Raw genomic sequence first — 53,942 nt, 5'->3', positions numbered from 1 at the left:
CTCATGTGCAACAGATTTTACCGACGAGGTTGGAGCAGCCGCACGATCGGCGGATGGATCGGCACACTGGCCTGGACGCTCAGCTTTTCTTGCCGCCGTTGGCTACCCTTGGCGCGACTTCCAGCCCGGTCCAATAGGCGGCGAATGCCCACAGATCGGCAGCCTCCTCGATCACCTTGTCGGTCGGCTTGCCGCTGCCGTGCCCGGCACGCGTCTCGATGCGGACGAGCCGCGGCTTGGCACCGAGGTTCGCGGCCTGGATTGCGGCGGTGTATTTGAAAGTATGCCCCGGCACCACGCGGTCATCGGTGTCGGCGGTCGTTGCCAGAATCGCCGGGTAGGTCACGTTCGACTTTACATTGTGATAGGGCGAATAGGCGTAGAGCGTCTTGAAATCGGCTTCCTTCGACGGATAGCCATAATCATCGACCCAATAACGCCCCGCCGTGAAGCGGTCGAAGCGCAGCATGTCCATCACGCCGACCTGCGGCAGGGCGGCTGCAAACAGATCGGGCCGCTGGTTGACGACCGCGCCGACCAGCAAGCCGCCGTTCGACCCGCCCTGCACTGCCAGCTGATCCTTGCCGGTGATGCCGTTCGCCTTCAGCCATTCGCCCGCGGCGATGAAATCGTCGAAGACATTCTGCTTCTTGTCGAGCCGGCCGCCGTCGTGCCACGCGCTGCCATATTCGCCGCCGCCGCGGATATTGGCGACCGCCAGCACCCCGCCCGCCTCGATCCACGCAAGCCGCGTCGGCGAAAAACCGGGGAGGGTCGGGATGTTGAACCCGCCATAGGCATAGAGCAATGTCGGCGCCGGACCGGTCGTGGTCTTCTTGCGGACAATGAACATCGGCACCCGGGTGCCGTCCTTCGATCGGTAGAAGACCTGCTCGACCTTGAACGCCGCCGGGTCGAACGCAACCTTGGGCGTCGCCCAGGGCGTCGATTTGCCGGTCTTCAGATTGTAGTGAAAGATCGTCGTCGGCGTCGCGAAGCTGGTGAACGCGTAGAATGTTTCCTTGTCGTCGATCTCGCCGCCAAAGCCGCTGACCGAGCCGATGCCGGGCAGCGGCACTTTGCCCAGCAGCCTGCCCGTCAGCGAATAGCGGCGGACTTCGCTCTTCACGTCGGAAAGATACTCGGCGAAAATCACGTTGCCGACGATGTTGGCGCTTTCGAGCGTGGCCTTGTCCTCAGGGATCACTTGCACCGCGACCGGCTTGGCACCACCGATGTCGATCGAAACGAGCCGCAGCAAGGGCGCGCCGTTGTTGGTCTTGAAATAGAATTTGCTGCCGACGTTGCCCGCGAGCGCCCATTCATATTCGAGCCCCGCAATGACCGTGCGCGGCTTGGCGCCCGGCTTGGTCAGGTCGAGCGCGGTGATTTCATAGCGGCGATCGGTCCCTTGCGTCGTCGTGATCAGCAACCAGCGACCGTCATCGGTCACGCTCGGCGAATGGCCATATCGGGGATGATCGGGTGTCGCATAGACCAGCCGGTCGGCCGATTGCGGCGTCCCGAGCTTGTGGAAATAGACCTTCTGGTTTTCGTTGAGCGCTTGGAATTTGGCCCCCTCGGCGGGCGGATCGAAGGCCGAGTAGAAAAAGCCCGAGCCGTCCTTCATCCAGCCGATGCCGGAGAACTTCACCCATTCGATCGTATCGGCCATCGTCTGGCCGGTCGCGACGTCGAGGATCTTGATCGTGCGCCAGTCGGTGCCGCCGTCCTGAATGGTGTAGAGCAGCTTGGTTCCGTCCGGCGACGGCCGCCATTCCGCAAGCGCGGTTGCGCCGTCCTTCGACCAGCCGTTGGGATCGATCAGCACCCGGCCCGGCCCGTCGAGGCTGTCGCGCACATACAGCACCGACTGGTTCTGCAGCCCGCTGTTCCGCGAATAGAAATAACGACCGCCCTGCTGCACCGGCACCCCGAAGCGCTCATAATCGAACAGCTGCTTCATCCGCGCCTTGAACAGCTCGCGACCGGGCAGCGTGGCGAGATAGCCGTTGGTAACGGCGTTTTGGGAATCGACCCACGCGCGCACCTGCGGATCGGTGCGGACGTCGTTTTCGAGCCAGCGATAGGGATCGGCGACCTTCACCCCGAACTGTTCCTCGACCACATCGACACGGCGCGTTTCGGGATATTTCAAGGCAGTCTCCAGCGGCTGGGCAATCGCGATCGCGGCGATGGGCAAGCTGAGCAGAATCAAGGGGCTGAAGCGCATATCGACCGTGTCCCAAAAGGCAAAGGAGCCGCAAGCCTAACGCCTGCGACTCCTTTGTGAAGCCCTGCTGTGGGTTCGATGCGCGATCAGGCCGCTTCGTCGTACTCGCTGTCGTCGTTGAGCACCGGACCCGAATCCTGGCCCTTGGCGTCGACATCGCGATCGACGAATTCGATGATCGCCATCGGCGCGGCATCCGACGCACGCGGACCGGCCTTGATGATGCGGGTATAGCCGCCGTTGCGGTCGGCATAGCGCGCCGCCAGCACGTCGAACAGCTTCGCCAGCTGCACCTCGTCGAGCAGCCGGGCATGCGCGAGGCGACGGTTCGACAGGCCGCCCTTCTTCGCCAGCGTAATCAGCTTTTCGACATAGGGGCGCAGTTCCTTCGCCTTGGGCAAGGTCGTGGCGATCTGCTCGTGCTTGATCAGTGCCGCTGCCATGTTGCGGAACAGGGCGGTGCGGTGGGCCGAAGTCCGCGAAAGTTTACGACCGCCAACGCGATGACGCATGTGTTTGTCCTTCGTTCGTATGGGGGCCGTGCGAGGTACCCCGATCCAGGTGGCTGTTAGAGGCCGCCACCCTTTGCCTTAGATCCTCCCTCGCGAAGCGGGGGAGAGGGGGACCGGCGAAGCCGGTGGAGGGGCCGACCCGGCAAAGCCGTGTCGTCGGTCCTCGCTACGCGAGGCCGGCCGGGCTTGGCGTCCGGGATTAGCGTCGCTAATCCCGGACGCCAAGCTCACCCCATAATCTCCTGTTCGAGCTTCTTCGCCATTTCTTCGATGTTCTCCGGCGGCCAGCCGGGGATTTCCATCCCCAGCCGCAGGCCCATCGACGACAGCACTTCCTTGATCTCGTTGAGCGACTTGCGGCCGAAGTTCGGGGTGCGCAGCATTTCGGCTTCGGTCTTCTGGACCAGATCGCCGATGTAGATGATGTTGTCGTTCTTCAGGCAGTTCGCCGAACGCACCGACAGTTCGAGCTCATCGACCTTCTTGAGCAGGTAACGGTTGATCTGCTGGGTGTCGCCCGCGACTTCGCCGCCCGCTGCCGGCGCCGCGACGCCGGTCGGCACCGAACGCACGATCGCCGATTCATCGAAGTGGACGAACAGCGCGAGCTGGTCCTGCAGAATGCGACCCGCATAAGCGACCGCATCGTCGGGGCTGACGGTGCCGTCGGTTTCGACCGACAGGGTTAGCTTGTCGTAATCGAGTTCCTGGCCGACGCGGGTGTTTTCGACCTTGTAGCTCACCTGACGCACCGGCGAGTAAAGCGCATCGATCGGGATCAGGCCGATCGGCGCATCGGCCGGGCGGTTGGCGATTGCCGGCACATAGCCCTTACCGACATCGGCGGTCAGTTCCATGTTCAGCGTCGCACCATCGTCGAGGTGGCAGATCACCAGATCGGGGTTCATCACTTCGATGTCACCCGACACCGCAATGTCGCCCGCCTTGACTTCGCCGGGGCCGGTTGCCGACAGCTGCAGACGCTTCGGGCCTTCGCCCTGCATCTTGAGCGCGATCTGCTTCACGTTGAGCACGATGTCGGTCACATCCTCACGCACGCCCGCGAGCGACGAAAATTCGTGCAGCACATTTTCGATCTTGATCGAGGTAACCGCGGCTCCCTGCAGCGAGGAGAGCAGCACGCGACGCAGCGCGTTGCCGAGCGTCAGGCCAAAGCCGCGCTCGAGCGGTTCGGCGACGAACGTCGCCTTGCGCTTGCCGTCACCGCTCGGCTTGCGCTCGAGGGCGTTCGGCTTCTTCAGTTCCTGCCAGTTCTTTGCATTGACGGACACAGGCTTCCCCTAGTTAAGCGCGGCGCCGGGCGAGAGCGCCGCAGGGTGGAGGACTCGCCGCAGCCGGTCCCGAACGGGCCGGCGCGCGAGCGCCGAATTCAGACGCGGCGACGCTTCGACGGGCGCACGCCATTGTGCGGGATCGACGTCACATCGCGGATCGAGGTGATCTGGAAACCGACCGCCTGCAACGCGCGCAGCGCCGATTCGCGGCCCGAACCGGGGCCCTTGACTTCCACCTCGAGCGTGCGGACGCCGTGTTCGGCAGCCTTGCGGCCCGCATCTTCGGCGGCGACCTGCGCGGCATAAGGCGTCGACTTGCGCGACCCCTTGAAGCCCATCATGCCCGCCGACGACCAGCTGATCGCGTTGCCCTGGGCATCGGTGATCGTGATCATCGTGTTGTTGAAGCTGGCGTTCACATGCGCGACACCAGATGTGATATTCTTGCGTTCCCGGCGGCGGATGCGCTGCGGTTCACGTGCCATATCGAATTCCTAATCCCAAAAAGCTGTGCTGCGAGAGCCTTGCGGCGGAGAAAAAGGAAATTCGTCCCGAGGACGAATTTCTTACTTTTTCTTGCCCGCGATCGGCTTGGCCTTGCCCTTGCGGGTGCGCGCGTTGGTGTGCGTGCGCTGGCCGCGCACCGGCAGCCCCTTGCGATGGCGCAGCCCGCGATAGCAGGCCAGGTCCATCAGGCGCTTGATGTTGACCGACGTCTCGCGGCGAAGATCGCCCTCGACGGTGTGATCGGCGTCGATCGTCTCGCGGATCTGCAGCACTTCCTGATCGGTCAGGTCCTGCACGCGGCGCGTGGTGTCGATGCCGAGCTTTTCGGTGATCTGCTTGGCCTTGTGCGGGCCAATGCCATGGATATAGGTCAGCGCGATAACGACGCGCTTGTTGGTCGGGATGTTGACGCCCGCAATACGTGCCATGTAATCTGTTCTCCTGCTCCACAGGGTCAGGCATGGCTGCACCGACCCCATCTCATCGCGTTCAGTCCGACTAACGCACGATACCGGCGCGCGCCAAGATACGCCGCCGGTCCCCGGTGTTTCGGAAGATGGGCCATCTAGGGCTGCAAAATCACTGTGTCAAGCGCGCGATGCGCCATTTTGGCGGGCAGTTCGCGGCCCGCGCTATTTGCCCGGCTTGGCCTCGCCGGTGTCGGGCGGCGGTGCTGCCTCGGCTGCGGCCTTCAGTCGCACGAGCTGAATGCCGAGCACCTTGTCGACCAGCGGCGCCACCGTTTCGGCACCGCTGCGGATATAGCCGCCGACGACATAGCTGAGCTTCACGCGCGTCGCGCCATCCCCCTCGGGCTCGAGGACGAAAGTCAGCGCCCCGCTGACCCCTTCGACTTGCAGCGGCCCCAGCGCCCCGTGGAGCCGCAGCGCACGCGGCGCTTCGACATAGACCACATGACCATGTTCAACGCTGCCCTTGCCCGGCAGCTTTTCGCAGAAGCAGCCGGTCGCCTGCGGGTCGAGGTAGAGATTGGCGCTGTCACCCGAATAGGTGTGCTCCTTGTCCCACCATTTGTTCGGGCTGCGCAGCATCAGCCAGACCTCGCCGATCGGTTTGTCGACCGTCACGCTCTGGGCGGTTTCGAAACCTGCCGGACTGGCCTGAACCACCTCCGCCGATGCAGGCGCCGCAGCCACCGCAAAACCCATGATCAATGCCCGATACCAGCGCATGGCAACGTCCCCTTTTGCGCCCAGCCTATCGCGTGGCACCGCCCGCGCCAAGCACCGCCAATGCTACTCGGGCAAGGCCTCGACGACCTGCCGTACCCAGCCCATGAAGGCGCGCCCTTCGGCCTGCACCGCCGCCGACGAGGCGATATAGGCAGCATCATCGCTATCGATTGCCACCGCCGACCATTGCGCCTGATGATCGGCAATCGCTGTCCGCAGCACGCTCAAACGCTGGCGAAGCTCGGCATAGAGCGGCTCGTTGCGCCGGATCGGGGGGTAATCCTCACCGACCGTCATCACCTTCATCATCCGCATCGCAAGCTCGCGGCGGGCAGCAACCAGATCCTGTTTGCGCGCCGCGTCGCGTCGATCAGCGACTTGCGCCAGCCGTCGCGCGACCGCCTCGATGGCGTCCATTTCGGCTAGGATCTCGGCGCGGGTCGTCAACGGAATCGGCCTTTACCAACCGCGCGATGTCGCGCAGCACGAGCCGGATTTAGGCGCAATCAGGCAGCTGGGGCAAGGATCGCTTCGATCGCGGCGCTGACATGCGCAATATCGGCCATGCCGTCGACATGACGCACCAACCCGCGCGCGTCATAGATCGGAAGGATCGGCGCCGTCTTGGCGCGATATTCGGCCATGCGCTTGCGCACCGTTTCGGCATTGTCGTCGGCGCGGCGCTTGAACTCGGTCGATCCGCAGACGTCGCACACGCCGTCCACCTTGGGCCGGTTGAAGCTGTCGTGATAATTTGTCCCGCACCGCGCGCACGAAAAACGCCCGACGATGCGTTCGACCAGCGCATCTTCATCGACGTCGAGTTCGATCACATAATCGAGCGTGCGGCCGTGGTCGGCGAGCAGCGTGTCGAGCGATGCCGCTTGCGCCGCCGTGCGTGGATAGCCGTCGAAGATCACGCCCTGATCGGACGTGAGCCCGCCCAGCTTTTCGTCGATCAGCGCCGAGACGATCTCGTCCGATACCAGCGCGCCCGAATCCATCACTGCCGCGACCTGGGCGCCGAGCGGCGTTTCGGCCTTGCGGGCATCGCGCAACATGTCGCCCGTCGAGAGCTGCACCATGCCATGCTCGGCCTGCAGACGGCCCGCCTGGGTACCCTTGCCCGCCCCGGGCGGCCCCAGCAAGATGATGTTCAAGCCCGCATCCTCTCTCTTCGCCGCTCGCGCTTAGCGCAGTCGACCGCCCTTCAGCTTCGCTTTCTTGATCAAATCACCATATTGGTGCGCCAGCAAGTGGCTCTGGATCTGCGTTACCGTATCCATCGTCACGTTGACGACGATCAGCAGGCTCGTGCCGCCCAGATAGAAGGGAATGCTGAGCGCCGACACCAGATATTCCGGCAGCAAGCAGATGATCGCCAGATAGGCCGCACCAATCACGGTGATGCGCGTCAGCACATAATCGAAATAAAGCTCGGTGTTCTTGCCCGGCCGGATGCCCGGAATGAACCCGCCATAGCGCTTCAGATTGTCGGCCGTTTCTTCCGGATTGAACACGATGGCCGTGTAGAAGAACGAGAAGAAGACAATGCCGAGCCCGTAGAGCGTCATGAACAGCACTGATCCGTGCTGCAGATACTGGTTGAGCGCGATGATCGTGCTGCCCCACAGCGTATCGCCCGACACATTCTTGCCCGCGAACTGCGTGATCGTCAGCGGGATCGTCAGCAGGGTCGAGGCGAAGATCGGCGGGATGACGCCGGCGGTATTGATCTTGAGCGGCAAGTGGCTGCGGTCGGCCTGCATGCCGGTGCGCGTCTGACGCTTGGGGTACTGGATCAGGATGCGGCGCTGGGCGCGCTCCATGAAGCAGATGAACAGGATCAGCCCGCCCACCGCAAACGCGATCAGCACGACGGTGAAGTCGGTGACGCTGCCGCCGCCGGTCCGCGCCGTCTGCGCCAGATTGTACAGCGTCGACGGCAGGTTGGCGACGATACCGGCCATGATGATCAGCGAAATGCCGTTGCCGATGCCGCGGCTGGTGATCTGCTCGCCCAGCCACATCAGGAACATCGTGCCGCCCAGCAGCGAGATCACCGCGCCAATGCGGAACATGATCCCCGGCTCGATCACCGCCGCCACGCCCTGCGCGGCGCCGAAGGTTTCGAGCCCGGCAGCAATGAAATAGCCCTGGATGATCGTCAGCGCGACCGTGCCATAGCGCGTATACTGGTTCAGCCGCTTGCGTCCGCTTTCGCCTTCCTTCTTGATCGCAGCCAGCGTGGGCGACAGCGAGGTCGCCAGCTGGATCGCGATCGACGCGGAAATATACGGCGTCACGCCCAGCGCGATCAGGCTCATGCGCTTGAGCGCCCCGCCCGAGAAATTGTTGAACAGGTCGAGCACACCGCCGGTCGTCTGCTGGCCGAGCAGCCCGAGCGCGGTCGGATCGATGCCGGGCAGCGGCACATAGCTCAACAGCCGGAAAACGATCAGCGCGCCGATCGTGAACCACAGGCGCTTGCGGAGTTCGGTCGCCTGCGCGAATTTCGCGAGGCTGATGCTGGAGCTCATTCGATCGGCTGCAGATGCCATTGGTGTCAATCGTCCCGGTAATCGCGGCGGCGCACTGCCCGCCTCAATCGCTCATATAGGGGCGCCGCGCTGCTTGTCTAATGCCGCGCGGCGAAACGGACCCGAACGCGAAACGGCGGGGTTGCCCCCGCCGTTCGATCGTGCCGTTCAGCCCTTGGCAGCGGGCTTGTAGCGGCTCTTGCTATACTTCTTGGCTTCGGCCTTCTCATTCGCAGGCACGACGTGGATCACTTCGACCGCGCCGCCCAGCTTCTCGACTGCTTCGATCGCGCCCTTCGACGCGCCGGCAACCTTGAAGCTCAGCTTGGTGGTCAGCGCACCCTTGCCGAGCAGGCGCACACCGTCCTTGCCGCCACGCGCAAGATCCGCCGCCTTCAGCGCGGCATGATCGACGATGCCGTCAGTCGCGAGCTTGCCTGCATCGACCGCCTTCTGGATCGCGCCCAGGTTCACCTCGGCATAATCCTTGGCGAAGATGTTGTTGAAGCCGCGCTTCGGCAGCCGCATGTGGAGCGGCATCTGGCCGCCTTCGAAGCCGGCGATGCTCACCCCTTCGCGGCTCTTCTGGCCCTTCTGGCCACGGCCCGAGGTCTTGCCCTTGCCCGAGCCGATACCACGGCCGACGCGCATCCGGCCCTTGCGGGCACCTTCGTTATCGCGGAGTTCGTTCAGTTTCATGTCGTTGCACTCGCTTTCGCTTTTGTCGCGCTGATTTCTTTGCCCTCTCCCGCGTGCGGGAGAGGGCTAGAAGGAAGTGAGAGGGGCTTACCCCTCCACCTGCACCATGTGACGGACCTTGCGGATCATGCCCCGGACTTCGGGAGTATCCTCGAGCTCGCTCGTGCGATGCAGCTTGTTAAGGCCAAGGCCGATCAGCGTCGCGCGCTGATCGCTGGTGCGGCGGATGGGCGAACCCGTCTGCGTGATCTTGATCGTTGCCATTGCTGGTTACTCCACAATCGCCATCGCATCCGCCTCGGCGGTCTGCGAGCCACCGCGGCCGAGCAGGTCGGCAATCTTCTTGCCGCGACGCTGCGCCACGGCCTTCGGGCTGGTCTGCGTCGTCAGCGCCTCAAAGGTTGCGCGGATCATGTTATAGGGGTTCGACGTGCCGACCGACTTGGTCACCACATCGGCCACGCCGAGCGATTCGAACACGGCGCGCATCGGACCACCGGCGATGATGCCGGTGCCCTGCGGCGCCGAGCGCAGCGTCACGCGGCCGGCACCGAAATGACCGTTGCCGTCGTGATGCAGCGTGCGGCCTTCCTTCAGCGGCACGCGAACCATCGCCTTCTTGGCCGATGCGGTCGCCTTGCTGATCGCTTCGGGCACTTCGCGCGCCTTGCCATGGCCGAAGCCGACCCGGCCCTTGCCATCGCCGACGACGACGAGCGCTGCAAAGCCGAAGCGCTTGCCGCCCTTCACCGTTTTCGACACGCGGTTGATGTGGACGAGCTTTTCGATCAGCTCTTCGCCCTGCTCTTCGCCGGGACCACCACGACCGCCACGGTTGTCGCGACCGCCACGGCCTTCGCGACCGCGACCATCGCGGTTGCCGCCGCCGGGGCCGCCACGACCACGCCCGCCGCGCGGACCACGGCCCTGCGGTGCGTCGCCAGCACCCTCGGTGCCGGTGTTCATCATCTCATCGACCATCTTAGAACTCCAACCCGGCTTCGCGCGCGGCTTCCGCCAGCGCCTTCACGCGACCATGGAACAGGAAGCCGCCACGGTCGAACACGACCCGAGTGACACCCGCCTGCTTGGCCGCTTCGGCAACCCGCTTGCCGACCAGCGTCGCCGCGTCGATGTTCGCGCCCGACGTGCCGCGCACGTCCTTTTCCAGCGTCGAGGCCGATGCGATCGTCCGCCCTTCGGCGTCGTCGATCACCTGCGCATAGATGTGCTTGCCCGAGCGGTGCACCGACAGCCGCGGACGTCCCGCGCTCCGCGCACGCAGCGCGGTGCGGTTGCGGCGGCGCCGCTTCTCGAACAGAGACATTCCCTTGGTCGACATCACTTCTTCTTCCCTTCCTTGCGGAAGATGAACTCGCCGCGATACTTGATGCCCTTGCCCTTGTACGGCTCGGGCTTGCGCCAGCGACGGATTTCCGCAGCCACCTGGCCAACCTTCTGCTTGTCGATGCCCGAAATCTCGACCGTGGTCTGGTCGGGCGTCTTGATCTCGATGCCTTCCGGGATCGCGAAGTTGACGTGGTGGCTATAGCCGAGCTGCAGGTTCAGGTTGCGACCCTGCGACGCGGCGCGATAGCCGACGCCGGTGATCTCCAGCACCTTGGTGAAGCCCTCGGTCACGCCGGTAACCAGGTTCTGCACCATCGTCCGCTGCATGCCCCAGAAGGCGCGCGCGCGCTTGCTGTCGTTCGCCGGCTTCACCGAAATCGCGCCGTCTTCCAGCGCATAGGCGATGTCGTCGAACAGCGGCATGGACAGGGTGCCCTTGGGCCCCTTCACCGAAATCTGCCCGCCGTCGATCGTCGCGGTCACGCCCGCGGGGATCGGCACGGCTTTCTTACCAATGCGGCTCATCAGAATACCTCCGCCAGCACTTCGCCACCGACGTTCTGGTCGCGCGCTTCGGCGTCCGACAGAACGCCACGCGGCGTCGACACGATGGTGATGCCCAGGCCGTTCATCACGCGCGGCAGATCCTGCGCGCCCGAATAGACCCGGCGACCGGGCTTCGACACGCGCGCGACATGCTTGATCGCGGGCTGGCCCTCGAAATATTTGAGTTCGATGCGGATACCCTTGGCAGGGCCCATCTCTTCCTCGGAATAGCCGCGGATATAGCCTTCGCGCTGAAGCACGTCGAGCACGCGGACGCGCAGCTTCGACGCCGGCGACAGGACGCTGTCCTTGCGCGCGCGCTGGCCGTTGCGGATGCGGGTGAGCATGTCACCAATGGGGTCGGTCAATGCCATATCTCGTCCTTACCAGCTCGACTTCGTGACGCCGGGAATCAGGCCCTTATTGGCCAGTTCGCGGAGCTGCACGCGGCAGAGGCGGAACTTGCGGTAATAGGCGCGCGGGCGGCCGGTCAGCTCGCACCGGTTGCGAATGCGCGTCGGGTTGCCGTTGCGCGGCACTTCGGCCAGCTTCAGGCGCGCGATCAGCCGCTCGGTATCGTCGAGCGCCTTGTCATTCGCGATCGCCTTCAGCTTCGCATAGCGGCCGGCGTATTTCTTCACCAGCTTCTTGCGACGCTCATTCTTGTTGATCGAACTCAGTTTCGCCATGGACTTAAGCTCTCTTCTTTTCCTTCATCGACCACGTAACCGGTCGCCAATTGCAATTATGCGGCCTTCTTCTCGGCTGCTTCGATCGGGAACGGGAAGCCGAACAGCCGGAGCAGTTCGCGCGCTTCCTCGTCGGTCTTGGCCGTGGTCGTGACGATCACGTCCATGCCGCGGATCTTGTCGACCTTGTCGTAGCTGATTTCCGGGAAGATCAGCTGTTCCTTAAGGCCACAGGCATAGTTGCCGCGCCCGTCGAACGACTTGGGGTTCAGACCGCGAAAGTCGCGCACGCGCGGCAGTGCGATCGTGATGAAGCGGTCGAGAAACTCGTACATCCGCTCACGACGCAGCGTCACCTTGCAGCCGATCGGCATGCCTTCGCGCAGCTTGAACTGCGCGATCGACTTCTTGGCGCGCGTCACGACGGGCTTCTGCCCCGCGATCAGCTCCATTTCAGCCGCGGCCTGCTCGACCTTCTTCTTGTCCTGCGTCGCTTCGCCCACACCCATGTTCAGGACGATCTTCTCGATCCTGGGCACTTCCATGTGGTTCTTGTAACCGAACTTCTCGGTCATCGCCTTGACGATCGACGCATCATAGAGCGCCTTCATCCGGGGCACATAAACATCAGCCATTGACGACCTCCCCCGACTTCACGGCCACGCGGACCTTCTTGCCGTCGCGCTCTTCGAAGCGGACGCGGGTGGGTGCGCCGGTCTTGGGGTCGGCAAGCGCGACCTTCGAGACGTGGAGCGGCGCTTCGAACTTGTCGAGACCGCCCTGCGGGTCGGTCTGGCTCGGCTTCTTGTGGCGGGTCGCGATGTTCACGCCCGACACGACGACCTTGCCGTCCTTCGGCATGGCGCGCGTGACTTCGCCGGTCTTGCCCTTGTCCTTGCCGGACAGGACGACGACGGTGTCACCCTTCTTGATCTTTGCGGCGGCCATTACAGCACCTCCGGCGCAAGGCTGATGATCTTCATGTGCTTCTTGCCACGAAGTTCGCGCACGACCGGCCCGAAGATACGGGTACCGATCGGCTCCTCGTTCTTGTTGACCAGCACGGCGGCGTTGGTGTCGAAACGGATCACCGAGCCATCGGCGCGGCGAATGTCCTTCGCCGTGCGCACGATGACGGCGCGGTGCACGTCGCCCTTCTTCACCTTGCCGCGGGGCTGTGCTTCCTTGATGCTGACGACGATGATGTCGCCCACACCGGCCGTGCGACGCTTCGAGCCGCCCAGCACCTTGATGCACTGCACCCGCTTCGCGCCGCTGTTGTCAGCGACCTCGAGATTGGACTGCATCTGGATCATCGATCCGGTTCCTTCTTCACCTTGGGGTCGGTTTCCGACCGAGCCCCGCCTAAACTAGCGCCAGCGCTTATGCGTCGACGTCGACTCGCTCGGGCGTCGCATGGGTGTTGACCCGCTCGATCACCTTCCAGGTCTTCAGCTTGCTGATCGGCGCGGTCTCTTCGATCCGCACGACTTCGCCAGCCTTGTATTCATTGCCCTCGTCATGGGCGTGGTACTTCTTCGAGCGACGGATGATCTTGCCGTAGAGCGGGTGCTTCACCTTGCGCTCGACATTCACCACCACCGTCTTGTTGCCCTTGTCGGACACGATCTGTCCGGTCAGCACGCGCTTCGGCATGTCTAAATCCTCACTTCGCGGCCGAGCGTGCGCGCTCGGCCTGCAGGGTCTTGATGCGCGCGATGCTGCGGCGGACTTCCTTGACGCGCGCCGGCTTCTCGAGCTGACTGGTCGCCGCCTGGAAACGCAGGTTGAACGCTTCGCGCTTCAGCTGTCCGAGCTGCTCGGTCATCTGGTCGTCGCTCTTGGTGCGCAGGTCGGCAACCGTGTTCTTGTTCTTGCTCATCGCCCTCAACCTTCCAGATGCGAGGTATCGCCGAGGCGGGCGACAACCTTGACCTTGATCGGCAGCTTCATTGCCGCGCGCTCGAAAGCGACGGCGGCAACCGGACCCGGCACGCCGTCAAGTTCGAACAGGATGCGGCCCGGCTTCACCCGCGCTGCCCAGAATTCGGGCGAACCCTTGCCCGAGCCCATGCGGACTTCGGCAGGCTTCGACGACACCGGCACGTCGGGGAACACGCGGATCCAGAGGCGACCCTGGCGCTTGATGTGACGCGTGATCGCGCGGCGCGCCGCTTCGATCTGGCGCGCGGTGATCCGGTCGGGCTCCATCGCCTTCAGCCCATAGGAGCCGAAGTTGAGGTCCGATCCACCCGTGGCCTTGCCATGGATGCGGCCCTTGAAGGCCTTGCGGAACTTGGTCTTTTTTGGCTGCAACATTGCTCAGATTCCTCAGCGAAGCGCTATCAACGGGCCGGGCGGACGCCGGAAGTCTGCGCTTCCATCATCAGCCGGTCTTGCGCCATCGGGTCGTGACCCAGAATTTCGCCCTTGAAGATCCACACCTTCACGCCGCACACACCATAAGCGGTGTGGGCCTGCGCTTCGGCGTAATCGACGTTCGCGCGTAGTGTGTGGAGCGGCACGCGACCTTCGCGATACCATTCCGAGCGCGCGATTTCGGCGCCGCCGAGGCGACCGCCGCAATTGATCCGGATGCCTTCGGCACCCAGCCGCATCGCCGACTGCACTGCACGCTTCATCGCGCGGCGGAAAGCGATACGACGCTCGAGCTGATCGGCAATGCCCTGCGCGACGAGCTTGGCGTCGATTTCCGGCTTGCGGATTTCGACGATGTTCAGCGACACGTCCGACGAGGTCATCGAAGCGAGCTTCTTGCGAAGCTTTTCGATGTCGGCGCCCTTCTTGCCGATGATCACGCCGGGGCGTGCAGCGAAGATCGAGATGCGGCACAGCTTCGCCGGCCGATCGATCACCACCTTCGAAATCGCCGCCTGCGGCAGCGTCTTCATGATGAATTCGCGGATGCGCAGGTCTTCGAGCAGCAGGCGACCATAGTCGGCGCCGTCGGCATACCAGCGGCTGTCCCAGGTGCGGTTGATCTGCAGGCGCAGACCAATGGGATTGGATTTCTGACCCATTATGCTTCTTCCTGCTGTTCACGCACCACGATCCGCAGCCGCGAGAACGGCTTGAGGATGCGGGTCGACTTGCCGCGGCCGCGCGTGGCGAAGCGCTTCATCACGATGCCCTTGCCCACGCTTGCTTCGGCGACGACGAGCGCGTCGACGTCGAGATTGTGGTTGTTTTCCGCATTGGCGATCGCCGACGCGAGCACCTTGCGTGCCTCGACGGCCATCGCCTTGGTCGAGAACTGCAGGATGTTCATTGCGTCACCCGCCTTCTTGCCGCGGATCAGGCCCGCGACGAGGTTCAGCTTCTGCGCCGAACCACGGATCTGGGTGCCGACCGACAGCGCCTCATTGGCGGCCACGCGGCGCGGAGCTGCTTGCTTGCCCATCAGCGCTTGCCCTTCTTGTCGGCAGCATGGCCCGGGAAGAAGCGGGTCGGCGCGAATTCGCCGAGCTTCATGCCGACCATGTCTTCGTTGACCGAAACCGGCACGAACTTGCGACCGTTGTAGACGTTGAACGTCAGGCCGACGAAGTCGGGCAGGATCGTCGAACGGCGCGACCAGGTCTTGATCGGTGCGCGCGCGCCCGATTCCTGCGCGGTCTGCGCCTTCTTCAGCAGGTGGAGGTCCACGAACGGACCCTTCCAGACGGAACGAGCCATGTGCGTTTAGCCCTTCTTCTTCGCGTGGCGCGAGCGGATGATCATCTTGTCCGTCGCCTTGTTGTGGCGGGTGCGCGCACCCTTGGTCGGCTTGCCCCACGGGGTCACCGGATGGCGACCGCCCGAGGTCCGGCCTTCGCCACCGCCGTGCGGGTGGTCGACCGGGTTCTTGGCCACGCCGCGCGTCAGCGGGCGCTTGCCGAGCCAGCGATTGCGGCCGGCCTTCGCCAGATTGGTGTTGGCGTTGTCGGGGTTCGACACCGCGCCCACCGTGCCCATGCAATCGCTGCGGATATAGCGCTGCTCGCCCGAGTTGAGGCGGATCATCACCATGCCCTTGTCGCGACCGACGACCTGCACATAGGTGCCGGCCGAGCGCGCGAGCTGACCGCCCTTGCCGGGCTTCATCTCGACGTTGTGAATGATGGTGCCGACCGGCATCTGGCCGAGCTCCATCGCGTTGCCCGGCTTCACGTCGGTCTTCTTGCCTGCGATCACCTTGTCGCCGACGGCCAGACGCTGCGGCGCGATGATGTACGCCAGCCGGTCCTTGCCTTCTTCATCGGCGCCATAGTTGACGAGCGCGATGAAGGCCGTGCGGTTGGGATCATATTCGATCCGCTCGACCGTGCCTTCGACATCCCACAGGCGGCGCTTGAAATCGACCAGGCGATAACGCTGCTTGTGACCACCGGCGATACCACGCGAGGTGACATGGCCCTTGTTGTTGCGGCCACCGGTCTTGCGCTTGCCTTCGGTCAGCGCCTTCACCGGGCCGCCCTTGTGCAGACCCGAACGGTCGACAAGGATCAGGCCACGGCGTGCCGGGCTGGTCGGGTTGTAATGCTTGAGTGCCATGACCCTCAGATCCCCGTCGTCACATCGATCGACTGCCCGTCTTTCAGGGTCACGATCGCTTTCTTCACGTCAGACCGCGTGTAGGGCTTGCCCTTCCACTTCTTGGTCTTGCCCTTTTGCACCATCGTGTTGACGCCGGTGACGTTCACGTCGAACAGCGCTTCCACGGCGGCCTTGATCTCGGGCTTGGTCGCATCGCCCGCCACCTTGAACACAACCGCGTTGTGCTCGCTCAGCAGCGTTGCCTTTTCGGTGATGTGCGGCGCCACGATCACGTCGTAATGACGCGTATCAACGGCTGCCTTCGCCTTCTTAGCCATTGAAGCGCGCCTCCAGCTTTTCGACCGCGGCGCGGCTGAGCACCAGCGTGTCGGCTTTAAGAATGTCGTAGACGTTGGCGCCGGCGGCCGGCAGCACGTCGATCGCGCGGATGTTGCCAGCGGCGAGCGCGAAGCTCGATTCAACCATGTCGCCGTCGATGACGAGCGCGCGCTTCGAGCCGGTCGCTTCGAAGCTCTTGGCGAGCACTGCGGTCTTGGCATTGTCGACCACCAGCGTGTCGAGCACGACCAGCTTGCCCTCGCGGGCCTTTGCCGACAGCGCCATCTTCAGGCCGAGCGCGCGCACCTTCTTGTTGAGCGACGGGTTGAAGTCGCGGACGCGGGCGCCGTGCGCCTTACCACCGCCGATGAACACCGGCGCGCGGCGATCACCGTGACGGGCGGTACCGCCGCCCTTCTGGCGACCGAACTTCTTGCCGGTGCGCGCGACATCGGCACGCTCACGAGTGCCGCGGGCGGTGCCGCGACGCTTTTCGAGTTGCCAGGTGACGACGCGGTGCAGGATGTCGGCACGCGGCTCGAGACCGAACACATCGTCCGACAGGTCGAGCTCGTCCTTGCCGGCCACAAAGCCGTCGGCGAGAGTGGAGATCTGAATCTTCATGACGCTCAGCCCTCCTGGCCGTCGGTGGTGTCGACCGCTGCCGTGTCTTCGGCGGGCGTGTCGGCAGCCTGGTTGCTGTTGGCGGCGGACTTGAGCGCAGCGGGGTACGGCGCTTCCGCCGGACGCGCGATCTTCACTGCGTCCTTGACGATCAGCCAGCCGCCCTTCGATCCGGGCACCGAGCCCTTGATGAAGATGAGGCCGCGCTCGACGTCGGTCGACACGATTTCCAGATTCTGCTGCGTGCGCTGGCGGTCGCCCATGTGACCCGCCATCTTCTTGTTCTTGAAGACCTTGCCCGGGTCCTGACGGTTGCCGGTCGAGCCGTGCGAGCGGTGCGAGACCGACACGCCGTGCGTCGCGCGCAAGCCGCCGAAGCCCCAGCGCTTCATCGCGCCGGCAAAGCCCTTGCCCTGCGTGTAGCCCTGGACGTCGACATATTGGCCGGGAATGAAATGGTCGGCGCCGATTTCGGCACCAACGTCGAGCAGCGCGTCTTCCGACACGCGGAACTCGGCGAGCTTCGCCTTGGGCTCGACTTCGGCCTTGCCGAAGTGGCCACGCTGCGGCTTGGCGACGTTCTTCGCCTTCGCCGTGCCTGCGCCGAGCTGAAGCGCGACATAGCCGTCACGCTCGGTCTCGCGGCGCGCGACAACCTGCAGCTTCTCGAGCTGGAGAACGGTGACCGGCACGTGCCGACCATCGTCCTGGAACAAGCGGGTCATCCCCATTTTCTTCGCGATCACGCCAGTGCGCATGACCATGCTCCTTCAATACAGAGGCCCGCCCCGGACAATCCGCGGCGGGCGTATCAGCCCATAAATCGATGCGAGCCCCGTCCCGGGCTGGTGCCCGGTTGCCCGGGCGCGACGGGGGACGCAGCCCGGGCATGCCCGGCGGTATCCCTTATGTGTGGAGCCAGTGGCTCTCAACCTTGGTGCGCTTTTGCTTCCTTCGAACCGGCAGTGCCGGAGGCCAGGAACCCCCAATGCAGGGGCAGCGCGAATCCTTGAATCCGGTCAGGAAGCGGCGCCATTACGCCAGCTTGATCTCCACGTCAACGCCTGCCGCGAGATCGAGCTTCATCAGCGCGTCGACCGTCTGCGGCGTCGGCTGCACGATGTCGAGCATGCGCTTGTAGGTGCGCACTTCGAACTGCTCGCGCGACTTCTTGTCGATGTGGGGGCCACGGTTGACCGTGAACTTCTCGATGCGGGTAGGCAACGGGATGGGACCACGGATGAGCGCGCCGGTGCGGCGGGCGGTGTCGGCGATATCGCCGGTCGCCTGATCGAGCACGCGATGATCAAACGCCTTCAGGCGAATGCGGATATTGCTGTCCATAAGACGAACCTTGGTCCCTACCGATGCGAAAGAGCGGGCCCGTTGCCGGGCTTTGACTTTTAAAACAGAACAGGAGGCGGCGCAGTAACGATGCCTCTATTAAAATGCAACCGCCCGGGCCCCTCGTCGAGGCCCGGGCGGCACATTTTTTTGCAAGCTTACTTCAGGATCGTGCTGACGACGCCTGCACCGACGGTGCGGCCACCCTCACGGATGGTGAAGCGCTGGCCGACGTCCATGGCGATCGGCGCGATCAGCTTGACGCCGAGCGCGATGTTGTCGCCGGGCATGACCATTTCGGTGCCCTCGGGCAGCTCGACCGTGCCGGTGACGTCCGTCGTGCGGAAGTAGAACTGCGGACGATAGTTGGCGAAGAACGGCGTGTGACGGCCACCTTCGTCCTTCGACAGCACGTACACTTCCGACTGGAAGTCGGTGTGCGGTTTGATCGAACCCGGCTTGGCGAGAACCTGGCCACGCTCGACTTCGTCACGGGCAACGCCGCGGATCAGCGCGCCAATGTTGTCGCCGGCCTGGCCCTGATCGAGCAGCTTGCGGAACATTTCGACGCCGGTGACGACGGTCTTGCGGGTGGTTTCCTGGATGCCGACGATTTCGACTTCCTCGCCGACCTTGACCACGCCGGTTTCGACACGACCGGTGACGACGGTGCCGCGACCCGAGATCGAGAACACGTCTTCGATCGGCATCATGAACGGCTTGTCGAGCGGACGATCGGGCTGCGGGATCGATTCGTCGACCGCGGCCATCAGCGCGAGGATCGCTTCCTTGCCCAGCTTCTCGTCGGTGCCGTTGAGCGCCGCCGTTGCCGAACCACGAATGATCGGAATATTGTCGCCGTCAAAGTCGCGCTTCGACAGTTCCTCACGGATTTCCAGCTCAACCAGCTCGAGGATTTCCTCGTCGTCGACCAGATCGACCTTGTTCAGGAACACGACCATCGTCGGCACGCCGACCTGACGCGCGAGCAGGATGTGCTCCTTCGTCTGCGGCATCGGGCCGTCGGTCGCTGCGACCACCAGGATCGCACCGTCCATCTGCGCGGCGCCGGTGATCATGTTCTTCACATAGTCGGCGTGGCCGGGGCAATCGACGTGCGCATAGTGGCGGTTCTTGGTCTCATACTCGACGTGCGCGGTCGAGATCGTGATGCCGCGCTCGCGCTCTTCGGGAGCCTTGTCGATGTTTTCGAAGTCAACCTTTTCCGAGAGACCTTCCTCGGACAGCACCTTGGTGATCGCCGCCGTCAGCGACGTCTTGCCGTGGTCGACGTGGCCGATGGTGCCGATGTTCAGGTGCGGTTTGCTCCGATCGAACTTTGCTTTCGCCATTTCTTCCTCTGTCTATCAAACCGAACCGCCGCCGGGCACGCGGCGCGAATAAACCCGTCTTCAAACTTCTGGATCAGGGAACCGCGCCGTCTTGGCGAGGGCCGAACCCCAAACGAAAACCACCGGCCCTGACACGGGCCGGCGATGAAGCGGGGCCTTTAACCCAAGCGTGCCGGGTTGGCTAGAGCGAAAATCGCCCCGGACTCGACGACCGGCACGGGCGCGATATGGCGACGCCTACCGCGCTTGTCCAGTATTTATGCGGCAATCCTGCGCGGCTATTTCTTCTCGGCACCATAAGTGACGGCAGCCGTCGTCTTGCCATCGGCGATACTTGCCTGGATCGACAGCGAACGCCCGGTTTTTTCGTCCCTTGCACCGAACATCTTGGCGCCGTTGATGTCCATGTTGGACACATCGGTCAGCCCCGCTGACGCTGCGCGCGCCTTGTAGAATTCGATCACCTTCTCCGGCGAATCGCTGGTGGTAAAGGTCACCATGCCGCCCGCGCCGTCCTTCGAGCTGCCCGAAAAGCTCGCGCCGACTTCACCGCCGGGATAGGCGGGCGCGTAATCGGCGAGATTCGCGGGCCATTGCCCGCCGCTGCCAGTGGTGATCGTCGCGGTGCCGTCATTGGTGGTCGAAGTGATCTTGGCCGAGTCCTCGCCGTCCTTCTGCTCGACCTTGATGGTCGAACCATCGGGAGTCGTGATCGTCCGCTCGGTCTTGTCGCCGCTGCCGCATGCCGCCAGCGCGAGTGCTGCAATCACGATCGTCAGCTGTTTCATCATGTGGTCTCGTTCCATCAAGGCAAGCGGAGAAGTTCGACACGCCGGTTGGCGGCGCGCCCTTCGATCGTGTCGTTAGGGGCGCGGGGCCGCGCCTCGCCAAACCCTGTGGCGGTGAAACGGCCCGCATCGAAACCGGCCTCGGCCAGCGCACGCAGCACGGCCTCCGCCCGCGCCCGCGACAGCGCCAGATTGGCGCCGTCGCCACCAATCGCGTCGGTATGCCCCTCAATCGCCAGCCGCCAGCCGGGATTGGCGCGCAGCACGCCGGCCGCCGCATCAATCGCCGCGCGCGATTGCGGGAGCAAGGTCGCCTTGGCCGTCTCGAAATAGATGCCGGGCAGCTCTGCGCGTGCGCCCTGCTGTGCCAGCGCGCGCGCCAGCGCCGCACCGGTCGCCTGTGGATCGTCGATCCGCACGACCCGCACCTGCGCCTCGGCATTCGCCCCGATCGCAAGGTTGAGCATCAGCGGATTGGCCGGATCGTCGAGGAACAGCCCGTGGACAGTGTCAGTCCCGCTGCCGCCGATGACATCGATCACGGGCAGCATCACCGATCGATCACCGATCAGCACCGCAAAGCTGCGTGTCGGGTTGGGCGCGAGCCGCAGCGTCACGTCGCGGATCGACCCGCCATAATCGAAGCGGACAGTCGCCGATTTCCCAGCCTTCAGCTCGCCGAACACCGCGCGCGATAGCCCAATCGCGGTCGATCCGGCGATCGTTTCGGGATCGCCTTCCCAGAAGCGGGCCTTGTAATAGCGACCGTTATTGGCATCGGCACCGGTCACACGGCGGCCGATCGTCTTCACGCGCCCGCGCTGCCGCTGGGTGTAGCTGAGTTGATAGCCCCCATCGCCCTCGACCGCCACGACCCGCTTGAACGATTCGTAATCGCCCTCCGCCTCGGCAGCAGCAGTGACGATCGTCACGCCAGGTCGCAAAACGACTGCGGGCGCAGTGGCCGCTACAGGTTTGGTAGCTGGCGCGGCTGCGGGCTTCGGTGCCGCTTGAGCAGACGGCGTGGCCGCATTCGCCGCCGCTGCCCCTTGGGCAGAGTCCGCTGATGCGCTGCATCCGCCAGCGCATAGCAACGACACTATCAGCACGATCCGCTTCACGCACCGCCCCCCAAACGCTCCGCACGTTTATGAACGCGGGAGCGGCCGGGTCAACGGTAGTTTCGTGACAAATGCGAGATCAGGCCATCTTCGCCTTGACTTCGTCAGCCACATTCTGCGGCACTTCGTCATAGTGCGAGAACTGCATGCTGTACTGCGCACGGCCCTGCGTGAACGAGCGCAGCTGGTTGACGTAGCCGAACATGTTGGCAAGCGGGACCATCGCTTCGACGGTCTGCGCGTTGCCGCGGCTGTCGGTGCCCTGAATCTGGCCGCGCCGCGAGTTCATGTCGCCGATCACGTCGCCGAGATAATCCTCCGGCGTCACGACTTCGACCTTCATGATCGGCTCGAGCAGCTTGATGCCGGCCTTCGCCGCCACTTCGCGCATCGCGCCCCGGGCGCAGATTTCGAACGCCAGCGCCGACGAGTCGACGTCGTGATACTTGCCGTCGACCAGATGCACCTCGAAGTCGATGATCGGGAAGCCGATCAGGTGACCGCTCTCGGCGGCTTCGCGCATGCCCTTTTCCACCGACGGGATGTATTCGCGCGGGATGTTGCCGCCCTTCACTTCGTCGAAGAACTGGAAGCCCGAACCACGCTCGCCCGGCTTTACCTGCACGCGCACTTCGCCGAACTGGCCCGAACCGCCCGACTGCTTCTTGTGCGTGTAGGTCAGCTCGACCGGCTTGGCGAGATATTCGCGATACGCCACCTGCGGCGCGCCGACATTGGCCTCGACCTTGAACTCGCGCTTCATGCGATCGACGATGATTTCGAGGTGGAGTTCGCCCATCCCCTTGATGATCGTCTGGCCGCTTTCGGCGTCCGAGCTGACGCGGAACGACGGATCCTCGCGCGCGAGGCGGTTGAGCGCGACGCCCATCTTTTCCTGGTCGGCCTTGGTCTTGGGTTCGACCGACAGCTCGATCACGGGCTCCGGGAACTCCATCCGCTCGAGGATGATCGGCGCCGCCTGCGCGCACAGCGTGTCGCCGGTGGTCGTGTCCTTCAAACCCGCCAGCGCGACGATGTCGCCGGCAAAGGCTTCCTGAATGTCCTCGCGGCTGTTCGCATGCATGAGCAGCATGCGGCCGACCTTTTCCTTCTTGTCCTTGACCGAGTTCATTACGGTCGAGGCGCTTTCGAGCTTGCCCGAATAGATGCGCGCGAAGGTGAGCGTGCCCACGAACGGGTCGTTCATGATCTTGAACGCCAGCGCCGAGAAGGGCTCGGTGTCCGACGAGGGGCGCTCGTCCGGCGTTTCGCCGTCGAGCTTGACGCCCTTGATCGCCGGCACGTCGAGCGGCGACGGCAGATAATCGATGACCGCGTCGAGCAGCGGCTGCACGCCCTTGTTCTTGAAAGCCGAGCCGCAAAGCACCGGCACGAACGCCATTTCCAGCGTCCCCTTGCGGATCAGCCGCTTGAGATCGGCGACGCTCGGCTCATTGCCTTCGAGATAGGCTTCCATCAGCGCGTCGTCTTGCTCGACGGCCATTTCGATCAGCTCGCTGCGATATTGCGCGGTCTTCTCGACGAGGTCGGCAGGCACGTCCTGATATTCGAACTTCGCACCCAGCGATTCTTCAAGCCAGATGATCGCGCGGTTCTCGACCAGATCGACCAGACCCTTGAAGTCGCCTTCGATGCCGATCGGCAGATACAGCACTGCCGGACGCGCGCCGAGGCGGTCGATGATCGAATTGACGCAGAAATAGAAATCGGCGCCGGTGCGGTCGAGCTTGTTGATGAAGCACATCCGCGGCACCTTGTACTTGTCCGCCTGACGCCACACCGTTTCCGACTGCGGCTCCACGCCCGCCACGCCGTCGAAGCAGGCGACCGCGCCGTCGAGTACGCGCAGCGAACGCTCGACTTCGATCGTGAAGTCGACGTGGCCGGGGGTGTCGATGATGTTGATGCGGTGCTCTTCACCCTTGCCTTCTTCGGCGCGCCAGAAGCAGGTCGTCGCTGCCGACGTGATGGTGATCCCGCGCTCCTGCTCCTGCTCCATCCAGTCCATCGTCGCGGTGCCTTCATGCACTTCGCCGATCTTGTAGGACTTGCCGGTGTAATAGAGGATGCGCTCGGTCGTCGTCGTCTTGCCGGCATCGATGTGGGCCATGATGCCGATGTTGCGATAGCGTTCGAGCGGATGGCTGCGGGCCATGACGTGGTTCCTTGGAGATGTGGAAGAGGCCGAGGCACAAACCCCGGCCGCCTTACCGAATATAGGATCGTTAACCGAGCGGCGAAAGCCCAAGGGCGCCACCGACCAGCAGCGGCGCCCTTAGCAGCACCGAATACCCAGCGCCAGCGTTACCAGCGATAATGGCTGAACGCGCGGTTGGCCTCGGCCATGCGGTGGGTGTCTTCGCGCTTCTTGACCGCATTGCCGCGGTTATTGGCGGCGTCCATCAGCTCGCCCGACAGGCGCCCGGCCATGGTGTGCTCGCTGCGGTTGCGCGCCGCGGCGATCAGCCAGCGGATCGCCAGTGCCTGCGCACGCTCGGGGCGAACTTCGACCGGCACCTGATAGGTCGCACCACCGACACGGCGGCTGCGCACTTCGATGCCCGGCTTCACATTGACAAGCGCGTCATGGAACACGCCGAGCGGGTCCTTCTTCGCGCGCGCTTCGATGGTTTCGAGCGCACCATAGACGATGCCTTCGGCGACCGACTTCTTGCCGTCGAGCATCACCGAATTCATGAACTTCGACAGCACCTCATCCCCGAACTTGGGATCAGGCAGGATTTCCCGCTTTTCGGGACGACGACGACGCGACATAATTTCTTCCTTTGCGCTTCAGCCTGGTCCGGAACCCGTCCGGGGCTTACTTCCGTTACTGGTACGAGGGCCGGCGAACGGCCCCCGGCATGATTACTTCGGACGCTTGGCGCCGTACTTCGACCGCGACTGGCGGCGATCCTTGACGCCCTGCGTGTCGAGCACGCCGCGCAGCACGTGATAGCGCACACCGGGAAGGTCGCGCACACGCCCGCCGCGGATCAGCACCACCGAGTGCTCCTGCAGGTTGTGGCCTTCGCCGGGGATGTAGCTGATCACTTCGCGGCTGTTGGTCAGGCGGACCTTGGCCACCTTGCGCAGCGCCGAGTTCGGCTTCTTCGGGGTCGTGGTATACACACGCGTGCAAACGCCGCGCTTCTGCGGGTTCGCATCCATCGCAGGGACCTTTGACTTGGCCTTCTGCGGATCGCGGCCCATGCGGACCAGCTGGTTAATCGTCGGCATGAAGCCCTTCACCTTTATGTTACCGGCATACCCGGCGGTTACTTTGCCGTCCCGCGCACGGCCCGTGGAGCGATATCGCCCCAAAGAAAAAAGGGACCGCGTTGGGGGTCTTGCGACCGCCAGGGCCCTTCGTGCGCGCATCCGGCAATGTTCAAGCAGCAAGCAGGAGACGCATCTCCCGCGAAGCAGCGGTGCCCATAGCGGGGAGGCGGTGGGGCGTCAATGGGGGTTGGCCCGCAACGACAGGCCCCTGCAACGACAGGCTGACGTCAACGCGCGTGATCGGCGGCGCGCGCCTGATTGAGCCGGAACAGCCGGGCGAGGATTTCATCGTCGGTCAGGCGTCCGGCGCGGAAATCGTCGCCCCAGCCATAGGCATCGGCCACCGCTTCATCGAGCGCACGGTGGGCATGGTCGAGCCATGCGGGCCGCGCGTTATAGAGGTTGGTCAGCGTGCGCTTCGCCAGTTCCTTCGCCGCCTCTTCGTCCCGGGGTAGAATGCGGTCGGGATAGCCGGGCACCACTTCGGGCACGCGCTCTACCAGATCGGGCGGATTGAGCCAGTTTTCGCGCAGCTCGTTGAGCCGCGCGGCCGCCTTGGCGATCGCCTGAGCGCGCGGATCATCGGCATAGGCGGCGGCGGGGATGTTCGGCGTCAGGCCCTCCGGGAAGGGGAAGGTCAAATACACATATGATGCGTTGTACCTACGTTGGTTTCCCGCACCAATCCGGTTTCCGAAATAGGTGGACCAAGCCTCGTGAACTGTACTTTGCAGTATGCCAAAGCCTACGAAGTCAGCCCAAGGGAATGAATACAGAGTTTTGTCGGGCACAGTGCCTGCGCGCATAAACCGGAAAATGCGATGTTCGGTGGTTTCTGCAGTAACGACGTAATCACCGGCTCCCAAAAGTGCCTCACGCAGAGACGGTCGCGATCTATGCGGTTCCCACCACGCAGAATTTTGGCTCGGTGATGTTTTCCGATATTCTGAAAAGCTAACTGGGTTATCATCCCGATTCGGATCGTATTGTGCATTGGCGAGATATTCGAATGGCGCTTCGTAGAGACTAGCATCCGCCTCATTCAGTCCAATGGGAAAGTCGATTAGAAATTCCTCGGTTGGACGTCCGACTACATCATCTGTTGAGACATAGGGGGCCAACACCGATGCGTTGCCATCGCCATTGGCATTCGTCGGTAAGAGCATCCACTCAATCGCCTGAGCATGAGATACGCTCAGCGGTCCGCTTTGCTGTACGCCGATAAAAACGGTGTTTGCATTCTGACTCAGTCGAGCAACTGTAGTCGTATCTAGCCCTGATGTGAGGTTAGCGTTGATGGCATCAACTGACTTGCCGTCCAGCAGCAGTTCGCCTCCAACAGTTCCTTTTTTTGCGAAGCAGACAATTGCGACGCGAACGGCAGCGCCATCGACCACCCAAGGTTCGTTTTGCCAAGCATAAAAAATCTGTGCATCCTCAGTGAGGCGATGCATGACAGGTAAATTTGCGTTCTTTGCGATGCCCTTGGTTGCGACGAAGCCGCACCTTTGCGTTCGGCCCTCCGCAATCAGACCGCGCGCCTTTTCAATCCAATAGCAAACAAGATCAGAAAATGCAGCGAGACGATGACCGTAGGCCGCACGAATCTGTTCGGTGGAATCTTCGCCGAGCGTTCGCTTCATGCTTTTCCCGCCCAAGAACGGGGGATTACCAATTATAGCATCAGCATCCGGCCATTCAGCTTCGCTTCCGTCTAGGTTTACAACTGCATCGCGGCACTCGATTGTCTCCAGATTGCGCAGGATCGGATTTCTGGCCGCGTCAAACCCGTTGCGCCGCATCCACTGGATTTCGCCGATCCACACGCTCACCCGCGCCAGTTCGGCGGCATAGGGATTGAGCTCGATCCCCAGCACGCATTCCGGCCCCACGCGGGGAAAGCCGCGCGGCAGGCCCAGCGCCTCGGCATCCAGATTGGCGCGGTGCTCGATATCCTTCAGCGCGCGCAGTGCGACATAGAGGAAATTGCCCGATCCGCAGGCCGGATCGAGCACGCGAAAATTCACCAGCCGTTCGATGAAGGCGCTGTGGATCGCGGCGGCATCCTGCTTCACTTTCTCCGCGCGACGCTTTTCTGCCGGGGTCAGCAGCCGCTCCGCCGTGCGCTTGGGTGCGCTTTCCACCAGCGCGGTCATCTTCGCCAGCGCCTCGGCCCATTCGGCTTCCAGCGGATCGATGATTACCGGCTTCACGATCATCATGATCTTGTCGCGGTCGGTGTAATGCGCGCCAAGCTGGCTGCGCTTGGCCGGGTCAAGCCCGCGCTCGAACAGGGTGCCGAGGATCGACGGGTCGATCTGCGACCAGTCGCGCAGCGCGGCGCGGTAAAGCTCGTCGACATCCTCGCGGCTGACCGGCAGCACGGCATCGTCGGCAAACAGCCCGCCGTTGAACCAGTCGATCCGGGTGAAGCCCACCTTGCCGCCCTGCCGCGCCATCGCGCCGAACAATGTGCTGGCATTGTCGGCAAAGCTTTCCGGGTCGCTGCGGCACAAGTCCAGCATCCTGGTGAACAGATTGTCGGGCAGCAGGCCGACATCTTCCGCAAACATGCAGAAGACGAGCTGGTTGACGAAATGCGCCACCTTGTGCGCTTCATGCCCCCGGTCGCGCAGCCGCTGCGCGATGCCGGCAAATTCGCGCGCGGTTTCCTCGGTCAGCGCCTGGCGGGTCTTGCTGGGCTTGAAATCCTCCGGATCGGTGAACGCGCGCCTCAGCCGTTCGCGCACCTGCCCGTCGAGGAGGTCTTCAAGGCCGAACTCGTGGACCTCCTGCACCGTGTTGGTCCAGCTGGTGTGGATGCGGATGCGGTCCATGTCGGACACGATGAGCAGCGGCGGATTCTCCAGCGCGACCGCATATTGCAGGAGTTGGCTGAACGCCTTGTCGAGGTCCTTGCGCGGCCCCTTATACTCCCATGCGAAGCAGCCCTTGCGCCACACATCGGCCCAGCCCTCGCCCCCGCTGGTCTTGGTCGCGCCCTTCTCGAACGCGAACCATTCGCCTTTGGGATCGGCGGCGATGGGATCGAGCACGCCGAGCAACGCGCACAGATCGTTGAAATGGCTCTGCGACGCCGACCGCTCCTTGAGCTCGACGTGACGCCATTTGCTGAGAAATTCCTGCGGGGTCATGCTGCTCCGTTATTGATGTGGGGCTTTGGACCCGTCGCGCCGCTCCCGCGGCATTAGTAGCCGGTCGCTGCGCGAGAGCAATCGTGGTTTGTGCGCAGCTTACGATGAGCCTGCGTCGGGGCGGTTGGCGAATCGGTGGATCAAGCAAGGACTTTCCATCGCCCATAGTTCATGTTATGTTCTTCTCCGCTCTTTCAACCGTCCAATCCCTCTCCTGCACGTGTGGCGAAGCACCCGCGCTTAAGGTCACGCTTCCGCCCGCAATGGCGGGGCCTTTCGTGACCTTAAGCACCCCCTTCACGCCATCCTAACCATCCCCACCCTATCCCCTCGCCGATGCATCACGGCGAGATCACTCCAGCCTCTCCACACCCCAGCAACCGCGTGCTGGCGGCTGCATGGGCCGTCGCGCTTGGCTGGCAAGTGGCGGTGATCCAGCTCACGACGAGCGATCTGATCGCGTACAACTTGCCCTGGCTCGGCCATATTGCCGCCGTCGGCCCGGTCGCGGCATTTGCGCAGCCGTTCGGGAATTACACCCCGCCCTATGGCTATCTGCTCGCCGCCTTCAGCCCGCTGGCGTCGGTGCTCCCCGGCACGCTCGTCATCAAATTGCTGTCGTTCCTGTGCACGCTCATCCTCACGGCGTCGGTCTGGCGGCTGCTCAAGGCCATGAACGTCGTCCATGCCGCGCGCTGGGCGATGATCGTGCCAGTGCTGCCGAGCGTCATGATCTCGGGCGCGATCCTTGGCCAGTGCGATGCGCTCTATGTCGCGCCCTGCGTGATGGCCGTCGCCGCCGCGATCGAGCGCCGCCACCGCAGCATGTTCGCTTGGTGCGGCCTGGCGTTCGCGATCAAGGCGCAGGCGATGTTCGGCGCACCCTTTGTGCTGGCGATCGTCATCGCGCGGCAAGTGCCGGTGCGGCACTGGCTCTATGCCCCCGCCGCCTTTGCGACCGCGCTTGCCCCGGCGGCGATCTGCGGTTGGCCGGTTGCCGATCTGCTGACGATTTACCTGCGCCAGTCGGCGTGGTTCGACGACATCGCGCGCAATGCTCCCAACATCTGGATGTTCGCGCAGCTCGCCGGGATCACGACGCCGCTGATCGGGCTTGCGACCGCCGCCGCCATCGGCGCAACCGGCTGGTACGCTGCGCAGATCGGCGCGACCGCGCGGTATTTTTCGCGGGCAATGCTGCTGCGCGCCGCGCTGCTCGCACCGCTGCTGGTCGCGGGGCTGTTGCCCAAGATGCACGACCGCTATTTCTTCATGGCCGACATCTTGAGTCTCGCGCTCGCCATCGCCGCGCCGTCGCGCGAGACGATGCGCATTCAGGCGCATGTCCAGCTCGGGTCGATCCTCGCGCTGGTCGGCTATCTGCTCGCGCTGCCTTGGCTGGCCGCGATGGGGGCGATTCCGATGATCTTCGCGACCTTCCTCGTCGCGCGACCACTGCTGTGGCGCAGCGCCAACGACAATCCGTTGCTGATGCGCGTTGCCTGACGGTGTCGCGCCTCTCCCGCCGCCTGCCGATGTGCTAGTTACGGCGTCGATTCGGGGCGCGGCGCGCGGCCCGGCACACATGCGGGGGAGTTTGAGCGATGTTCAATAACAAGACCGGTCGCGACACAGGCACGGTACCAGCCCCCCCGGCGCCGCCGGCGGCGACCGGCAACGGCAAGCGCGGCATGTTTTCGGTGCTAGGCGCCGATGTCACGATCACCGGCAATATCCGCGCGACCGCCGATCTCCACATCGATGGCCATGTCGAAGGCGATGTCGATGCCGCGAGCGTCGTGCAGGGCGCCGAAAGCCGGATCATCGGCAATGTCCGTGCCGAAACCGCGCGGCTGACCGGCACGATCGACGGCAAGGTCGTCGTCCGCCACCTCGTGATCGAGCGCACCGCCAAGATCAACGGCGACATCGATTATGAGACTATCACGATTGAAAACGGCGCGTCGCTAGACGGCCATCTGCGCCACAAGTCGCCCGGCACGCTCAAGATCGGCGAGCCCGAGCCCGTCGTTGTTACTAAAGCCGCTGAGCAGCTACTGATCCAGGGCGAAGTGGCCGCCTAGGCGCGTCACTTCACCCGCACGCCGCCCTTGATGACGGCGCTCGGGCGTTCGAGCAGCTTCACGTCGACCAGCGGATCGCCCTGCACCGCGACAATGTCGCCCCAGGCGCCCGGCGCGATTGTGCCGACCTGACCCGGACGCCCGAGCGCTTCGGCGGCATTGGTTGTCGCCGACCGGATCGCTTCGATCGGGGTCATTCCCCATTCGACCATCTTGGCGAACTGCAGTGCGTTCTGCCCCGCCGGAAACACGCCGCCATTGTCGGTGCCGAACACCATCTTCACGCCCGCGCGGTGCGCGTCGCGGAACGTCTCGCGCTGCTTGCGGCCGATGACGCGCTCTTTTTCAAGGCTTTCGGGGAACACGCCGTTCTTGGCGCCTTCGGCGAGGATGTAATCATCGTCGTAGATGTCCATCGAGAACCACGCACCCCTTTCCTTGGCGAGCGCGAAGCTTTCGACATCGGCAAGGCTGGCATGCTCGATCGTGTCGACCCCGGCCCGCAGCGCGTCGTTGATGCCCGCCGTGCCATGCGCATGCGCGGCGACTTTCATCCCCAGCATATGCGCCTCAGCCACGACCGCCTGCATTTCGGCCAGCGTCATCTGCTGCGCGCCGGCCACGTCGGAGCGCGAGAGGACGCCCCCGGTCGCGCAGATCTTGATCGCCTCGGCGCCATATTTGTGCACCGTTCGCACCAGCTTGCGATAGCCTTCGGGACCGTCGGCGACCGAGGGTTGCGGGACGGCGGCGAAGCTCGGCGGCAGGCCCTCGGTATTATCGCAGTGGCCCCCGGTCGCACCCAGCGCATAGGTCGCCGGCACGATGCGCGGCCCCGCGATATAACCCGCCTCGACGGCCTGTTTCAGTCCGACGTCGTTGTAATTGTCCGACCCGACGTTGCGCACGGTGGTGAAGCCCGCTTCGAGCATCAGCTTGGCGTTGGCCACCCCGACTGCCTGCCAGAAGCTGTCGGTATATTCGAGGCTCTTGTACCCGCTGATCCGCGCATCGGCATCGAGATGGACGTGCATGTCGATCAGGCCGGGGACGATCGTCTGCCCCGGCAGATCGATGCGTTTCGCATCGGCCGGGATCACCGGCCGCGCACCGCCGCGCGTGACGACCGAGGCGATCTTGCCGTCGATGATGACGATCACCGGCTCATCGAGTGTCACGCCCTTGGCGACATCGACGAGGTGGTCGGCAGTGACGACGACCGTCTCGGCGACGGCGGGCGTGGCAAGGACAGTCAGCATCGCGGCGCCCAAAAACTTCAGCATTGCAACCGTCCCCTATTCGCTCGCGCTAGATATGCAGCGCGCGCCCATACGCGCCAAGCACCGATTCATGCATCATTTCGGACAGGGTCGGATGCGGGAAGACGGTGTTCATGAAATCCGCCTCGACCAGCTCACCCGTTTTGCCGACGGTATAGCCCTGGATCAGCTCGGTGACCTCGGCGCCGATCATGTGCGCGCCGAGCAGTTCGCCGGTCTTCGCATCGAACACCGTCTTCACAAAGCCTTCGGCCTCGCCGAGCGCGATGGCCTTGCCATTGCCGATGAAGGGAAAATTGCCGACCTTCACTTCGTATCCAGCCTCGCGCGCCTTGGCCTCGGTCAGGCCCACGCTCGCAATCTGCGGGTGGCAATAGGTGCAGCCGGGGATGTTCCGCGGGTCCATCGCGTGCGGATGGCCGCCGGCAATCGCCTCGGCCGCGATCACGCCTTCATGGCTGGCCTTGTGCGCGAGCCACGGCGGCGCGGTGATGTCACCGATCGCATAGAGGCCGGGGACATTGGTCTCGCACGTCGGCCCGGTCTTCAGGAAGCCGCGATCCATCGCGACGCCGAGCGCTTCGAGCCCGATATTCTCGGTGTTCGGGACAATGCCGATCGCGACGATGCAGTGGCTGAAGTCGCCATCGACGACCTTACCATCCTTGCCCTTGATGCTCGCTCTCACGCCCGCATCGGTGGCCGAGAGCTTCTCGACCCCCGCCCCGGTCAGGATCGTCATGCCCTGCTTCTTGAGCGCCTTTTCGAGGAAGGCGGAGACATCGGCGTCCTCCACCGGCACGATCCGGTCGAGCATTTCGACGACCGTCACTTCGGCGCCTATGTCGTTGTAGAAGCTCGCAAATTCGATCCCGATCGCGCCCGATCCGATGACGAGCAGCTTGGTCGGCATTTCGGGCGGCACCATCGCGTGGCGATAGGTCCAGATGCGCTTGCCATCCGCAGGCGCGAACGGCAGATCGCGCGCGCGCGCGCCGGTGGCGAGGATGACGTTCTTCGCGGTCAGCTCGGTCGCCTTGCCGTCCTTGTCGGTGACGGTCAGCGCCGTCGCCGCGGTTAGCTTGCCCTCGCCCATGAACACCGTGATCTTGTTCTTCTTCATCAGGTGCGTGACGCCCTGATTGAGCTGCTTCGCGACCCCGCGCGAGCGCTTCACCACGGCGGCGATATCGGCGCTGATCCCCTCGGCAATCAGCCCGTAATCCTTGGCGTGCTGCATGTAGTGATAGATTTCGGCCGATCGCAGTAGCGCCTTGGTCGGGATGCAGCCCCAGTTGAGGCAGATGCCCCCCAACAATTCACGCTCGACGATCGCGACTTTCAGCCCGAGCTGGCTCGCGCGGATCGCGGCGACATAGCCGCCGGGGCCCGAACCGAGGACGATGAGATCGAAATTGTCAGCCACTGATATGCTCCTGGGGAGGGAGGGTTGGACGGATTAGACAAGCGCGCCATCGACCGGGACCGGACGACCGTCCGCCCCCATCGACACGAGCGTGAAGCGGCCGGTTGCTGCCCGCGCGGTGCCGTCGCCATGGCGCTCGCGCCGCCAGACGTCGACCGCGACCGTAATCGAGGTCCGCCCGGTCGCGGTGATCGTGGCGTAGAAGCTGACTTCATCGCCGATCTGCACTGGCGCGGAAAAACTGAACCCGTCGGCGGCGACCACCGGCGCGCGGCCCCGGCACCGCTGCGACGCGACCGATCCCGCCGCGAGCGCCATCTGCCCCATCAGCCAGCCGACGAATGCCGTGCCATAAGGATTCGCATCCGCCGCCATTGCCGTCGCGCGGATCGCGGGGGCGGCGAGCGGCGGCTCAGCCATTGGCGCGCGCGCTTCCGCCTGCCGCCTTGTCCGCCGCCATGGCCTCGCGCACCGGCTGCACGCCCATGATCAGGATGATCACGATCGAGACGATGTCGACTGCCCAGATGTCGAGCTTTGCGAGCGGCACGGCCCAGGCCATCGCCCACGCCATCCCGAGCGCGAGCACGATGCCCGCGGCGATATGCGCCAGTTCGATCAGGGTCTTGCGACCGATCATCAGGCGATCATCCCCAGCGGCGCCTCCACCAGCGCCTTAAATGCCTGCATCAGCTCGGCGCCGTCCGCCCCGTCGATCGCGCGGTGATCGAAGCTGCCGGTCGCCGACATGACGGTAGCGATGCCGAGCGCGTCGTCGATGATATAAGGCCGCTTCTCGCCCGCGCCGATCGCCATGATCATGCCCTGCGGCGGGTTGATGACGGCCTCGAACTGCTTGATGCCGAACATGCCCATGTTCGACAGCGATGCGGTGCCGCCCTGATATTCCTCGGGCTTCAGCTTCTGCTCGCGGGCGCGGGCGGCGAGGTCCTTCATTTCCCTCGAGATCGCCGAGGGCGACTTGGTGTCGGCGTGAGTGATCACCGGCGTGATCAGCCCCGACGGCGCCGACACTGCGACCGAAATATCGGCGCGGCTGAACGTGATCAGCTGGTCGGGGGTGAACATGACATTGCACTTGGGCACGCGGATCAGGCTGACGGCGAGTGCCTTGATCAGCAGGTCGTTGACCGACAGCTTGACCCCAGTCGCCTCAAGCGCGGCGTTGAGATCGGCACGCAGCTTGAGCAGCGCGTCGAGCCGGATATCGACCGTCAGATAGATGTGCGGGACGGTCTGCTTCGATTCGGTGAGGCGACGCGCGATCGTCTTGCGGACGTTCGACAGCTTGGTCGCTTCGTGCGGAATGTCCGGAATAGCGGCGGGCTTGGGCGCCGGAGCCGGTGCGGCAGCGGGCGCGGCCGGCGCCGAGGCGGCGGGGGTCGGCGCGGCTTCGGCCTTGGCGGGCGCGGCACCGGGGGTCGCGCCCTCGACGTCGGCCTTGACGATCCGCCCGTTCGGGCCCGAGCCGGTCAGCGCGCCCAGGTCGACGCCCTTCGCCTCGGCAATCCGGCGCGCGAGCGGGCTCGCCTTGACGCGGTCGCCCTCGGCTGCCGGGGCAGCGGCGGGTGCCGGAGCGGGCGTCGGAGCAGCGACCGGCGCTGCCGCGGCCTTCGCTTCGGGCTCAGCCTTGGCGGCAGGCGCGGCGGCGGGCGCGCTCGCCTCCTCACCCTCGCCGTTCAGGACCGCAATCACCGTGCCGACCTTCACATTGTCGGTCCCCTCGGCGACCAGAATCTTGCCGATCACGCCTTCGTCGACGGCTTCGAATTCCATCGTTGCCTTGTCGGTCTCGATCTCGGCCATCAGGTCGCCGGACTTCACCGTATCGCCTTCCTTGACCAGCCATTTGGCGAGCGTGCCCTCCTCCATCGTCGGCGAGAGCGCGGGCATTTTGATCTCGATCGGCATCGGAAGGGGCGTCCTTCAAGTCAGTCCTGGGGGCGGCCTTCCCTTCGCCATCCGCGCGCGCGGGTCAAGTCCACTTGCGCTCGCCCGCGTCGGGGGCCACCTTGCTGCGACAAAACGGACGATCCGTTGGGGGCAAGAGGATGCGCATCTATCTGGTGGTGATCGACGAAACCCCCGAAGCCGAAGTCGCGCTGCGCTTCGCCGCGCGCCGCGCGGTCAAAACCGGCGGCGGCGTCGACATCCTCGCGCTCGTGCCGACCGCCGATTTCGTGCCCTGGGGCGGGGTGCAGGCGACGATCGAGGAAGAAGCGCGCGTCCATGCCGAAGGGCTGGTCGCGGCGGCGGCAGGCACGTTGCTCGAGGAATCGGGCATCAAGCCGCGCATCACCGTGCAGCAGGGCGATGCAAGCAAGGTCATCCGCCAGATGATCGCGAGCAACCCCGAAATCGCCGCGCTGGTGCTTGCCGCCGCGCCGAGCGGCCCGCCGGGGCCACTGGTGACGCACTTCACCGGCTCCGAAGCGGGCGCGCTGTCGGTGCCGATCATGATCGTGCCCGGGTCGCTGACGCCCGAGGCGATCGATCGGCTGAGTTGAGGGGGCTTTGCGTTCCCCAGCCCTCCCCCGCTTTGCGGGGGAGGGCTAACGCTCACCCCCTTGCCCCCGCGCCTCCCGCGCGCCACGATGCGGGAATGCGCATCCTCCTCGCTCCCGTCCTGCTCGCCACTGCAGCCCCTGTGCTGGCCGAAGCGCCCTCGCCCACTCGCCTTAAGGCCGATGTCGCCGCGATGGTCGCCTTCGGCACCCGCAACACGCTGTCCTCCGCCACCGACCCCAAGCGCGGCATCGGCGCGGCGCGCAACTGGGCCGCGGCGCGGTTCGAGGCGATCGCCAGGACCTGCGGCGGGTGCATCACCGTCGAGCGCATTTCGCGCAGCTTCACCGGGCCGCGCGCGCCGAACGGCGTGATCGTCGAGGATGTGCTCGGTATCCAGAAGGGCCGCGATCCGAATCGTGTCGTCATCATCGGCGCGCACATCGACAGTCGCGGATCGGACACGCTCGACATCACCAAGGACGCGCCCGGCGCCAATGACAATGCGTCAGGCGTCGCGCTCGTGCTCGAAGCCGCGCGGCACCTGTCGAAGCAACAGTTCGACGCGACGATCGTCTATGCGGTCTTTTCGGGCGAGGAACAGGGGCTTTGGGGCGGCACCCTGCTCGCCGAGACCGCCAAAGAGCGCGGCTGGGAAGTCTCGGCGATGCTCAACAACGACATCGTCGGCAACACGATGGGTCAGAACGGCATCCGCGTCGCCGACCGGGTGCGCGTCTTTTCCGAAGGCATCCGCGCGTCGGAGGATATCAAGGAACAGCTCGCCCGGCGCGGCAATGGCGGCGAGGACGACGGCCCCAGCCGCGCGCTCGCCAAGACGATCGACGGCATCGCCGCCGCCATTCCCAAGGGCCTCGACGTGTTCGTCGATCGCCGCCCCGACCGCTTCGGGCGCGGCGGCGATCATGAACCGTTCCTGCGGCTCGGCTATCCCGCCGTGCGCTTTTCGGTCGGCGCGGAAAACTGGACGCAGCAGCACCAGGACCTGCGCACCGAAGGCGGCATCGAATATGGCGACACGATCGACAAGATGGACTTCCCCTATCTGGCGAAAGTCACCGCGATCAACATCGCCGCCGTGCGGCGGCTGGCAGCTGCGCCCGCCGCCCCCAAGGGCGTGACGATCAACGGCGCGCTCAGCTTCGATACGGTGGTGAAGTGGCAAGCGGTGCCGGGGGCCGCCAAATACAAGGTCTATTGGCGGCGCACCGATCGCGCAGGCTGGACCGGATCGCGGATCGTGACCACGCCGACGACGACCTTGTCAAATACGTCGATCGACGATCACCTCTTCGCGGTCGCGGCGATCGGCGCGGGGGGCGCCGAAAGCCTGCCGGTGCTCGCAGGGCCAGCGCCGCGGTAAGCGTCAGACCTATCTCTAGCCGTTCGCCCTGAGCTTGTCGAAGGGCCGTCGTTCCTCTGAGGCGTTGCCAAAGAAAGAACAGGGCTTCGACAAGCTCAGCCCGAACGGCCCAAGCTTTTTGCAAATGGGCGAAGCGCGCACCCGTCAGCGGCAGCAACCGCACACGCAGCGCGGGGCCGGGCGCCATTTGCGCACCGGCTTGCGCGCGACCTTGCGCTGCTTGACGGCGGTGTAAGTGACATATTCGGTCACCGTCGTCGTCACCACTGGCGCTGACTGGATGGTGACGGTCGAAACCGTTCCCGGCGGGCCAGCGGGATAAAACTGGCCGTTGACGGTCACGCCGCTTGCGTAGCCGCCTGCGCTATAGGTCTGGGTGTAGCCGCCCGCAGGCACTTCGATGACTTGCGGCTGCTGATAGGTGACAGCAGGCGGCGGCACCTGCCGCGGCTGGGGCAATTGCGTCCAGGTGCCGGTATAAGTGCCTTCCCAGCGGCCCGGTGCAGTGTAATAGCCCTGCGCGGTGGGGCCATAGGCGCCCTCATAGCGATCCCAGCCGATGTTACCGACCGAATCGTAAACTCGCCCGCGTTCGTCGACCATCACTGCATCGTCATAGTAACGCAGCCAGCGATAGCCGCGCGGCGGCGTGGCGAGGCCATAATAAGCGAAATCGTCGATCCAGAAGTTCGAGCCGATCCAGTAGCTCGGCAGGCGCCAGCCACGGGTCGGACGGCGATAGGCGGCCCAGCCGCCGGGCGCACGATAGCCGCCTTCCCAGCGTCCATTGATCTGCCCGCCCCAGCGATAGCCACGCGGCGCGGGCGGCACCTGGTTAACGGTGTGGACCGGCGGGCGCTGCACGCTGCTGTTCTGCCACTGCACCTGCGGCGCGTTTGGCATCTGAACCTGCGGCGCGGCGGTCGTGCGGATTTGCTGTGCCGATGCGCCATATTGGGCGCCGTACTGCGCGCCATATTGCGCGACGCTTTGGTCGATTCGCTGCGCCGCAGCAGGAGTGGCGATCACGCCGGTGGCAAGAACAATCGACGCGATCAGGCGGCTTTGCATGGTAAACGCTCCCTTGCTGACGCCGCTGGCCGTGAAGTGGCGGCAAATCAGTTAACGGATTTCATACCATTTTCCGCAGATTTTAGCCAGTTAGCAACATTGTGCCACTTTGGTGCAGTGCTCAAAGCCGCGCCGCGAGCAGCACCGCGAGCGCTTCCACCCCGCGCGCGTCCTGCGCATCGAAGCGCGCAACCTTCGGGCTGTCCAGATCGATTACGCCGATCAGATGGCCGTCGCGCACGATCGGCACCACCAGTTCGGATGCGCTGTCCACGTCACAAGCGATATGGCCGGGGAAGGCGTGAACATCCTCGACCAGCTGCGTCGTGCGCGTCGACGCGGCCGTCCCGCACACGCCTTGCCCCAACGGGATGCGGATGCACGCCGGCTTGCCGACGAAAGGCCCGAGCACCAGTTCGCCCTCGACCAGCCGGTAAAAGCCCGACCAGTTGAGGTCGGGCAGATACTGCCAGATCAGCGCCGCGGCATTGGCCATATTGGCAACCGCATCGGGTTCGCCCGCCGTCAGCGCATCGAGCGCGCCGAGCAGATCACGGTAAAGCGCGGGCTTGTCGCTCGCGTCGATCGCAAAGTCGTACATAGGCGAGGATGTAGGGCGATCGGACAGCGAACGCCATACAGCCCGTCAACTCGATGCCCCGCCCTATCCCCGTTCAGGCTGAGCTTGTCGAAGCCCCGTCTTTCTTTTGCGACCGACCCGAAGAAGAACGGTACTTCGACAAGCTCAGTGCAAACGGGAAATGGGCAATACGCCCAACTCAGACCTTGGCTCACACCTTGACGATGCCGTGGTCGATCAGGCTGCGCGCGGTGTCGACGATCGTTTCCGCCGGATCGCGCGGCGCCCAGCCGAGTATGTCGCGGGCATGGTCGGACCGGGTGTCGCGGACCTTGCCCAGCTCGCTCGTTACGAACTTGAGCTGCGGGTCGAACAGCGCGGCGGCGTGCAGCACGAACCCGGGCAAGCGTCGCGTCGGCACCTTGCGCGCTTCCGGCCCCAACCGATCGCGCAGGATTGCGGCCACGTCACGCATCATCATGAACGGGCTCGAGGCGATGAAGCGCTCGCCCGCGACCTTGTCCGACGTCAGGCAGCGGACATGCAGATCGGCGACGTCACGCACATCGACCACGCCGAAACCGATGTCGGGCACGCCGGGCAGCCCGCCGGACAGCAGCCGCGTGACAATCTCGAGCGATCCTGAGAAATCGGCGCTCAGCACCGGCCCGAGCACGGCGGCGGGATTGACCGAGGCATAGACCATGTCGCCGCCCTCCGCCGCGATCCAGTCGCGCGCGGCGCGCTCGGCGAGCGTCTTCGATTTGGCATAGGCATGAACTTGCGGGCCGTTGACGTTGGTCCAATCGGCTTCGGTGTAGCGCGCGACTTTCCTGCCATGGCCATAAGCGATCGCCGCGACCGACGACGTCATCACGAAGCGCGTCACCCCCGCCGCCTTGGCAAAGCGCAGTGCCCGCAGCGCGCCTTCGCGCGCCGGGACGATCAGGTCGTCCTCGTGCTTGACCGCGCCGGTCGGCAGCGGCGAGGCGACATGGACGACATGGCTGCACCCGGCATTCGCCTCGGCCCAGCCATCGTCGCTCAGCAGATCGGCGGCGAAGAACTTCAGCTGCGCGTCGGGCACACCGAGCCAGCCGCGCACCTCGGCTTCGCGCGCCAGGTTGCGGATGGTGGTGTGGACCTGCCAGCCCTCGGCAGCGAGTTGCCGGATCACAAAGCCGCCGATGTAACCGCTGCCGCCCGTGACGAGTACCGTGCCGCTCATTGTCGTTCGCTCCCCGAAATGTAGATACGTTTTAGATCGAAACTGATCGTAAGCCAAGCAGATTGGCTTGCCTTCGCCCCCGCCGCCGCGCCATCATCGCTGCAGGAGAGCGCGATGCCCGATATTTATCCCGTCCCCGCCGATTGGGCGGCCAAGGCGCATGTCGATGCGGCGGGCCATGCCGCGCTCTACGCCGCCGCGCAGGCCGATCCGGCGGGCTTCTGGCTTGAACAAGCGCAGCGACTCGACTGGATGACGCCGCCCACCCGCGCCGGCGAGTGGTCGTTCGACGAAGCCGATTTCGGCATCAAATGGTTCGACGACGGCGTGCTCAACGTCAGCGTCAATTGCCTCGACCGCCATCTCGCGACGCGCGGCGGTGAGGTGGCACTGATCTGGGAACCCGACTCGCCCGCCGAAGCGCCGCGCCGCTTCACTTATGCCGAGCTCCACGGCGAAGTCTGCCGTTTCGCCAATGTGCTGAAGGCCAATGGCGCGGCCAAGGGCGACCGCGTCACCATCTACATGCCGATGATCCCCGAAGCGGCGTTTGCGGTGCTGGCCTGTGCGCGGATCGGCGCCATCCATTCAGTGGTGTTCGGCGGTTTTTCGGCGGAGGCGCTCGCGGGGCGGATCACCGATTGCGACTCGGCACTGGTGGTCACTGCCGACGAAGGGCGGCGCGGCGGCAAGCGCGTGCCTCTCAAAGCCGCGGTCGATGCCGCCGCGCACCACGCGCCCTGCCTGCAGAAAGTGATCGTCGTCGCTGCCACTGGCGCCGAGGTGGCGATGCAGCCGGGTCGCGATGTCTGGTATCACGACGCCGCCGCGCAGGTCTCGACCGATTGCCCGCCCGAGCCGATGGCGGCCGAAGACCCGCTGTTCATCCTCTACACCAGCGGCTCGACCGGCAAGCCCAAGGGCGTGCTCCACACCAGCGGCGGCTATCTGCTCTGGGCGAGCCTGACGCATCACTGGTGCTTCGATTATCGCCCCGGTGATGTGTGGTGGTGCGCCGCCGACATCGGCTGGGTGACGGGGCACAGCTACATCCTCTACGGCCCGCTGGCGAACGGCGCGACGACCCTGATGTGCGAAGGCCTGCCCAACTGGCCCGACGCCAGCCGCATCTGGCAGATCGTCGATCGCCACCGGGTCCACAGCATCTTCACCGCGCCCACCGCCCTGCGCGCGCTGATGAAGGATGGCGATGGCCATGTGCAGGCGACCAGCCGCGCGTCGCTGAAGCTGCTCGGCACCGTCGGCGAGCCGATCAACCCCGAGGCGTGGCGCTGGTATCACGACGTCGTCGGCGAGGGCCGCTGCCCGATCATCGATACCTGGTGGCAGACCGAGACCGGCGGCGCGATGATCGCGCCGATGCCGGGCGCGACCGCGCTCAAGCCCGGCAGCGCGACGCGCCCGATGCCCGGCGTGGTGCCGCAGATCGTCGACCCCGAAGGCAGGGTGCTGGAGGGGGCCGCCGAGGGCAATCTGGTGATCGCGGCAAGCTGGCCGGGGCAGATGCGCACCGTCTGGGGCGATCATGCGCGCTTCTTCCAGACCTATTTCACTACCTACCCCGGCAAATATTTCACCGGCGACGGCTGCCGCCGCGATGCCGACGGCGATTACTGGATCACCGGCCGCGTCGACGACGTCATCAACGTCAGCGGCCATCGGATGGGCACTGCCGAGGTCGAATCGGCGCTGGTGCTCCACCCCAAGGTTGCCGAAGCTGCGGTCGTCGGCATGCCGCACGACATCAAGGGGCAAGGCATCTACGCCTATGTCACGCTCAACGCAGGCGAAACCGGCGACGATGGCTTGCGCGCCGAACTGGTCAAATGGGTGCGCACCGAAATTGGCCCGATTGCAACGCCTGACGCATTGCAATTCGCGCCCGGCCTCCCAAAAACGCGCTCGGGCAAGATCATGCGCCGCATTCTGCGCAAGATTGCCGAAGGCGATGTGACCGCGCTCGGCGACACGTCGACGCTCGCCGATCCGGCTGTGGTCGACGATCTCGTCGCCAATCGCTTGGTGTAGGGTAAACCTGACATTTCGCTTGCGACAAAACAGACTCGCCGTTATCAAACGCCAACACACCAACAGAGAGGTATCCATGCGTATCGCACGTTTCGCTCGGCTGACTGCGGCCACTGCCGTCCTCGCCCTTGCCGTACCCGCCTTGTCGAAGGACGGCGGCGCCAACGCACCCCGCTATGGCAGCTTCGGCGTCGACCTTTCTGCCAAGGATCCCAGCGTCGCGCCGGGCGATGATTTCTGGCATTTCGTCAACGGCAGCTGGGCCAAGCGCACCGAAATCCCCGCCGACAAGGCAGCGATCGGCTATGGCAACCTGCTGAGCGACGAGGCGGAACAGAACGTCCGCCTGATCTTGGACGACATGGCCAAGAACCCGTCGAAATACGGCGCGACCGGCAAGCAGGTCGGCGATTTCTACGCAAGCTGGATGGACGAAGCCGGCATCGAGGCCAAGGGTACCGCGCCGCTTCAGCCCTATCTCGCCAAGATTGCAGCGGTGAAGGATCTCACCGAGTTGCAGGTCCTGTTCGCCAGCGTCGGCTATCAGTCGCCGGTGAGCATCGGCATCATCCCGAATCTGGCTGATCCGACGCGCTACACCGCCGCCGTCGGGCAGAGCGGGCTGGGCATGCCGCGCGACTATTATCTGCTCGAAGGCGAGAAGTACGACGGCTATCGCAAGGCCTATCGCGCTTATATCGAAAAAATTCAGACGCTTGCCGGCATTCCCAATGCGGCGGCGAAGGCCGATGCGATCTTCGCGCTCGAAAAGGCGATGGCCAAGGAACATTGGACGCCCGAGCAGAGCCGCAACATCGCTGCGCTCAACGACCCCCAGGATATCGCCGGGCTTGAGAACAAGGCCCCGGAATTCGAATGGGCGCTGATGCTGAAGACGGCAGGGCTCGACAGCTCGCCGAAGATCCTGATGGCCAATAACACCGCGATCACCGCTATCGGCAAGATCATGGTCGCAACGCCGCTCGACGTGTGGAAAGACTATATGGCCTTCCACTTCGTCAGCTCGAATGCTGCTTTCCTGCCCAAGGCGTTCGATCAGGCGAGCTTCGACTTTTATTCGGCCACCCTCTCGGGCGTGAAGACCCCGCGCGACCGGTGGAAGCGTGGCGTGCAGCTGACCAACGGCGCGCTGGGTGAAGCCGTGGGCGCGCTTTATGTCGCGCGCTTCTTCCCGCCTGCCGCCAAGGCGCAGATGCAGGAACTGATCGAAAATCTGCGCGGTTCGTATCAGGACCGGATCAGCAAATCGAGCTGGATGGACGAGCCGACCCGCAAGGCCGCACTGGTCAAGCTTGCCGCGTTCGAACCGCGCGTGGGCTATCCCGACAAGTTCCTCGATTACTCGAGCTTCAAGGTGGTGCGGGGCGACATGCTGGGCAATGCCATGCGCTCGGCCGAATTTGCCAATGCGCTGCAACTGTCGCGTTTCCCCAAGCCGGTCGATCGCACCCTGTGGGCGATGACGCCGCAGACGGTGAATGCCTATTACAGCCCGCTGTCGAACCAGATCACCTTCCCGGCCGCCATCCTGCAGCCGCCCTATTTCGACCCCAAGGCCGATCCGGCAGTGAATTACGGGGCAATCGGCGCGATCATCGGCCACGAAATGGGCCATGGCTTCGACGATCAGGGCAGCCAGTTCGGCCCGACCGGCAAGTTCGAAAACTGGTGGACTCCCGCCGCCAAGGCTGCGTTCAAGGAACGCACCGCCGCGCTTGCCGCGCAGTATGACCAGTTCGAAGGGCTGCCCGGGACGAAGGTGAACGGCAAGCTGACGCTCGGCGAAAACATCGGCGATCTCGGCGGGCTGGAAGCCGCTTATGGCGCGTATCAGCGTTATCAGGCGAAGCACGGCAAGGCGAAAGTCATCAATGGCCTGACCGGCGATCAGCGCTTCTTCATGGCCTGGGCGCAAGCCTGGCAGACAAAGCTGCGCGATGATGCGGCGCTGGCACGGCTCCGCACCGATCCGCACAGCCCGCCGCTGTTCCGGGTCAATGGCGTCGTCCGCAACATGGATGCCTGGTACGCCGCCTTCGATGTGAAGCCCGGCAGCAAGCTGTATCTGGCCCCCGAACAGCGCGTGCACATCTGGTAATCCAACCGCTATTCGCCCATGCTGCGCTCCACAAAAAACGGGAGAGGCAGCATGGGCGAAATGCAGATCAGGCCGCTGGCCGCGCATTGCGGCGCGGAAATCACCGGCATCGATGTCCGCCATATCGGCGACGATGAACTGGCGGCGCTGCGGCAGACGCTGGCCGAGGCCGGTGTCGTCATGCTGCGCGACCAGCAGCTGACGCCCGAAGATCACATCGCCTTCGCACGCCGCTGGGGCGACATCGACGTCAACAATTACTTCCCGGCGAACGGCGGCTATCCCGAAATCGCCGAAGTCCGCAAGGCCGAGACGCAATTCGTCAACATCGGCGGCGGCTGGCATACCGATCACAGCTATGATGCGGTCCCGGCGATGGGGTCGATCCTTGTCGCGCGCGAGCTGCCGCCAACCGGCGGCGACACTTTATTCGCCAGCATGGGCGCGGCCTATGATGCGCTGTCCGACGGGCTAAAGGCGACGCTCAGCACTTTGCGCGCGGTGCACAGCGCCGATCACATCTATGGCCATGACGGCATCTACGCCAAGACCGATCAGGCTGCCGACCTGAAGGGCCACGACATCAGCGCAAATGCCGTCCACCCGGCGGTGATCCACCACCCGGTGACAGGGCGCAAACTGCTCTACGTCAACCCCGCCTTCACGCTGCACTTCGAAGGCTGGACGCGCGAAGAAAGCCAGCCGCTGCTGCAATATCTCTACGGCGTCGCGATGCGCGAAGAATTCCACTGCCGCCTGCAATGGGCGCCGGGATCGGTCGCGGTGTGGGACAATCGCGCGACCTGGCACTTCGCGGTCAACGACTACCACGGCCATAAACGGCTGATGCACCGGATCACGATTTCAGGCGTTCCGCTGAGTTAACGCCGCACTGATCCACCCGACCCGTCCGTTTCGGGCGAGGTCGAGTAACAGGCGGCTTGTGCCGCCAACAGTGTCGCGACTTCGCTCGCCTCCGTCATCCTCGCGAAGGCGGGGATCCATAGTCGCTGGACATCACGACTCTCTGAAACGCCAGCCGGCATGGATTCCCGCCTTCGCGGGAATGACAATTTGATGCGGCAAGGTCTGTCCTAGCCACCCCTGATCTCCGCGCCCTGCTCGTCGAGTTTCGGCGGCAGGCTCGGCTCGCGCGCGGGCATGGCGCCGAATTTCACCGGTGGCTGCATTTCGAAATAGTCGCCTTCGGTCGGATGCGTACGGCGCCGGAAGAAGCCCGTCGCTTTCAGATGCGGGTCGTCCATGACGTCATCGACATCGCGCGCTTCCCGCGCCGGCAGATTGGCGGCCTCGCAGCGCGCGAGCAGCTCGGCGGTGGTGACGTTCGGCGTCAGCCGCGCGACTTCGTGATACATCAGCGCCATATTGTGGAAGCGATCGGTGGTGGTCGCGAGTTCCGGCCGGTCCAGAAACGCCGATGCCTCCAGAACGGCGAACAACTCCAGCCAATGCCGGTCGCCATAAGCGGCAATCGCGACATGGCCGTCGCTGGTCGGAAACGGTTGACGGTTGGGATCGACCTGTCGCGCGTAGCAGGTGGGCGCATTGGGCGGATCGAAGGTATGCCCGCCGAGATGTTCGAGCAGGATGAAGTGAGTGAATGCCTCGAGCATCGGCACTTCGACCAATTGCCCCTCGCCCGTGCGCATGCGGTGGATGATCGCCGCGAGCACGCCATAAGCGCCGTGCAGCCCCGACACCTTGTCGGCGATCAGCGACGGGATGAACCGCGGCGCCGTGCCGCCATCGACGCGTTTCGACAGGCTCGTCGCGCCGCTCGCAGCCTGGATGACATCGTCATAGGCAGGCAGATCGGCATAAGGCCCGTCCTGCCCGAAACCGACGCAGTGAACATAGATGATGTCGGGCCGGATCGCGCGGACGCTGTCGTAATCGAGGCCGAGCCGCTCCATCCCCTGCCCGCGCACGTTCGACACGAACACATCGGCGTCGGCGAGCAGGCGCTTCATCGTCGCGAGATCGTCGGGCTGCTTCAGGTCGAGCAGCACCGATTGCTTGCCGCGATTGAGTGCCAGGAAGCCCGGCCCCATCCCCATCGTTGCCCCCGGCTTACCCGCCCAGCGGAACACATCGCCCATCGGCGGCGATTCGACCTTGATCACTTCGGCGCCAAGATCGGCGAGCGTCTGGGTGCAATAGGGGCCGAAGACAACGCTGGTCAGGTCGACGACCTTGATGCCGCTCAGCATCGGCTTGCCGTCGCCTGGGGTCATGCTGCGCCTCCGATTGCGGTGATGATGTTCGTGCGACCATCGTGCGCGATTTGCGCGGTACGGCCAAGCGGATCGTCGGCAAGCAACGCGGCGAGCGTCGCGCTGTCGTCGCGCGCAGTGGCGGCAAGGATGCGCGCGCCGCTGGCGGTCGTGCCGATGACATAGCCGCGCTGCGGCGTGCCCTGTTTGAAGGCGACGGTGTAGCTGTCGATGGTCGCCGCCGCAGGGCCGTCGATCAGGTGCGGCACCGGATCGCTGGCGATTTGCTGCGCAATGGCGGCACTCGATACCGGCGCCCATTCGCGCGGCGGCTTCGCCGAATAGACCCCCGCTGCTTCCTTCGACATGAAGCCGCCATTGGCGAGAATCAGCCCATATGCCTCGGGCTGCGCGCGCAACCGCTCGGCCATCGTCGCGATCGCGTGGAGCGAATAGCTGTTGCCCGGCCCGCCGAAGAACGGCAGCCCGCCCGTCACGGTCGCGGGCGTCACGCGCCAGTCGAGCCCCAGCGCTTCGGCGGCGAGCAGCACCACGCAGGGGAAACAGCTATAGAGATCGAACAGCGCGATATCGGCGGTCGCCTTGCCCGCCGACGCCAGCGCCTGCGCGAGCACCAGCTCGACCGCGCGCGACCGCGACAGATCGGGCCGCTCGGTCGGCACGCGATCGGCGGCCTGCGCATAACCGTGGAGAAAGACGCGCTTGCATGGCGCAATGCCGAGCCGATCGGCCTCGCCCACCGAGGTGAGCATCACGGCGGCACCCTGGTTCACGGCGTCCTGCGCGACATGCCATTTGAGATAGGGGTCGGCGACGGGGTAATTCTCCGCCGAGGGCGTCGCGAGAAACGCGGCGCTGCGGGCGGTCGGGAACATGCTGTGCGGATTGGCCGCAGCGACTGCCGAGAAACCCGCCCATAGCTCGGCCATCAGCGCGCCATGCGCCGCGCGCGACAGCCCCAGCCGGCGCCGCAACGCATGTTCGAATGCCGGATAGGTCAGCGTCGGCGCGCCGAGGCCATTGGCGATCTCGTAAGCCGACAGCAGCCGCGCGCCATAGCCGCGATCGGTGAAATCCGCCTCGCTGCTCCGCGACCAGTCGAGCGCCTGCCCCAGCCGCAGCGCGGTCTTCACCGCCGCCGTCGCCTCGCTCCCCGCGATCAGCACCGCGCGCGCCTCGCCCGTGTGGATCGCCTCGGCGGCCTCGCTCACCAGCGCTTGCGGCTGATCGCCGCCGACCAGCGAATAGATCGCCTCGACCGGCCCCAGCCCGAGATCCTCGGCAAGCGTCCCTGGCGGATTGGCGCAGCGCCCGAACGGCTGCGGCGCGCCGGGCACCGAATCGGCCATGGAGCGGATCACCGCGATCCGGTCGATCGCCACCGCCAGCCCCGCCGACCCGCTATCCGCCAGTGCTGCACGCGCCGCCTCGGCCCGCAATCCGGCGGGGTCCGGCGCCGCGCCCTCGCCCTTCCAATGCACCGTCCGCTGGCCGACCCCGACCAGCACCGGCGTGCGCGGATCGATCGCGCTCATGCGATTGCCGCCAGCATCGCATCGACCCACTGCGGCACCAGCAGGCTCGCCGGCCCCGTGCGGCTCTCGTCGAACAAATGGCTGCCCGCGCTCGGTTCCAGATTGAGCTCCAGCGTCTCCGCCCCGTGCCAGCGCGCGGTCTGGACGAAGCCCGCCGCCGGATAGACCGCGCCCGAGGTGCCGATCGACACGAAAATGTCGGCGCGGGCGAGGGCAGCCTCGATCACCTCCATCCGGTACGGCATCTCGCCGAAGAACACGATGTCGGGCCGCAGCGCCGCCGCCCCGCACTTCGGACAGGTCGAGCGCGGCGGCAGCGGCCCGTCCCACCGCGACTGCGCCCCGCACGCCGTACACAGCGCCGAACGCAACTCGCCGTGCATGTGGAGCAGCCGCCGGGCGCCCGCCCGCTCGTGCAGGTCATCGACATTCTGCGTCACGATCAGCAGCTCGCCGGGCCACGCCGCGTCGAGCCGCGCCAGCGCGTGATGCGCAGCGTTCGGCTGGACCGTTGCCAGCGCCGCCCGCCGCAGATCATAGAAGCGATGCACCAGCACCGGATCGGCCGCGAGCGCTTGCGGTGTGCAGACATCCTCGACCCGGTGCCCCTCCCACAGCCCGCCGGGGCCGCGAAAGGTCGCAATGCCGCTCTCCGCCGAAATCCCAGCGCCGGTCAGGATCACGATGTTGGTCGCCTGCGTCATCGCCGCAGCATAAGAAAGCACGCGGCGGCGCGCTAGCGCTCAGGTAGCTAGCCGACAGGCACAAATAGTCCGATCGCCGCGCCGCATTCCATCGTCGCAATCAACCACAGCAGCGTCGCGAAGGGCTGTTTGCGCGTCTTGTGCCGGTAGTATCGGGTTGCCACCAGTGCAGCGGGCCAGCCCCCGAGTGCCGACATACCAAGCAGATCAGTCTCGCGAACCCGCCAGCCTCCGGTGATCGCCCGGGCTTTGTCATGCCCCCAAGTCACAAAGGTACCCGCGTTGATCACGAGCATCCAGATTAGCGCGTAGAGTAGCATTGCGACCGTCCTATCGCACAAAGCTTAGCGATTGGTCGCCAATCCCTCTGTCATCGGGCCAATGTTTCTGCCATCTCCCCGCAGCGAAGAGGCAATAGCGATGGAGCGCGGGCTCGTGACGAGTATCGGGATTCTCGGCAGTGCCGGACGGATGGGGCGCGCGATCGCCGATGCGCTCGCCAGCCATGACGCGACACTGGCGGGGGGCATCGATGCAGGCGGTGATCCGGCCCCGCTCGCCGCCACTGCCGATGTGCTGGTCGATTTCACCGTGCCGGGCGCGCTCGCCGCCAATCTCGCTGCCGCGCGCGCCGCAAGCACGCCGATCCTGATCGGCACCACCGGGCTCGGCCTCGCGCATCACGCGTTGATCGACGAGGCCGCATGCGACATCGCCGTCCTCCAGACCGGCAACACCTCACTCGGCATTACGCTGCTCGCGCGGCTGGTGCGCGAGGCGGCGGAGCGGCTCGGCCCCGCCTGGGACATCGAAATCGTCGAGATGCACCACCGTGCCAAAGTCGATGCGCCGTCGGGCTCCGCCCTGCTGCTCGGCGAAGCGGCGGCGGCGGGGCGCGGCGCCGCGCTTGCCGAACTGTCGGTGATCGGCCGCGCGGGCCTGTCGGGGGACCGCGCCGAAGGGACGATCGGCTTTGCCTCGCTGCGCGGCGGCACCGTCGCGGGCGACCATCAGGTCGTTTTCGCCGGGCCAGGCGAGCGGCTCGAACTCGGCCACCGCGCCGAAGATCGCGCGATTTTCGCCAATGGCGCGGTGACGGCAGCGCTCTGGCTCGCCGGCCGCACGCCGGGGCGCTACACGATGGCGGAGGTGCTGGGGCTTTGAAGAAAGCCGACGTCATCGAATTCTACAGTCGGCTCGCCGCCGACAATCCGCACCCCGAAACCGAGCTGGCGTTCGGTAATCCCTATCAGCTCGTCGTCGCCGTGGCGCTGTCGGCGCAGTCCACTGACATTGGCGTCAACAAGGCGACGCGCGCGCTTTTCGCCGAAGTCACCACGCCCGCGCAGATGCTTGCGCTCGGCGAAGATGGCCTCAAGGAGCACATCAAGACGATCGGCCTGTTCAACACCAAGGCCAAGAATGTGATCGCGCTGTCGCAGATCCTCGTCGACCAGCATGGCGGCGAAGTGCCCGCCGATCGCGACGCGCTCGAACAGCTGCCCGGCGTCGGGCGCAAGACCGCCAATGTCGTTCTAAACGTCGCGTTTGGCGCGGAGACTTTCGCGGTCGACACCCATATTTTCCGCGTCGGCAATCGGACCGGCTTGGCCAAAGGCAAGACGCCGCTCGCGGTCGAACTCAAGCTCGACAAGGCAACGCCAGCGCCGTTTCGCGTCCATGCGCACCACTGGCTGATCCTGCACGGACGCTATATATGCAAGGCGCGCACGCCGGAGTGCTGGCGCTGCCCGGTCGCCGATCTGTGCGCGTACAAGCCCAAGACGCCTGCGCCCAAAACGCGGGTCAAGGAGGTTGCATGAACCGCACGCTGCTGGCGACGCTCACGCTGCTGACCGGCATTGCCATCGCCGGACCGGGCAGCGCGCGCGACACCACCATTCCCGAAGCGACGCCGGTCGGCCCGCCGCAAAGCTGCATCACCCGCCACCGCATCGCGCAAAGCCTGGTGCGCAGCGATTCGGTGATCGATTTCCAGATGATCGACCGCAAGGTCTATCGCGTCACGCTGCCGCAGCCCTGCCCCGGGCTCGGCTTTCAGGAACGCTTCGGCTATAGCGTATCGATCGATCAGCTGTGTTCGAGCGACATCATCACCGTGCTCTACCTCGAACCGCAAGGCCCCGGTGCGCGCTGCGGCCTTGCGCCGTTCCAGCAAGTGACGCTCGCCCCCCGGCAAAAGCGGCCACGCTGAAACCACTGGCGCGACGGGGGATGCTTTGCTAGGCGCGTCGCTCAGGCACCCGTAGCTCAGCTGGATAGAGCGCTGCCCTCCGAAGGCAGAGGCCAGGGGTTCGAATCCCTTCGGGTGCGCCATATCTTTTTCCAGCATAGAAAAATCCCCTAACATATTGAATGGCAACGCTAAAACAGGTGTTCGAAAACCCGTTTTTCGGTCGTATGCCAATTGGCTTGGAAAGGTGAGTTTTAGGGCTATCCGCTTCTCAGTGAGCTTGTCACTTTTCCAAAGATTCCAAGGGCTTGCGAGAAATTGCAGGGCTGTTCGAAAGGATTCGTCGAATTCCTTGATTGGCTTGTCGCAGCCAGCCAATTGCTCCTTTAGAAGGAGCTTGCGGCCTTCGAGTTCGGCGACCCGTCGCTCATAGGCTTGGATAACCGCATCGCTTTCGGCTTCGACGATCCGGTCGAGAAGCTGGGCGACCTTCCGCTCGATTGAGCCGATTTCCTGGGTGATCGATTTCTTGGCTTCGCCAGCCTTTAGGATTTGGCGATCCCACAGATCGCGGAAGGCTTGCGTCGCCAGCTCGACGAGCTGCCGCGCAGGTGTCAGGCTCTTGAGCATGGCCTCAAAGGCATCTTCGATCATCGCGCGGGGAATCGACTTACCGTAGTCCGAGCATCCTTTATGGCGGCACAGATAGTATGCGAAATGCCCGTGCTTTCCTTTGCTCCAGTTCGCCGTCATCGGCTTGTCGCACGACGCACAGCAAACGAAGCCGCGCAGCGGGAAAGCTTCATTGAGATCAACCCGCGCAGGCGCGCGAGGTTTCTCATTCAGCTTCTCTTGGATCGCATTGTAGGTTTCGACCGATACGAGCGGTTCGTGCTGGCCAATGCGTGGCGTGATATTCCAGTTCGGCAACATCACGATACCTGCATAGAGCGGCTGCGTCAGGATTTGATGGACGCGCTCAATGGTGATTGAGCCGTCCTTAGCCTTCGGCACAGGCGCTTGCGCTTCGAAATAGCGCATCACTTCGGCTTGGCTGGCAAAGCGGCCATGAGCGAAGCCTTCAAGAGCATCCTTGATGATCGAGGCTAGAGGCTCATGCCGATGCAGCATCTTGCCGCCTGAAGGGCATGGGCCATAGCGATAGCCCCAAGGCGCTTGGAAAACCCAAAAGCCGCGCTCGACACGCGCGGTCATACGATTGAGCGTTTGCTCTGCGTTCTTTTGCCGCGCGTGCTGACTGACACACGCCAGCAAATTTTCGACGAGTTTGCTATCGCTGTCTTCGCCGAATTCGATAGACGGCGATTCAAGTGACGCGCCGGTCGATCCGATCTCAGCTCGCAATTGAATATGCGCTTCGATCCCGCGAGCGAGTCGTGAGATATCATCGATCACAACGACATGAGAATGTTTGCGCGTTTTGCGAAGGTAGGAAAGCATCGCGTCCATACCGGGCCGCTTGGCAACACTTCCCGACATATCGTCTTTGAAAATCTCGACGACCTCATAGCCTTTGTGTTCGCAGTAGAGTCGGCAGCGTTGTTCCTGCGATGACAATCCATCGGTTCGTGTCGTCTGCTGCGCAGACGACACACGTGCATAAATCACAGCTTTCTTATGTTGAGCCTCATTCATGGCGCAAATTCCTTGTTCTTGTTTTTTGTGATTGCGCCCTCGCTTGCGAGGTCAACGGGCTTGGCATTACCAAGAGCTGAAATCTTATCACAGACACCATCGCCATGAGAAGATTGAAGTTCAATTTGTTGAACCGGATGTTGCCCCCATGCAGCATCGACAAAGGCCTGCATCATATTGATCACAATGATGATGGCCTCTTCCTTCTGTGAATCGGACATCCCATCAATATCAGCGACAATAGCGCGATACCGTTCCATCTCAGCAGAAGTGACACTAACAACAACATTCATCACAATCACCATCACGACGTGCTCAGTTCGAGCAGCATGAAAGTGATTTTGCTTTGCCATCGCTAATCACGTGGGGGAAACTGGAATGGCATCTTCAGTTTACGCCACATTATATTATAATTATACGCATATTTGAACAAAAATTGCAAGGTTTTCCGCAGATTTCTGCGGGTTTCAGGCTGCTAGCGCCCAAGCCCATCACGTTTGCGTCCCTCCATCCGATCAGCGGCGCGATCAATGCGCTGGATGTTTTTCGCGAGGCGTTGCCGCGCAAGATTACCGGCAGCGCGCAGGAGGTGAGCTTTTCGATCCTGCACTCCCCATGAGGGTTGCAAAGAGGGAGCGTTGCCTTCGCGCTTCAAGAGGCGGTCGTAGTAGTTCGCCGTCCATTGCCCCTTGCACCGCTCGAACTGCTTTTCCGCAAATTGCGTAACGCGCTCGTGCTTCGATTGGACGGCAGCTTCGCGCGGCTTTGATTCCGCGCGCGCATTAAAATCAGGCGACACTTTCATCACAAAAATCCTTTGTGGAGCGCGCGCACATCGCCGAGCTGATTCCACGGATCGACGGCGTAGAAGGGCACGCAGTCGGAGACGATCAGATGCGGCATGGTTGCGACTTTGATGATTTGCTTCGAGAGGCCGAGACCGAGAATATCTTCGGCCTGCAACACGCTGCGCTTGGACTCGCCAAGATTGGCAGCAGCGGTTTCGACCGTGCCGCCATTGTGAGAAACACCACGATTCAAAATTGTGGCGTTGCCGCTCCATAGCGAAACGTCGCGGATCAAATCCGGTTCGCTTATAGAGCGCATCGTTACGACAGCAGCTTGATCTTCAAACTCCTTCGCCAAGACCTCCGGCCACCGTTCGCGCAGTGAGAATCTACCCTGCACAAAAAACCAGAGTTGGATTCCCTTTGACCGATAAAGGCGCGTTGCCTTCGGCACGGCGTTGATTGGCGGAAGCTGCGCAAATTCATCGAGGATGAAAATCGTCTTGAGTGGCCCTCGCTCTTTCGCGATGGTTTCAATCTCATAGTTTGTTGTGAGCGACATCCACGGCGCTCCCACGGCGAGCTTTTCCGAAGGCAGAATTTTGAACACGGTCGTCGCTTCGTGTTTCAACGTTCGGAAATCAAATTCGTGAGCGGACGTTGCATCGGCAAGCGCAGAACCTGGTGCAAATGGTTCGAGCGCGTCACACAGCGCTGACTTATACGCCTCCCATTGTTTCGGCGCATCATGGCGCACGAGATTGAAGCTCGCGGCGCGACCTTCAATTGATGGGACGCCGCACGTCTCCATCATCGCGAATTGCGCGCCGAGATCGAATCCGCCGGAGTTCGCGAACGACCAGAGCCGCGAAGGGATACAATTCTTAACGGACCCAATTAGGCTCCCGTTGGCCTCAATTGGACGGTTATTGGACTC

Annotated in this window: 62 protein-coding genes, 1 tRNA gene and 1 pseudogene; 11 read left to right on the top strand and 53 right to left on the bottom strand. The window is 64.2% G+C overall.

The features are described from left to right. Positions 1–79: 79 nt before the first annotated feature. The 37 genes from AX672_RS13555 to AX672_RS13375 form a co-directional block, all read right to left on the bottom strand. Positions 80–2,233 carry a prolyl oligopeptidase family serine peptidase gene (locus AX672_RS13555; protein ID WP_202189336.1) on the bottom strand — a complete coding sequence of 718 codons (2,154 nt, stop codon included), beginning with the start codon at positions 2,231–2,233 and terminating at the stop codon, positions 80–82. Positions 2,234–2,319: 86 nt separating this feature from the next. Then, complete coding sequence (gene rplQ / locus AX672_RS13550; RefSeq protein WP_066652172.1) at positions 2,320–2,745, bottom strand: 50S ribosomal protein L17; 426 nt, start codon at positions 2,743–2,745, stop codon at positions 2,320–2,322. A gap of 227 nt (positions 2,746–2,972) precedes the next feature. Then, positions 2,973–4,037: a DNA-directed RNA polymerase subunit alpha gene (locus tag AX672_RS13545; RefSeq protein WP_066652170.1), complete on the bottom strand. Its 1,065-nt coding sequence runs from the start codon at positions 4,035–4,037 to the stop codon at positions 2,973–2,975. 98 nt (positions 4,038–4,135) lie between these two features. Continuing rightward, positions 4,136–4,525, bottom strand: a complete 390-nt coding sequence (gene rpsK / locus AX672_RS13540) for a 30S ribosomal protein S11 (protein WP_066652168.1) — start codon at positions 4,523–4,525, stop codon at positions 4,136–4,138. Between the two features lie 81 nt (positions 4,526–4,606). After that, a complete protein-coding gene (gene rpsM, locus AX672_RS13535; protein ID WP_066652166.1) occupies positions 4,607–4,975 on the bottom strand; it encodes a 30S ribosomal protein S13 in 369 nt (122 codons plus the stop codon). Between the two features lie 204 nt (positions 4,976–5,179). Further along, positions 5,180–5,740: a hypothetical protein gene (locus tag AX672_RS13530; protein WP_066652164.1), complete on the bottom strand. Its 561-nt coding sequence runs from the start codon at positions 5,738–5,740 to the stop codon at positions 5,180–5,182. A 63-nt stretch (positions 5,741–5,803) separates the two neighbouring features. After that, positions 5,804–6,187 carry a hypothetical protein gene (locus tag AX672_RS13525; RefSeq protein ID WP_202189335.1) on the bottom strand — a complete coding sequence of 128 codons (384 nt, stop codon included), beginning with the start codon at positions 6,185–6,187 and terminating at the stop codon, positions 5,804–5,806. A 59-nt stretch (positions 6,188–6,246) separates the two neighbouring features. Continuing rightward, a complete protein-coding gene (locus tag AX672_RS13520) occupies positions 6,247–6,900 on the bottom strand; it encodes an adenylate kinase (protein ID WP_066652160.1) in 654 nt (217 codons plus the stop codon). A 30-nt stretch (positions 6,901–6,930) separates the two neighbouring features. Then, complete coding sequence (gene secY / locus AX672_RS13515) at positions 6,931–8,301, bottom strand: preprotein translocase subunit SecY (RefSeq protein ID WP_066652158.1); 1,371 nt, start codon at positions 8,299–8,301, stop codon at positions 6,931–6,933. Between the two features lie 147 nt (positions 8,302–8,448). Then, positions 8,449–8,979: a 50S ribosomal protein L15 gene (gene rplO, locus AX672_RS13510; RefSeq protein WP_066652156.1), complete on the bottom strand. Its 531-nt coding sequence runs from the start codon at positions 8,977–8,979 to the stop codon at positions 8,449–8,451. An 87-nt stretch (positions 8,980–9,066) separates the two neighbouring features. Next, the gene (gene rpmD / locus AX672_RS13505) at positions 9,067–9,243 is read right to left on the bottom strand and encodes a 50S ribosomal protein L30 (RefSeq protein WP_066652148.1); all 177 of its coding nucleotides are present in this window, start codon (positions 9,241–9,243) and stop codon (positions 9,067–9,069) included. 6 nt (positions 9,244–9,249) lie between these two features. Continuing rightward, entirely contained in the window at positions 9,250–9,960 is a 711-nt protein-coding gene (gene rpsE / locus AX672_RS13500) for a 30S ribosomal protein S5 (RefSeq protein ID WP_066652143.1), read from the bottom strand. Between the two features lies 1 nt (position 9,961). Next, positions 9,962–10,321: a 50S ribosomal protein L18 gene (rplR, locus tag AX672_RS13495; protein ID WP_066652142.1), complete on the bottom strand. Its 360-nt coding sequence runs from the start codon at positions 10,319–10,321 to the stop codon at positions 9,962–9,964. Continuing rightward, positions 10,321–10,854 carry a 50S ribosomal protein L6 gene (gene rplF / locus AX672_RS13490; protein WP_066652141.1) on the bottom strand — a complete coding sequence of 178 codons (534 nt, stop codon included), beginning with the start codon at positions 10,852–10,854 and terminating at the stop codon, positions 10,321–10,323. Before rplF ends, rplR begins: the two co-directional genes overlap by 1 nt. Further along, positions 10,854–11,249, bottom strand: a complete 396-nt coding sequence (gene rpsH / locus AX672_RS13485) for a 30S ribosomal protein S8 (RefSeq protein WP_066652140.1) — start codon at positions 11,247–11,249, stop codon at positions 10,854–10,856. Before rpsH ends, rplF begins: the two co-directional genes overlap by 1 nt. Positions 11,250–11,258: 9 nt before the next feature. Further along, a complete protein-coding gene (rpsN, locus tag AX672_RS13480; RefSeq protein WP_066652138.1) occupies positions 11,259–11,564 on the bottom strand; it encodes a 30S ribosomal protein S14 in 306 nt (101 codons plus the stop codon). 56 nt (positions 11,565–11,620) lie between these two features. Continuing rightward, the gene (gene rplE, locus AX672_RS13475; RefSeq protein WP_066652136.1) at positions 11,621–12,199 is read right to left on the bottom strand and encodes a 50S ribosomal protein L5; all 579 of its coding nucleotides are present in this window, start codon (positions 12,197–12,199) and stop codon (positions 11,621–11,623) included. Then, positions 12,192–12,512, bottom strand: a complete 321-nt coding sequence (rplX, locus tag AX672_RS13470) for a 50S ribosomal protein L24 (RefSeq protein WP_066652135.1) — start codon at positions 12,510–12,512, stop codon at positions 12,192–12,194. Before rplX ends, rplE begins: the two co-directional genes overlap by 8 nt. After that, positions 12,512–12,880, bottom strand: coding sequence for a 50S ribosomal protein L14 (gene rplN / locus AX672_RS13465; protein WP_066652133.1), 369 nt, complete (start codon positions 12,878–12,880; stop codon positions 12,512–12,514). The genes rplX and rplN overlap by 1 nt, the downstream gene beginning before the upstream one ends. Positions 12,881–12,947: 67 nt before the next feature. Beyond that, positions 12,948–13,220: a 30S ribosomal protein S17 gene (rpsQ, locus tag AX672_RS13460; protein ID WP_066652131.1), complete on the bottom strand. Its 273-nt coding sequence runs from the start codon at positions 13,218–13,220 to the stop codon at positions 12,948–12,950. 10 nt (positions 13,221–13,230) lie between these two features. Further along, positions 13,231–13,446: a 50S ribosomal protein L29 gene (rpmC, locus tag AX672_RS13455; protein ID WP_066652129.1), complete on the bottom strand. Its 216-nt coding sequence runs from the start codon at positions 13,444–13,446 to the stop codon at positions 13,231–13,233. Between the two features lie 5 nt (positions 13,447–13,451). Then, the gene (rplP, locus tag AX672_RS13450) at positions 13,452–13,883 is read right to left on the bottom strand and encodes a 50S ribosomal protein L16 (RefSeq protein WP_066652128.1); all 432 of its coding nucleotides are present in this window, start codon (positions 13,881–13,883) and stop codon (positions 13,452–13,454) included. A 26-nt stretch (positions 13,884–13,909) separates the two neighbouring features. Beyond that, positions 13,910–14,605 (bottom strand): 30S ribosomal protein S3, encoded by a 696-nt coding sequence (rpsC, locus tag AX672_RS13445; RefSeq protein ID WP_066652127.1) that lies wholly within the window; start codon positions 14,603–14,605, stop codon positions 13,910–13,912. Beyond that, entirely contained in the window at positions 14,605–14,985 is a 381-nt protein-coding gene (gene rplV, locus AX672_RS13440; RefSeq protein WP_066652125.1) for a 50S ribosomal protein L22, read from the bottom strand. The genes rpsC and rplV overlap by 1 nt, the downstream gene beginning before the upstream one ends. Beyond that, positions 14,985–15,260, bottom strand: coding sequence for a 30S ribosomal protein S19 (gene rpsS / locus AX672_RS13435; RefSeq protein WP_066652123.1), 276 nt, complete (start codon positions 15,258–15,260; stop codon positions 14,985–14,987). Before rpsS ends, rplV begins: the two co-directional genes overlap by 1 nt. Positions 15,261–15,266: 6 nt before the next feature. Next, the gene (gene rplB, locus AX672_RS13430; protein ID WP_066652121.1) at positions 15,267–16,118 is read right to left on the bottom strand and encodes a 50S ribosomal protein L2; all 852 of its coding nucleotides are present in this window, start codon (positions 16,116–16,118) and stop codon (positions 15,267–15,269) included. Between the two features lie 5 nt (positions 16,119–16,123). Beyond that, complete coding sequence (locus AX672_RS13425) at positions 16,124–16,438, bottom strand: 50S ribosomal protein L23 (protein WP_066652119.1); 315 nt, start codon at positions 16,436–16,438, stop codon at positions 16,124–16,126. Next, complete coding sequence (rplD, locus tag AX672_RS13420) at positions 16,431–17,063, bottom strand: 50S ribosomal protein L4 (RefSeq protein ID WP_066652118.1); 633 nt, start codon at positions 17,061–17,063, stop codon at positions 16,431–16,433. The genes AX672_RS13425 and rplD overlap by 8 nt, the downstream gene beginning before the upstream one ends. A 5-nt stretch (positions 17,064–17,068) precedes the next feature. Next, positions 17,069–17,821: a 50S ribosomal protein L3 gene (rplC, locus tag AX672_RS13415; RefSeq protein ID WP_066652189.1), complete on the bottom strand. Its 753-nt coding sequence runs from the start codon at positions 17,819–17,821 to the stop codon at positions 17,069–17,071. A gap of 277 nt (positions 17,822–18,098) precedes the next feature. Beyond that, a complete protein-coding gene (gene rpsJ / locus AX672_RS13410; RefSeq protein ID WP_007406109.1) occupies positions 18,099–18,407 on the bottom strand; it encodes a 30S ribosomal protein S10 in 309 nt (102 codons plus the stop codon). A gap of 158 nt (positions 18,408–18,565) precedes the next feature. Beyond that, on the bottom strand, positions 18,566–19,759 hold the full coding sequence (gene tuf / locus AX672_RS13405; protein WP_066652117.1) for an elongation factor Tu: 1,194 nt from the start codon (positions 19,757–19,759) through the stop codon (positions 18,566–18,568). Positions 19,760–20,037: 278 nt separating this feature from the next. Continuing rightward, a complete protein-coding gene (locus tag AX672_RS13400; RefSeq protein WP_168727484.1) occupies positions 20,038–20,547 on the bottom strand; it encodes a hypothetical protein in 510 nt (169 codons plus the stop codon). A gap of 17 nt (positions 20,548–20,564) precedes the next feature. Further along, a complete protein-coding gene (locus tag AX672_RS13395; protein ID WP_066652115.1) occupies positions 20,565–21,479 on the bottom strand; it encodes an OmpA family protein in 915 nt (304 codons plus the stop codon). Positions 21,480–21,747: 268 nt separating this feature from the next. Beyond that, positions 21,748–23,844, bottom strand: a complete 2,097-nt coding sequence (gene fusA, locus AX672_RS13390) for an elongation factor G (protein WP_066652114.1) — start codon at positions 23,842–23,844, stop codon at positions 21,748–21,750. 149 nt (positions 23,845–23,993) lie between these two features. Beyond that, positions 23,994–24,464 carry a 30S ribosomal protein S7 gene (gene rpsG, locus AX672_RS13385; RefSeq protein WP_066652112.1) on the bottom strand — a complete coding sequence of 157 codons (471 nt, stop codon included), beginning with the start codon at positions 24,462–24,464 and terminating at the stop codon, positions 23,994–23,996. A gap of 93 nt (positions 24,465–24,557) precedes the next feature. Continuing rightward, the gene (gene rpsL, locus AX672_RS13380) at positions 24,558–24,929 is read right to left on the bottom strand and encodes a 30S ribosomal protein S12 (RefSeq protein WP_066652188.1); all 372 of its coding nucleotides are present in this window, start codon (positions 24,927–24,929) and stop codon (positions 24,558–24,560) included. A 269-nt stretch (positions 24,930–25,198) separates the two neighbouring features. Beyond that, entirely contained in the window at positions 25,199–28,126 is a 2,928-nt protein-coding gene (locus AX672_RS13375) for a class I SAM-dependent DNA methyltransferase (protein ID WP_066652110.1), read from the bottom strand. A 336-nt stretch (positions 28,127–28,462) separates the two neighbouring features. Between AX672_RS13375 and AX672_RS13370 the strand changes: the two genes are divergently transcribed. Both AX672_RS13370 and AX672_RS13365 read left to right on the top strand, forming a co-directional pair. Beyond that, positions 28,463–29,632 carry a hypothetical protein gene (locus AX672_RS13370; protein ID WP_168727483.1) on the top strand — a complete coding sequence of 390 codons (1,170 nt, stop codon included), beginning with the start codon at positions 28,463–28,465 and terminating at the stop codon, positions 29,630–29,632. Between the two features lie 98 nt (positions 29,633–29,730). After that, positions 29,731–30,210, top strand: coding sequence for a bactofilin family protein (locus AX672_RS13365; RefSeq protein WP_082730554.1), 480 nt, complete (start codon positions 29,731–29,733; stop codon positions 30,208–30,210). A 5-nt stretch (positions 30,211–30,215) separates the two neighbouring features. Here AX672_RS13365 and AX672_RS13360 read toward each other — a convergent pair whose 3' ends face one another. Genes AX672_RS13360 through AX672_RS13340 form a run of 5 tightly spaced genes read right to left on the bottom strand, consistent with a single transcriptional unit; the run spans position 30,216 to position 34,848 of the window. After that, entirely contained in the window at positions 30,216–31,493 is a 1,278-nt protein-coding gene (locus AX672_RS13360; protein WP_066652106.1) for a Xaa-Pro dipeptidase, read from the bottom strand. Between the two features lie 25 nt (positions 31,494–31,518). Then, entirely contained in the window at positions 31,519–32,916 is a 1,398-nt protein-coding gene (gene lpdA, locus AX672_RS13355; RefSeq protein ID WP_066652100.1) for a dihydrolipoyl dehydrogenase, read from the bottom strand. Between the two features lie 33 nt (positions 32,917–32,949). Beyond that, the gene (locus AX672_RS13350) at positions 32,950–33,336 is read right to left on the bottom strand and encodes an acyl-CoA thioesterase (RefSeq protein ID WP_066652099.1); all 387 of its coding nucleotides are present in this window, start codon (positions 33,334–33,336) and stop codon (positions 32,950–32,952) included. Continuing rightward, positions 33,329–33,556, bottom strand: a complete 228-nt coding sequence (locus tag AX672_RS13345; protein WP_066652098.1) for a hypothetical protein — start codon at positions 33,554–33,556, stop codon at positions 33,329–33,331. The genes AX672_RS13350 and AX672_RS13345 overlap by 8 nt, the downstream gene beginning before the upstream one ends. Then, entirely contained in the window at positions 33,556–34,848 is a 1,293-nt protein-coding gene (locus AX672_RS13340) for a pyruvate dehydrogenase complex dihydrolipoamide acetyltransferase (protein WP_066652097.1), read from the bottom strand. The genes AX672_RS13345 and AX672_RS13340 overlap by 1 nt, the downstream gene beginning before the upstream one ends. Positions 34,849–34,988: 140 nt before the next feature. Between AX672_RS13340 and AX672_RS13335 the strand changes: the two genes are divergently transcribed. Continuing rightward, entirely contained in the window at positions 34,989–35,444 is a 456-nt protein-coding gene (locus tag AX672_RS13335) for a universal stress protein (RefSeq protein ID WP_066652096.1), read from the top strand. A gap of 95 nt (positions 35,445–35,539) precedes the next feature. Continuing rightward, a complete protein-coding gene (locus AX672_RS13330) occupies positions 35,540–36,826 on the top strand; it encodes a M20/M25/M40 family metallo-hydrolase (RefSeq protein WP_066652094.1) in 1,287 nt (428 codons plus the stop codon). A 144-nt stretch (positions 36,827–36,970) separates the two neighbouring features. Here the strand turns inward: AX672_RS13330 and AX672_RS13325 are convergent, their stop codons facing one another. The 3 genes from AX672_RS13325 to AX672_RS13315 all read right to left on the bottom strand — a co-directional run bounded on the left by AX672_RS13325 (position 36,971) and on the right by AX672_RS13315 (position 39,705). Further along, the gene (locus AX672_RS13325; RefSeq protein ID WP_066652092.1) at positions 36,971–37,897 is read right to left on the bottom strand and encodes an RcnB family protein; all 927 of its coding nucleotides are present in this window, start codon (positions 37,895–37,897) and stop codon (positions 36,971–36,973) included. A 121-nt stretch (positions 37,898–38,018) separates the two neighbouring features. Then, entirely contained in the window at positions 38,019–38,498 is a 480-nt protein-coding gene (locus AX672_RS13320) for a GAF domain-containing protein (protein ID WP_066652090.1), read from the bottom strand. A gap of 190 nt (positions 38,499–38,688) precedes the next feature. Further along, entirely contained in the window at positions 38,689–39,705 is a 1,017-nt protein-coding gene (locus tag AX672_RS13315; protein WP_066652088.1) for an NAD-dependent epimerase/dehydratase family protein, read from the bottom strand. A gap of 114 nt (positions 39,706–39,819) precedes the next feature. On the opposite strand from AX672_RS13315, the gene acs reads away from it, so the two are divergent. From acs to AX672_RS13300, 3 genes are all read left to right on the top strand, one after another. Then, positions 39,820–41,754 carry an acetate--CoA ligase gene (acs, locus tag AX672_RS13310; protein ID WP_066652086.1) on the top strand — a complete coding sequence of 645 codons (1,935 nt, stop codon included), beginning with the start codon at positions 39,820–39,822 and terminating at the stop codon, positions 41,752–41,754. Between the two features lie 76 nt (positions 41,755–41,830). Then, entirely contained in the window at positions 41,831–43,873 is a 2,043-nt protein-coding gene (locus tag AX672_RS13305) for a M13 family metallopeptidase (RefSeq protein ID WP_066652084.1), read from the top strand. A gap of 51 nt (positions 43,874–43,924) precedes the next feature. Beyond that, positions 43,925–44,758 carry a TauD/TfdA dioxygenase family protein gene (locus AX672_RS13300; protein ID WP_231731353.1) on the top strand — a complete coding sequence of 278 codons (834 nt, stop codon included), beginning with the start codon at positions 43,925–43,927 and terminating at the stop codon, positions 44,756–44,758. A gap of 209 nt (positions 44,759–44,967) precedes the next feature. Here the strand turns inward: AX672_RS13300 and AX672_RS13295 are convergent, their stop codons facing one another. Genes AX672_RS13295 through AX672_RS13280 form a run of 4 tightly spaced genes read right to left on the bottom strand, consistent with a single transcriptional unit; the run spans position 44,968 to position 48,687 of the window. Continuing rightward, positions 44,968–46,128, bottom strand: coding sequence for a CaiB/BaiF CoA transferase family protein (locus tag AX672_RS13295; protein ID WP_066652082.1), 1,161 nt, complete (start codon positions 46,126–46,128; stop codon positions 44,968–44,970). After that, the gene (locus AX672_RS13290) at positions 46,125–47,663 is read right to left on the bottom strand and encodes a hypothetical protein (RefSeq protein ID WP_066652080.1); all 1,539 of its coding nucleotides are present in this window, start codon (positions 47,661–47,663) and stop codon (positions 46,125–46,127) included. Before AX672_RS13290 ends, AX672_RS13295 begins: the two co-directional genes overlap by 4 nt. Further along, complete coding sequence (locus tag AX672_RS13285) at positions 47,660–48,367, bottom strand: NAD-dependent deacylase (RefSeq protein WP_066652078.1); 708 nt, start codon at positions 48,365–48,367, stop codon at positions 47,660–47,662. Before AX672_RS13285 ends, AX672_RS13290 begins: the two co-directional genes overlap by 4 nt. 47 nt (positions 48,368–48,414) lie before the next feature. Further along, positions 48,415–48,687, bottom strand: coding sequence for a DUF1294 domain-containing protein (locus tag AX672_RS13280; RefSeq protein WP_066652076.1), 273 nt, complete (start codon positions 48,685–48,687; stop codon positions 48,415–48,417). 115 nt (positions 48,688–48,802) lie between these two features. Here AX672_RS13280 and dapB point away from each other — a divergent pair, with 115 nt between their 5' ends. From dapB to AX672_RS13260, 4 genes are all read left to right on the top strand, one after another. Further along, entirely contained in the window at positions 48,803–49,531 is a 729-nt protein-coding gene (dapB, locus tag AX672_RS13275; protein WP_066652186.1) for a 4-hydroxy-tetrahydrodipicolinate reductase, read from the top strand. Beyond that, entirely contained in the window at positions 49,528–50,190 is a 663-nt protein-coding gene (nth, locus tag AX672_RS13270; protein ID WP_066652074.1) for an endonuclease III, read from the top strand. The genes dapB and nth overlap by 4 nt, the downstream gene beginning before the upstream one ends. Next, on the top strand, positions 50,187–50,582 hold the full coding sequence (locus tag AX672_RS13265) for a hypothetical protein (RefSeq protein WP_066652072.1): 396 nt from the start codon (positions 50,187–50,189) through the stop codon (positions 50,580–50,582). The genes nth and AX672_RS13265 overlap by 4 nt, the downstream gene beginning before the upstream one ends. Before the next feature lie 45 nt (positions 50,583–50,627). Continuing rightward, positions 50,628–50,704, top strand: a tRNA-Arg gene (locus tag AX672_RS13260). A 538-nt stretch (positions 50,705–51,242) separates the two neighbouring features. On the opposite strand, the pseudogene AX672_RS19110 reads toward AX672_RS13260, so the two are convergent. From AX672_RS19110 to AX672_RS13240, 4 genes and pseudogenes are all read right to left on the bottom strand, one after another. Next, a pseudogene (locus tag AX672_RS19110) lies at positions 51,243–52,217 on the bottom strand (recombinase family protein); the annotation flags it as partial. Next, positions 52,214–52,570: a hypothetical protein gene (locus AX672_RS13250; RefSeq protein ID WP_168727482.1), complete on the bottom strand. Its 357-nt coding sequence runs from the start codon at positions 52,568–52,570 to the stop codon at positions 52,214–52,216. The gene AX672_RS13250 and the pseudogene AX672_RS19110, both read right to left, overlap by 4 nt. Before the next feature lie 122 nt (positions 52,571–52,692). Next, complete coding sequence (locus tag AX672_RS18665; protein ID WP_168727481.1) at positions 52,693–53,022, bottom strand: hypothetical protein; 330 nt, start codon at positions 53,020–53,022, stop codon at positions 52,693–52,695. After that, a partial coding sequence (locus tag AX672_RS13240; RefSeq protein ID WP_168727480.1) for a type IV secretory system conjugative DNA transfer family protein occupies positions 53,022–53,942 on the bottom strand: 921 nt, incomplete at its 5' end. The genes AX672_RS18665 and AX672_RS13240, both read right to left, overlap by 1 nt.

The organism is Sphingomonas sp. CCH10-B3 (assembly GCF_001556185.1).
Classification (GTDB): domain Bacteria; phylum Pseudomonadota; class Alphaproteobacteria; order Sphingomonadales; family Sphingomonadaceae; genus Sphingomonas; species Sphingomonas aquatica.
Note: the sequence above shows the minus strand (reverse complement) of the source record. Positions and strands in the feature narration are given on the sequence as shown.

What these genes read in the sequence shown, in the direction of transcription:
- AX672_RS13555 (WP_202189336.1), bottom strand. Translation starts at nt 2,233, where the DNA reads ATGCGCTTCAGCCCCTTGATTCTGCTCAGCTTGCCCATCGCCGCGATC.
- rplQ (WP_066652172.1), bottom strand. Translation starts at nt 2,745, where the DNA reads ATGCGTCATCGCGTTGGCGGTCGTAAACTTTCGCGGACTTCGGCCCAC.
- rpsK (WP_066652168.1), bottom strand. Translation starts at nt 4,525, where the DNA reads ATGGCACGTGAACCGCAGCGCATCCGCCGCCGGGAACGCAAGAATATC.
- rpsM (WP_066652166.1), bottom strand. Translation starts at nt 4,975, where the DNA reads ATGGCACGTATTGCGGGCGTCAACATCCCGACCAACAAGCGCGTCGTT.
- AX672_RS13530 (WP_066652164.1), bottom strand. Translation starts at nt 5,740, where the DNA reads ATGCGCTGGTATCGGGCATTGATCATGGGTTTTGCGGTGGCTGCGGCG.
- secY (WP_066652158.1), bottom strand. Translation starts at nt 8,301, where the DNA reads ATGGCATCTGCAGCCGATCGAATGAGCTCCAGCATCAGCCTCGCGAAA.
- rplO (WP_066652156.1), bottom strand. Translation starts at nt 8,979, where the DNA reads ATGAAACTGAACGAACTCCGCGATAACGAAGGTGCCCGCAAGGGCCGG.
- rpmD (WP_066652148.1), bottom strand. Translation starts at nt 9,243, where the DNA reads ATGGCAACGATCAAGATCACGCAGACGGGTTCGCCCATCCGCCGCACC.
- rpsE (WP_066652143.1), bottom strand. Translation starts at nt 9,960, where the DNA reads ATGGTCGATGAGATGATGAACACCGGCACCGAGGGTGCTGGCGACGCA.
- rplR (WP_066652142.1), bottom strand. Translation starts at nt 10,321, where the DNA reads ATGTCGACCAAGGGAATGTCTCTGTTCGAGAAGCGGCGCCGCCGCAAC.
- rplF (WP_066652141.1), bottom strand. Translation starts at nt 10,854, where the DNA reads ATGAGCCGCATTGGTAAGAAAGCCGTGCCGATCCCCGCGGGCGTGACC.
- rpsH (WP_066652140.1), bottom strand. Translation starts at nt 11,249, where the DNA reads ATGGCATTGACCGACCCCATTGGTGACATGCTCACCCGCATCCGCAAC.
- rpsN (WP_066652138.1), bottom strand. Translation starts at nt 11,564, where the DNA reads ATGGCGAAACTGAGTTCGATCAACAAGAATGAGCGTCGCAAGAAGCTG.
- rplE (WP_066652136.1), bottom strand. Translation starts at nt 12,199, where the DNA reads ATGGCTGATGTTTATGTGCCCCGGATGAAGGCGCTCTATGATGCGTCG.
- rplX (WP_066652135.1), bottom strand. Translation starts at nt 12,512, where the DNA reads ATGGCCGCCGCAAAGATCAAGAAGGGTGACACCGTCGTCGTCCTGTCC.
- rplN (WP_066652133.1), bottom strand. Translation starts at nt 12,880, where the DNA reads ATGATCCAGATGCAGTCCAATCTCGAGGTCGCTGACAACAGCGGCGCG.
- rpsQ (WP_066652131.1), bottom strand. Translation starts at nt 13,220, where the DNA reads ATGCCGAAGCGCGTGCTGACCGGACAGATCGTGTCCGACAAGGGCAAC.
- rpmC (WP_066652129.1), bottom strand. Translation starts at nt 13,446, where the DNA reads ATGAGCAAGAACAAGAACACGGTTGCCGACCTGCGCACCAAGAGCGAC.
- rplP (WP_066652128.1), bottom strand. Translation starts at nt 13,883, where the DNA reads ATGTTGCAGCCAAAAAAGACCAAGTTCCGCAAGGCCTTCAAGGGCCGC.
- rpsC (WP_066652127.1), bottom strand. Translation starts at nt 14,605, where the DNA reads ATGGGTCAGAAATCCAATCCCATTGGTCTGCGCCTGCAGATCAACCGC.
- rplV (WP_066652125.1), bottom strand. Translation starts at nt 14,985, where the DNA reads ATGGGCAAGCAAGCAGCTCCGCGCCGCGTGGCCGCCAATGAGGCGCTG.
- rpsS (WP_066652123.1), bottom strand. Translation starts at nt 15,260, where the DNA reads ATGGCTCGTTCCGTCTGGAAGGGTCCGTTCGTGGACCTCCACCTGCTG.
- rplB (WP_066652121.1), bottom strand. Translation starts at nt 16,118, where the DNA reads ATGGCACTCAAGCATTACAACCCGACCAGCCCGGCACGCCGTGGCCTG.
- AX672_RS13425 (WP_066652119.1), bottom strand. Translation starts at nt 16,438, where the DNA reads ATGGCTAAGAAGGCGAAGGCAGCCGTTGATACGCGTCATTACGACGTG.
- rplD (WP_066652118.1), bottom strand. Translation starts at nt 17,063, where the DNA reads ATGAAGATTCAGATCTCCACTCTCGCCGACGGCTTTGTGGCCGGCAAG.
- rplC (WP_066652189.1), bottom strand. Translation starts at nt 17,821, where the DNA reads ATGCGCACTGGCGTGATCGCGAAGAAAATGGGGATGACCCGCTTGTTC.
- rpsJ (WP_007406109.1), bottom strand. Translation starts at nt 18,407, where the DNA reads ATGGACAGCAATATCCGCATTCGCCTGAAGGCGTTTGATCATCGCGTG.
- tuf (WP_066652117.1), bottom strand. Translation starts at nt 19,759, where the DNA reads ATGGCGAAAGCAAAGTTCGATCGGAGCAAACCGCACCTGAACATCGGC.
- AX672_RS13400 (WP_168727484.1), bottom strand. Translation starts at nt 20,547, where the DNA reads ATGAAACAGCTGACGATCGTGATTGCAGCACTCGCGCTGGCGGCATGC.
- fusA (WP_066652114.1), bottom strand. Translation starts at nt 23,844, where the DNA reads ATGGCCCGCAGCCATCCGCTCGAACGCTATCGCAACATCGGCATCATG.
- rpsG (WP_066652112.1), bottom strand. Translation starts at nt 24,464, where the DNA reads ATGTCGCGTCGTCGTCGTCCCGAAAAGCGGGAAATCCTGCCTGATCCC.
- rpsL (WP_066652188.1), bottom strand. Translation starts at nt 24,929, where the DNA reads ATGCCGACGATTAACCAGCTGGTCCGCATGGGCCGCGATCCGCAGAAG.
- AX672_RS13375 (WP_066652110.1), bottom strand. Translation starts at nt 28,126, where the DNA reads ATGACCCCGCAGGAATTTCTCAGCAAATGGCGTCACGTCGAGCTCAAG.
- AX672_RS13370 (WP_168727483.1), top strand. Translation starts at nt 28,463, where the DNA reads ATGCATCACGGCGAGATCACTCCAGCCTCTCCACACCCCAGCAACCGC.
- AX672_RS13365 (WP_082730554.1), top strand. Translation starts at nt 29,731, where the DNA reads ATGTTCAATAACAAGACCGGTCGCGACACAGGCACGGTACCAGCCCCC.
- AX672_RS13360 (WP_066652106.1), bottom strand. Translation starts at nt 31,493, where the DNA reads ATGCTGAAGTTTTTGGGCGCCGCGATGCTGACTGTCCTTGCCACGCCC.
- AX672_RS13350 (WP_066652099.1), bottom strand. Translation starts at nt 33,336, where the DNA reads ATGGCTGAGCCGCCGCTCGCCGCCCCCGCGATCCGCGCGACGGCAATG.
- AX672_RS13345 (WP_066652098.1), bottom strand. Translation starts at nt 33,556, where the DNA reads ATGATCGGTCGCAAGACCCTGATCGAACTGGCGCATATCGCCGCGGGC.
- AX672_RS13340 (WP_066652097.1), bottom strand. Translation starts at nt 34,848, where the DNA reads ATGCCGATCGAGATCAAAATGCCCGCGCTCTCGCCGACGATGGAGGAG.
- AX672_RS13335 (WP_066652096.1), top strand. Translation starts at nt 34,989, where the DNA reads ATGCGCATCTATCTGGTGGTGATCGACGAAACCCCCGAAGCCGAAGTC.
- AX672_RS13330 (WP_066652094.1), top strand. Translation starts at nt 35,540, where the DNA reads ATGCGCATCCTCCTCGCTCCCGTCCTGCTCGCCACTGCAGCCCCTGTG.
- AX672_RS13325 (WP_066652092.1), bottom strand. Translation starts at nt 37,897, where the DNA reads ATGCAAAGCCGCCTGATCGCGTCGATTGTTCTTGCCACCGGCGTGATC.
- AX672_RS13320 (WP_066652090.1), bottom strand. Translation starts at nt 38,498, where the DNA reads ATGTACGACTTTGCGATCGACGCGAGCGACAAGCCCGCGCTTTACCGT.
- AX672_RS13315 (WP_066652088.1), bottom strand. Translation starts at nt 39,705, where the DNA reads ATGAGCGGCACGGTACTCGTCACGGGCGGCAGCGGTTACATCGGCGGC.
- acs (WP_066652086.1), top strand. Translation starts at nt 39,820, where the DNA reads ATGCCCGATATTTATCCCGTCCCCGCCGATTGGGCGGCCAAGGCGCAT.
- AX672_RS13305 (WP_066652084.1), top strand. Translation starts at nt 41,831, where the DNA reads ATGCGTATCGCACGTTTCGCTCGGCTGACTGCGGCCACTGCCGTCCTC.
- AX672_RS13300 (WP_231731353.1), top strand. Translation starts at nt 43,925, where the DNA reads ATGGGCGAAATGCAGATCAGGCCGCTGGCCGCGCATTGCGGCGCGGAA.
- AX672_RS13295 (WP_066652082.1), bottom strand. Translation starts at nt 46,128, where the DNA reads ATGACCCCAGGCGACGGCAAGCCGATGCTGAGCGGCATCAAGGTCGTC.
- AX672_RS13290 (WP_066652080.1), bottom strand. Translation starts at nt 47,663, where the DNA reads ATGAGCGCGATCGATCCGCGCACGCCGGTGCTGGTCGGGGTCGGCCAG.
- AX672_RS13285 (WP_066652078.1), bottom strand. Translation starts at nt 48,367, where the DNA reads ATGACGCAGGCGACCAACATCGTGATCCTGACCGGCGCTGGGATTTCG.
- AX672_RS13280 (WP_066652076.1), bottom strand. Translation starts at nt 48,687, where the DNA reads ATGCTACTCTACGCGCTAATCTGGATGCTCGTGATCAACGCGGGTACC.
- AX672_RS13265 (WP_066652072.1), top strand. Translation starts at nt 50,187, where the DNA reads ATGAACCGCACGCTGCTGGCGACGCTCACGCTGCTGACCGGCATTGCC.
- AX672_RS13250 (WP_168727482.1), bottom strand. Translation starts at nt 52,570, where the DNA reads ATGGCAAAGCAAAATCACTTTCATGCTGCTCGAACTGAGCACGTCGTG.
- AX672_RS18665 (WP_168727481.1), bottom strand. Translation starts at nt 53,022, where the DNA reads ATGAAAGTGTCGCCTGATTTTAATGCGCGCGCGGAATCAAAGCCGCGC.